Origin of the sequence: Stenotrophomonas sp. TWI700, assembly GCF_039673645.1 — a bacterium.
GTDB lineage: Bacteria > Pseudomonadota > Gammaproteobacteria > Xanthomonadales > Xanthomonadaceae > Stenotrophomonas > Stenotrophomonas maltophilia_AA.
On the sequence record NZ_JBDJMB010000003.1, the window covers coordinates 1 to 57,671 of the forward strand.

Below are 57,671 nucleotides of genomic sequence, written 5' to 3' on the forward strand. Positions count from 1 at the left end.
GCGCTGTGGAACCACCCGATCCCATCCCGAACTCGGAAGTGAAACGCAGCTGCGCCGATGGTAGTGTGGCCTAAGCCATGCGAGAGTAGGTCATCGCCAGGGTTTTTACCCCGAAAACCCCGCTGCTCATGCAGCGGGGTTTTCTTTTTGTCCGCGATTCAGCGACTCCGCGATCCTTCCAGGCGGGGACGAAAGTCGAGTACACCGCCTTTTCCCCGCCGATCGGCGCTTTCGAATCGGGCATCCAGTGGACGTCACCGACAGGCATGCCCTACCAAGGATGGAGCTGGCTGTCGCGGCAGCTTGGAGGCTGATCCTGATGTGATGCGCATGCGCATGCGCATGCTCATGCTGGTGCCCGTGCTCACTGCGCTGCGCGGGGAACGGATCCTGACGACAGGGCACTGGCGACACCGCTCCCTCCAAGGTGTGCCTCCCGGGCGGGATGGTCTGGGCAGGATCAGTCAACGCGTGGCGCGGATTGGCCCGGCGTTCGGAAGCGTGCTTGGTTCGGGGCGCCAGACGGCACAGACGTGCAGCTGGCTGCGGCGACATAGATGCTGTACGCCGGGAAATGAGGGGTGTCAGCTCCGACCGATGCGGTCTCGGTATCGCCGTCGCAACGCTCTCTGTCCAGCGCGTCGGCTGCGTCGGCCCCAGAGGCCGACACAACCATCGCGTGTCAGCCAGGCGGTCGAGCATGTCGCCGCCTGGCTGCAGGGCGCGCGCCGCAGCGCGCTGCTGGGCGTTGACGCAGATGAGGCTTACGCGGCTGCGCGGTAGGCCTGTTCCTGATGACGGAACACCGCCACCGCCTGGGTCAGGTCGGCGGCCTGGGCTTCGAGCAGGCGTGCGGCTGCACTGGCTTCTTCGACGAGGGCGGCATTCTGCTGGGTCGCATCGTCCATCTGTGCCACGGTCTGGTTGACCTGGTCGATGCCCGCCGCCTGCTCCTGCGAGGCCGAGGAGATCTCGGCCATGATGCCGCTGACGCTGGCCACGCTGCTGACGATCTCGCCCATGGTCTGCCCCGCGTCCTGGACCAGGCGCGCGCCTTCGGCGACCTGCACCACGGAGGCATCGATCAATCCTTTGATCTCCTTGGCTGCGTCGGCCGATCGCTGGGCGAGAATGCGCACTTCGCTGGCGACCACCGCAAAGCCGCGGCCCTGCTCGCCGGCACGGGCCGCTTCGACGGCGGCGTTGAGTGCCAGGATGTTGGTCTGGAAGGCGATGCCGTCGATCACCCGGGTGATATCGCCGATCCGTTGCGACGCGGTCTGGATCGCATCCATGGTGGTCACCACCTGACTGACCACCTGGCTGCCGCGCGTGGCGACATCATGTGCGCCGTGCGCCAGCGCGCTGGCCTGGCGTGCGTGCTCGGCGTTCTGGCGCACGGTCGATGTCAGCTCCTCCATCGAGGCGGCGGTCTCTTCCAGATGCGCGGCCTGGCGCTCGGTGCGCTCGGAGAGGTCATCGTTGCCGCTGGTGATTTCGTGGGCGGCCAGCGAGATGGAGCCGGTGCACTGCTTGATGCGTTCCACCATCGCGGTCAGCTGCTCGGCGGTGGCGTTGGCATCGCGCTGCATGGCCTGGAACGAGCCATGGAAGTCGCCGTGCATGCGCTGGTCCAGATCGCCATCGGCCAGGGCCGACAGCACGCGGCGGATCTCGCCGACCGTGCCGCCCACGCTGTCCAACAGCTGGTTGATCCCGCCGGTCAGGCCATTGAGGAAGCTGGCGCCGCCCTCGGTGGCCTGCAGCCGACGATCAAGATCGCCCTTGCTGGCAGCCTCGACGATGTCCGCCACGGCAGTCTCCAGCAGCAGTTCGTGGGTGCGGTCATGCCACTCCACCGCGAAGCCCTGGCGCTGGCCCTGCGCATCGAACACCGGTGTCACCACCTGGGCGAAGTGCACCGGTCCGATCCGCACGCGACCGTGGTGGGTGACCATCAAGGTGTTGAGGATGCCGCGGATGCGGTCCGGATCCACATGGAAGCGGTGGATGCTGCTGCCGACCAGGCGCTCGGCGTCGAAGTCGGGGAAGGCCTCGCGCAGGCTGGCCTGCTGGTTGCGCAGCAGGCTCACCACGGCCTGGTTGACGTAGCGGATCACGTGGTCGTTGTCGGCGATCATCATCGCCGTGCGCGAGACATCCAGTGCCTGTCTTACCTGGGCGTCATGGGCATGTCCGATGCTGGCGCGGGCGTGGTCGCGCGCCGCTTCCGCAGCCACGGAGATCGATCGCTGCCCGGCCTGCCGCAGCGCCTCGCCCTGCCGCCGGGAGCGCAGCGCCACCAGGCCCAGCAACACCGCTGCGACCGCGACAAAAGGCAGTGCCCACGGCTGCCGCTGCCAGATCGCCGTGGTCACGGCAGCGGCAAGCAGCACGCCCGTCGCGAGCAGATACGCGGTGTCCACGGAGGCCCGGGGCGATCGCGCGCTTAGTTGGTCGGGGGGACGGGAGGTGGCAGCAGGAAGGGCGGACATGGCGGCTCCAGGATCAGTAGAAAGCAGAGAGCCCGCGGCGCGTACGCACGCAGGCGGATGCCGCATCCGTCACCGGCGAAGCGGTGGGTGCGGCAGCGGGAAGAAACGGATGGGCGCGCGGGGAACGGGCAGCGGCGGACGCCGCGTCGGCGGTGGCGATCACCGCCGGCATGGCCCGGTCCTGTGAGCGATGGCACGGCCAATCCGGCATTGCGACGACGTTCCCTGGAAGCCTGGGTGATGCGCGGCTTCGCAACGGCGGAGCAAGCGACGACAGTGCGGCCGAGGAAGATCGGCCTGCATCATCGGTATCGGTCGCTGCCGGGATAAGTTGAGTGCGACCGTGTGTCGCACTGCGCCGGGACTACCCGGCCAGGAAGCCCCGGATCACCTCGGCCACCACCTGCGGATGCCCCATGTGCAGATGGTGCGTACCCGGGAACACCGCCAGGCGACCGTTGCGCAGCAGCGAGATGCGCTCGCGGCGCAACGGCTCGGGGTAATAGGTCTGCGCCGGGGTGGCGTAGATCACCTGCGTCGGGCATTCGATCGCCGCGAGCAGGTCATCGATCTGGGCTTCGCTCAGGCGCATCGCGGTGGGCAGCATCAGGCGCTGATCGCTGCACCAGCTGTACCCGCCGTCGATGGGTTTGACGCCACGCTCCACCAGCAGCCGCGCGCACGGTTCGCTGAGCTGGTTGGTCATCATGCGCGCGCGGATCGGCGCGGAAAGGTCGGGAAACACGCGCAACTTGCGGGTGGGCAGCGCCCGCGCGGCACGCACATGCTCGCGCAGGCGCTGCGCGGTTTCATTCTCGGGCCCGCGCAGGCCGCCCAGCGCTTCGATCGCGATCAGGCGTTCCACGCGTTCCGGTGCGGCGGTCGCGGTAAGGCTGGCGATCCCGGCCCCCATCGAATGGCCGAGCAGCACGAAGCGGTCCCAGCCCAGCGCATCGGCGACGTCGAGGACATGGCAGATCGCACCGGGCGTGTTGTATTGCGTACCGGGCGGCAGATGCGCGCTGTGGCCGTGCCCGGGCAGGTCGATCGCGACCAGCTCCAGCCCGGGCAGCTGCGCGGCCAGCGGGACGAAGCTGGCGGCGTTGTCGAGCCAGCCATGCAGGGCGAGCACACGCTGGCCACCCGTGCCCGGGGAGCGAAGGCCGGCCACCGTGGTGCCGGCAACCGGCAGCGAGAAGGACGTCAGGGTCATGCCAGCGCCGCGATGCTCAGCCGCGACAGCGCCAGTGCATGTGCCTGCGCGTCGTTGAGGCAGGGGATGTAGCGCATCGTCGCGCCGCGCTCGGCGACCGTTTCAGTGAAGCCCATCGCCACTTCTTCCAGGGTTTCCAGACAGTCGGTGGCGAAGCCGGGGCAGACCACGTCCATGCTGCGTACGCCGCGTTCGGCCATCGCCCACAGCGTGGGTTCGGCGTAGGGCTGCAGCCATTTCTCGCGGCCGAACCGCGACTGGTAGGTCAGCTGCCAGGCATCGTCGCTCAGCTCCAGCGCCTGCGCGATCGCCCGCGCACTGGCTTCGCAGCGCTGCGGATAGGGATCGCCGGCGTCGGCCAGACGCTGTGGAATGCCGTGGAAGGAAAACACCAGCGTCTCGCCACGGCCATGCTGATCCCACCACTGGCGGATGCTGCCGGCGACGGCGGCGACCCAGTCCGGATCGACCGCGTAATCGCGCACGAGGGTCACGGTGACCCCGGGGTGCTTGGGCTGCCATTCGCGCACCTGGTCCTCGATCGAGGCGGTGGTGGTGGTCGAATACTGCGGATACAGCGGCAGCACCACGATCCGCTTCATGCCCTCGGCGGCCAGACGATCCAGCTCGGCCGGCAGCGCCGGGCTGCCATAGCGCATCGCGTGGCGTACCCGCAGATCGGGCATCAGGCCCTGCATGGCCTCGGCCAGGCGACGGGTGTAGACCATCAGCGGGGAGCCGTCCGGCAGCCAGACCTGGGCGTACTTGGCGGCCGAGCGACCACTGCGCAGCGGCAGGATCAGCCCGTACAGCAAGGGTTTCCAGAACAGCGGCGGAATCGCGACCACGCGCGGATCGCTGAGGAACTCAGCCAGGTAGCGACGCACCGCCGGGGCGGTTGGCGTCTCGGGCGTGCCTAGATTGACCGCCAGCACGGCGGTGTCGGGTGCGTCGAGCATGGTGTCATTCTCGCAGGTCTAAGCGATTGGCGGGATGGATTTGGATGATGAACGCGATCCAGGAGGCATATCGATAGCCCGCAATACTCATTGCCGATTCATCGCGGGCCTTCTAACGTCCAGAAGCGTATCGACCCCGGTCGTACCTGCCGCTATCTTGTATCAATCGACTTTCTGGAGCCCACCCATGCGCCCCCTCAGCCTTGTACTGCTGATCTCCGCCAGCCTGCTGTCCACCCAGGCGATGGCCGGGCCACAGGAGGACCAGCGCGCCCGCAATGCCGTGCGCGTCCTGAATGAAATCCAGGACATCCCCGAGCAGGGGATTCCGGACAAGCTGCTCGACGAGGGCCGCGCGGTCATCGTCATTCCCGACACGATCAAGGCCGGCCTGGTGATCGGTGGCCGTCGCGGCCACGGCCTGATGTCGGTCAAGACGCCGGACGGCAGCTGGTCCAACCCGGTGTTCGTCAAGCTCACCGGTGGCAGCATCGGCTTCCAGGCCGGCGTGCAGTCCTCCGACGTGGTGCTGGTGTTCCGCAATGACCGCAGCCTGGACAATCTCGTCAACGGCAAATTCACCCTGGGCGCCGATGCCGGCGTCGCCGCAGGCCCGGTCGGCCGCAACGCCGCCGCCGCCACCGATGGCCAGCTGAAGGCCGAAATCTGGTCCTGGTCGCGCGCCCGCGGCCTGTTCGCCGGTGTGGCGCTGGATGGCGCCGTGCTGCAGATCGACGATGCCGCCAATCTGGATGCCTACGGCAGCAACACCACCCCGCGCATGGTGTTCGAAGGCCGGGTCGGCGAGCCGCCGTCGGTGGACGTGGTCGCCTTCCGCGATCGCCTGGAAGAAGCCACCTACATCGCCCGCGAGAAGCGCGGCACCGCCGGCAGCGCGCCTGCACCGGCCCCGGCGCCGCGCGCCGCTGCCGTGCCGGTCCGACCTGAACAGGCGCCGGCCCCGGCCGCCGCTGGCGCGACGACGGCCCCGCTGCAGTCCGTGCCGGCGCAACCGGCCCCGCAGCAGGGCTTCCAGCCGGTCGGCGACGGTGAAGTCCGTACCGAATCGCTGGACGGCAACTGACTTTTGTCACGCGCGCCGGCTTACCGCCGGTGCGCTATGCTCAACCGTCTGATCACTACGTAACGAGCGAGTCATGGGCAGTTTCAGCATCTGGCATTGGTTGGTCGTGCTGGTCATCGTTCTGCTGGTGTTCGGCACCAAGAAACTGACCAGCGGCGCCAAGGACCTTGGCAGCGCCGTCAAGGAATTCAAGAAGGGCATGCGCGACGAGGACAAGCCGAACGCGCAGCTCAGCGACAGTTCGCGTCCGCAGGACTCGACGACGACGTCGCAGACCGAGCACGATCGCGACCCGCGCTGATCCGGGCGGCTTGGCGTGTTCGATATCGGTTTCAGTGAACTGCTGGTCATCGCGGTGGTGGCCCTGGTCGTGCTCGGCCCCGAGCGGCTGCCCAAGGCCGCCCGCTTCGCCGGGTTGTGGGTGCGCCGTGCGCGCAACCAGTGGGATTCGGTGAAGCAGGAGCTCGAACGCGAGCTGCATGCCGAAGAGATCAAGCGGCAGTTCGACGATGTGAAGACCTCGGTGCGTGATACCGGGTCGCAGCTGCGCGCCAGTGGCGAAGCGGTCCGCCGCGAAGCCGAACAGATGCGCCAGGACGTGGCCCGGCAGGGCGATGACGTTGCCGCAGGGGCCGACGCCGAACCGGTGATGACCGGTCCCGCACCGGGCTCCCCGGCCAACGTGGCCCAGCACGTGGTGGCGACCGACGAGGCCGAACCGCCGCGCGATGCGATGTCGCCGCCCGGGATCGATGGCAGCGCGCCACGTGCGGAGCAGCCCGCGGCCTCACCGGCCTTGGCGGACACCGCGCCGCGCACGCCTGCGCCGCCGAGCGAGGAGACACCGCGATGAGCGAGCATGAAAGCAGCGAGAGTTCGCTGGTCGAACACCTGATCGAACTGCGTGCGCGCCTGGTGCGTGCGTTGATCGGGCTGGGCGTGGTGCTGCTGGGGCTGATGCCGTTCTCGCGGCAGATCTACACGATGATCGCCGAACCGCTGATCTCGCAGCTGCCGAACGGGCAGACGATGATCGCGACCAATCCGGCCGGCGCCTTTTTCGCGCCGTTGAAGCTGACCTTCTTCGTGGCGGTGTTCATCGCCGTGCCGTGGCTGTTGTTCCAGCTGTGGTCGTTCGTGGCGCCGGGCCTGTATGCCCGCGAGAAACGCCTGGCGGTGCCCTTGCTGGCCTCGTCGGTGCTGCTGTTCTACCTGGGCTGCGCGTTCGCGTACTTCCTGGTGTTGCCGGCGGTATTCCACTTCCTCACCACGTTCCGCCCGGAAGTGATTGCGATCACCCCGGACGCGACGGCGTACCTGGATTTCGTGCTGGCGATCTTCTTCGCCTTCGGTACCAGCTTCGAACTGCCGGTGGCGATGGTGATCCTGGTGCTGCTGGGCTGGATCACGCCGCAGCAGTTCAAGGAAGGTCGTGGCTACGCGATCGTCGGCATCTTCGTGCTGGCCGCGGTGCTGACGCCGCCGGACGTGGTCTCGCAGCTGATGCTGGCCATTCCGATGTGTCTGCTCTACGAGCTGGGCATCCATGCCGCGCGCTGGCTGGTGCCACGCGCGGGCGGGAAAGAACAGCCGGAGTGACGCACAAACAGAAACCCCGGCCTTGGCCGGGGTTTCGTTTTGATCAGGCCGCGAACACGTTGTTCGGGCCCGGCATCGGCGGCGGGGTCTGCGGCCCCTGCTGGCCGAACATCTGCTTCCATGCCGTGTAGATGGCACCGGCGAAGACCGGCATCACCACGCCCATCAGCAGCACCTGCGCAACGAACAGGGCGATCATCGTGCCGCCGATCAACTGCGCGATCAGGGCCACCAGCATCACGCCGAAGTAGATCGCGAACACGGCCACGAAGGCGAGCAGGAAGAACACCACCATCGCCAGCACGTTGTGCAGGCAGGCGCGCAGGCTCAGGCGCATCGCCTGCAGTCCGTTGCGGTGTTCGAACATCACCTGCGGCGGCAGGGTGAACAATGCCAGCGCCATCGCCAGGAAGGTCACCACCACCAGCGCCAGCCACAGCAGGATGCGCATCGCCGGCAGGCTGGCCATCAACTCTTCGATCTGGGCCGGGTCCGGCTGCGCGCCGGACTGGCTGATCGCGTTGAGCTGCACCATCACCTCGCTCAGGTGCTGCAGGCCGCTGCTGCCGATCAGCACCAGCAACAACACGCCCAGGAACAGGCCGGCCACCAGCTGCGGCAGCAGCGAGGCGAGCAGGTTCAACGCGCGGCCTTCCTGCAGGCCCTGCAGCAGGTGCGCAGGCTGCGCGACGCGACCCTGGTCGACTTCGCGCACGGCCCAGACCAGGCCGCCGAAGAACAGCGGGCCGGCCAGCGCCATCAACAGCTGTGCCAGCGAGCTCAGCGCCGGGCTGACCATCGCCAGCGACATCACCAGCAACGCGGCCACGGCCCAGATCACGCCGAGCAGGCCCAGCGCCAGCGGCGCCTTGCGCAGCAGGGTGAAACCCGACACCAGCCATTCCGCGCCGGCGGAGGCCGGCAGCTTGCGAATCTCGCTCATAACATTCCGGGACAGGGGAGAAGGCGCGAACGCCCGAGTGCGGTCGATTATCCCTGTTTTCCCGACGCGTGACCTGAAGGCCGGCATGCGCGGCGCGGACGCTGCGTTGCGCCCGGAGGCGGTACCGGCGCAGGTGTCAGGCGTTGCGCGCCTGGCGGACGAAACGGCGCAGCAGCTGGCGGGCCAGCGGCGCGGCGCTGACCTCGCGGGCGACGCTGCGCGCGCAGCCGCCGTGCTGGCGGATGCACTCGGCGCGGGCGCGGACATAGCCGCGCATGTGGTGGGTGGCGAACTCGGGATGGAACTGGACGCCCCAGGCATGCGCGCCCCAGCGGAACGCGTGGCAGTTGTCCTGTGCCGAGCGCGCCAGGATCGCCGCGCCCTCGGGGGCGCGCAGCACCGTCTGCAGGTGGGTGGCATGCGCCGGGAATCGCGCCGGCAGGCCGCCGAACAGCGGATCGTCGACGGCCGACGGGTCGAGCGCCAGTTCGATCGTGCCGGACTCGCGTCCGGCCGGGTTGTAGGCGACTTCGCCGCCCAGCGCGTGGGCCAGCAGCTGGTGGCCGTAGCAGATGCCGAACACCGGGCGGTCGTCGTGGGCGGCATCGCGCAGCCACTGCGCGCTGCGCTCGCTCCATTCAGCGCGGTCGGTGACGTAGGCGGCCGAGCCGCTGACGATCACCCCGGCGAAATCGCGGTGGCTGGGCAGGGTACCGCCGTGCTCCACATCGACCACCACCGTCTCATCGGCATCCAGCCCGGCCGCGACCCGGATCCAGTGCGAAAACCGCCCGTAGCGGCGCAGCGAGGCGACGGGTTGGCCGGTTTCAAGAATGAGGAACGGGGCGGAATTCATCCGGGGGAGGCAGGACCGAGAGGACTTCCTCGATTGTAGTCAGCCCTGCCGCTACCTTTTCAAGCCCCGCGCGGCGCAGGGTTCGTACCCCTTCAGCACGTGCGGCACGGTTGAAGGCGGCCAGATCCATGTCCGCGCGGATGTGCCGGCGCAGGCTGGAACCCAATGGCAGCAACTCATACAGGCCGACGCGGCCAAGGAAACCGGTGCGCCGGCAGTCGATGCAGCCGACCGGTGCATATGGCGTGGGCGCCTCAGGTAATGCCGCATCGGCATCAGTCAGCACCGCCCATTGCTCGGCCGAGAGCACGGTGGGCACCTTGCAGGTGGTGCACAGGGTGCGCACCAGGCGCTGGGCCAGCACCCCGTTGAGGGTGGAGGCGAGCAGGTAATGCGGCACGCCCAGATCGAGCAGGCGGGTGATCGCCGAGGGGGCATCGTTGGTATGCAGGGTGGACAGCACCAGGTGGCCGGTCAGCGAGGCCTGGACCGCCATCTGCGCGGTCTCCAGGTCGCGGATCTCGCCGATCATGATGATGTCCGGGTCCTGCCGCAGCAGGGTGCGCACGCCGCTGGCGAAATCCAGGTCGATGTTGGTCTGCACCTGCATCTGGTTGAATTCCGGCGCGATCATTTCGATCGGGTCTTCCACGGTGCAGACATTCACGTCCGGCGTGGCCAGCCGCTTGAGCGTGGAATACAGGGTCGTGGTCTTGCCCGATCCGGTCGGGCCGGTGACCAGCACGATGCCGTGCGGGCGCTCGACCAGGGCGGTCCAACCGGCTGCCTCCTGCGGGCTGAAACCCAGCTGGTCGATGCTCTTGAACGCCGCATCCGGGTCGAAGATGCGCATCACGCACTTCTCGCCGAACGCGGTGGGCATGGTCGACAGGCGCATTTCCACTTCGCGCCCGCCCGGTGAACGGGTCTTGATGCGGCCATCCTGCGGGCGCCGGCGCTCGGCCAGATCCATCCGGCCCAGCACCTTGATCCGGCTGACCACGGCGGTCATCACTGCCGGCGGCACCTCGAACACCTTGTGCAGCACCCCGTCGATGCGGAAGCGCATGCGCCCCATGTCGCGGCGCGGTTCAAGGTGGATGTCCGAGGCGCGCTGCTCGTAGGCGTACTGCAGCAGCCAGTCCACGATGTGCACGATGTGCTGGTCGTCGGCATTGACGTCGCCGGCGCGGCCCAGCTCGACCAGCTGCTCGAAGCTGGGCAGGGTGCTGCTGGTTTCGCTGCGCACATCACCGCGGGCGCCGCGCACCGAACGGGTCACCCCGTAGAACTCCATGGTGTAGCGGTGCAGGTCGAGCGGGTTGACCATCGCCAGCTCGATCCGGCGGCGGCTCAGGTGCTGCAGGTCGCGCAGCCATTCCTGGGCCAGCGGCTCGCTGGTGGCGACCAGCACGCGCTCGCTGTCCACGGCCAGCGGCAGGAAACGGTGGCGGCGCGCGTAGGCGTGGGAGACCAGGGCGGTGACCGCCGAGACGTCGACCCGGGTCGGGTCCACCCGCAGGTAGCGCACGCCCGCGCGCTGGGCCAGCCACTCGCTGAGGCGCTCCAGGCCGAGTTCGCCGCCGGCGCTGGCGCCCAGCTTCAGGTTGGCCAGCAGCACCAGCGGATGGACCTCACTGGCGTTGCGCGCGCCCTGGGCGGAGAAACGGATGCGCTCCAGGTCCGCGGCGGCGACCAGGCCATCGGCGACCAGCGCCGCGGCGACCTGGTCGAAATCGAGGCGGCCGTGTGGCAGGGGCAGGACCCCCTCAGGGACGCTGGCAAAAGCCGCTGGCAGGCGTGGTTCCATCCTCCATTTCCCCAGGCACGGAAGGCCCGTGCGGTCGGTCGCTATACTAGCGCACCCCTTCTGCAGGCAAGAATCCGCCGCATGTCCGCCACTCCGAACGTTCCGATCACTTTCCAGGGCCTGATCCAGACCCTCAACCAGTATTGGGCGCAGCAGGGCTGCGTGCTGATCCAGCCGCTGGACCTGGAGGTCGGTGCCGGCACCTTCCACCCGGCCACGTTCCTGCGCTCGATCGGTCCGGAAAGCTGGAATGCCGCGTACGTGCAGCCCTCGCGTCGCCCGACCGACGGCCGTTATGGCGAGAATCCCAACCGCCTGCAGCGCTATTACCAGTACCAGGTGGCGATGAAGCCCAGCCCGGACAACATCCAGCAGCTGTACCTGGATTCGCTCAAGGCGCTGGGCATCGATCCGCTGGTGCACGACCTGCGCTTCGTCGAAGACAACTGGGAATCGCCGACCCTGGGCGCCTGGGGCCTGGGCTGGGAAGTCTGGCTCAACGGCATGGAAGTCACCCAGTTCACCTACTTCCAGCAGGCCGGCGGCCTGGAGTGCAAGCCGGTGCTCGGCGAGATCACCTACGGTCTGGAGCGCCTGTGCATGTACCTGCAGAACTGCGACAACGTCTATGACCTGATCTGGACCTACGGTCCGGACGGCACGCCGGTCACCTATGGCGATGTGTACCTGCAGAACGAGATCGAGCAGAGCACCTACAACTTCGAATACGCCGACGTGGACGAGATGTTCCACCGCTTCGATGCCTGCGAAAAGGAAGCACAGAAGCTGGTCGATGTCGGGCTGCCGCTGCCGGCCTACGAGCAGGTCTGCAAGGCCAGCCATGCGTTCAACCTGCTGGATGCCCGCCGCGCGATAAGCGTGACCGAGCGCCAGCGCTACATCCTGCGCGTGCGCGCGCTGGCCCAGGCCGTGGCCAGGCTGTACGAGGCCAAGCGCCTCGAAGCCGTCGCCGCCAAGGAGGTGCAGGCATGAGCACGATGCAGCCGCTGCTGATTGAACTGGGTACCGAAGAACTGCCGGTCAAGGCGCTGCCGGGCCTGGCCCAGGCCTTCTTCGATGGCATCGTCGACGGCCTGAGCAAGCGTGGCGTGGCCATCGAACGTGGCGATGCCAAGCCGCTCTCGACCCCGCGCCGCCTGGCCGTGCTGCTGCCCGGCGTGGCCGTTGAGCAGCCGGAACAGCATTCCGAAGTGCTCGGCCCGTACCTGAACATCGCGCTGGATGCCGAGGGTCAGCCGACCAAGGCGCTGCAGGGCTTCGCCGCCAAGGCCGGGATCGACTGGAGCGCGCTGGAGCGCACCACCGATGCCAAGGGCGAGCGTTTCGTGCACCGCTCCACCACGCCGGGCGCGCGCACCGCGACCCTGCTGCCGGAGATCCTGCGCGAGGCGATCGCCGCGATGCCGATTCCCAAGCCGATGCGCTGGGGCAGCCACACCTACGGCTTCGCACGCCCGGTGCATTGGCTGGTGCTGCTGCACGGCCCGGACATCATCGAGGCCGAGGTGCTGGGCCTGAAGGCCGACCGCATGAGCCGCGGCCATCGCTTCATGCATGACAAGACCGTGTGGCTGAGCGCGCCGGAGGACTACGTCGCCTCGCTGCAGGCCGCCTGTGTGCTGGTCGATGCCGACGCGCGCCGCGCGCGCATCGTCGAGCAGGTCAACGCTGCGGCCGCCGAGGCGGGCGGCCAGGCGCGCATCACCCCGGACAACCTGGAGCAGGTGGTCAACCTGGTCGAATGGCCGGCGCCGGTGCTGTGCAGTTTCGAGCGCGAGTTCCTGGCGGTGCCGCAGGAAGCGCTGATCGAGACGATGGAGATCAACCAGAAGTTCTTCCCGGTGCTCGATGCCGGCGGCAAGCTGACCGAGAAGTTCATCGGCATCGCCAACATCGAGTCCAAGGACGTCGCCGAAGTGGCCAAGGGCTACGAACGCGTGATCCGTCCGCGGTTCTCCGATGCCAAGTTCTTCTTCGACGAAGATCTGAAGCAGGGCCTGGAATCCATGGGCGACGGCCTGAAGACTGTCACCTACCAGGCCAAGCTGGGCTCGGTGGCCGACAAGGTGGCCCGCGTGGCCGCACTGGCCGAGGCCATCGCGCCGCAGGTGGGCGTGGACCCGGTGCTGGCCCGGCGCGCCGCGGTGCTGGCCAAGAACGACCTGCAGTCGCGCATGGTCAACGAGTTCCCGGAACTGCAGGGCATCGCCGGCCGGCATTACGCCGTGGTCGGCGGCGAGTCGCCGGAGGTGGCGTTGGCCATCGACGAGGCGTACCAGCCGCGCTTCGGTGGCGATGACATCGCGCTGTCGCCGCTGGGCAAGGTGCTGGCGATCGCCGAGCGCCTGGACACGCTGGCCGGTGGCTTTGCCGCAGGCCTGAAGCCGACCGGCAACAAGGATCCGTTCGCGCTGCGCCGCAATGCGCTGGGCCTGGCCCGCACGGTGATCGAGAGCGGGTTCGACCTGGACCTGCGCGCGCTGGTCGCCACCGCCATCGCCGGCCTGCCGGCGGGCGTGCAGCCCAGTGCCGAACGCAAGACCGAGGCGCTGCCGCAGGAGCTGTTCGACTTCATCATCGACCGCCTGCGCGGCTACTACGCCGACAAGGGCGTGCCGGCCACGCACTTCAACGCGGTCGCCGAGTTGAAGCCGGCCTCGCTGTACGATTTCGACCGCCGCATCGATGCCATCGGCATCTTCGCCGCGCTGCCGGAAGCCGACGCGCTGGCCGCGGCCAACAAGCGCATCCGCAACATCCTGCGCAAGGCCGAAGGCGACATCCCCGGCATGATCGACCCGGCGCTGCTGGCCGAACCGGCCGAGAGCGAACTGGCCGAAGCGGTGGAAGCGGCGATCGATGACAGCAACGCCAGCCTGCACCAGAAGGACTACGTGAGCGTGTTGAACCGGTTGGCGCGCCTGCGCCCGCAGGTGGACGCGTTCTTCGATGCGGTGATGGTCAATGCCGAGGACCCCGCGCTGCGGGCCAATCGCCTGGCCCTGCTCAAGCGCCTGGGCGACCGCCTGGGCAGCGTGGCGGCGATCGAACACCTGTCCAACTGACGCTTCGGGGCAGGACGCCCCGAGGCGCACCAGAAGGCGCGACGGCTTCGGCGGTTCGCGCCTTCTGCGTTTCAAGGGGGGGCGGCGCACTGCGCACCGTTCGCGTCGGGAACGTCATGAGCTGTCGCGGACGGTTCTGTCCGACACCGTGCCGGCATCGCTCAGGGTCGATGCGTCAGCAGCGACTTTCTCGTGGAATTTAACGGCGTCTTCACTACCGTTCTGAAACGGTCACGCCGATTTCGCATGCCCGCGATGGCCCGTTATGCTGTCGCCATGCAGCCAACGAAATTCGCCCTTCCCCTGATGTTCCTGTCCCTTGCCACCGCCTCGGTGGCACATGCGCGGGGGACCATTGAAAAAGTGGACATCAAAGGACTGGACAAGGGCGACGACGCCGAGATGATCGAGAACATCGAGGTCTCGCTGTCCCTGTACGACACCATCGGCAAGGTCCAGGGCGAGTCGCGCCTGGAGTACCTGTTGTCCCAGGCCGAGCGCCAGACCCGCGAGGCGCTGGAGCCGTTCGGCTACTACAACCCGACCATCACCGTGGACAGTCCCCGTGAAGGTGAAAACCTGCGGGTGGTGATCCAGGTCGACAAGGGGCCGCCGACCCTGGTCCGCCGCGAGCACATCGACATCACCGGCCCGGCCCAGCTGGACCAGTACCTCCAGGAAGACCTGGAGAACTTCAAGCCGCGCAAGGGCCAACGGTTCGAACACACCGAATACGAAGCCAGCAAGATCCGGGTGACCCGGCGCCTGGCCGAACGCGGTTACTTCGATGCCGACTTCACCCAGCGCCAGGTCCAGATCACCCGCGCCGAGAACGCCGCCGACGTCGATCTCACCTGGGACAGCGGGCGCCGCTACAACATGGGCGAGATCCGCTTCCACCAGAATTACTTCGTCGACAAGCTGTTCGATCCGCTGGTGTACTGGGATGAAGGCAGCTACTTCCACGAAGGCAAGCTGGACCGCCTGCGCGAGTCGCTGACCAAGCTCGATTACTTCAGCGTCATTGATATCCAGCCGCGCCCGGACCAGGCCGACGAGAACGGCGACGTGCCGGTGGACGTCAGCCTGACCCGCGCCAAACGCACGATCTACACCGCCGGTCTCAGCTACGGCAGCGAGAGTGGCGCCGGTGTGCGTGGGGGCCTGGAGCGGCGGTTCCTCAACAGCCGCGGCCACAAGATGAACACCCAGCTCGACTACGCGCAGAAGCGCAAGAGCCTGGTCACCAGCTACCGGATCCCGGGTTTCGCGTGGCTCGATGGCTGGTATGCGTTCACCGCCAGCGCCTATGACGAGCAGACCGATTACATCGACCTGCGCAACTTCAAGCTGTCGGCCAGCCGCAGCGGCGAGATCAACGAGTACTGGACCGCGATCGCCTCGATCAACGCCCTGCGCGAGCGCTGGCGCTATGCCTCGGGCACCGAATTCACCGACGCGGTCTACAACACCTCCACCCTGGTCTACCCGCAGCTGGTCGCCGACTACGTCAACGTCGACGATGAGATGTTCCCGCGCCGCGGCCTCAGCGGCAGCGCGACCCTGCGCGGCGGCATCGAGGGCGCCGGCTCGGACACCAGCTTCGTGCAGGCCAACATGGTGCTGCGCTGGTATGTACCGATCGGCGACACCGACCGCCTGATCCTGCGCGGTGAGGGTGGCACGACCTGGACCAGCGATCTGGTGGCGATGCCGCCGAGCCTGCGCTTCTTCGCCGGTGGCGACCGCAGCATCCGCGGTTACGCTTACCGCGAAGTCGGCCCGCGCACCGCAGCGCCGGACAAATTCGCGCTCGGCGCGAAGAACCTGGTGGTCGGCTCGGCCGAGTATGAGCATTACTTCAAGGGCGGGCCGTGGGGCGCGGCCGTGTTCGTCGATACCGGCAGCGCGTTCGACAACACCATCGACCTGCACACCGGCGTGGGCTTCGGCGTGCGCTGGAAATCGCCGGTGGGTCCGGTGCGCGTGGATGTCGCGCACGGCCTGAACAATCCGGATTCGCAGTTCCAGCTGTACCTGAACATCGGAGCGGACCTGTGAGCACCCCGACGCCTTCCGCACCTGCTGCCCCGCCGCCGCCACGCGTGCGTTTCTACCGCAAGCGCCGCTTCTGGGCGTGGTCCGGCTTCACTGTGCTCGGCCTGGTGCTGCTGGCACTGCTGCTGCTGTACTGGCTGCTGCAGACCGTGGCCGGCCGTGATGTGCTGCTGGCCCAGGTGGTCGCGCGGCTGCCGGTCGGCGCTACGCTGACCTGGAGCAAGGTCGATGGCCCGGTCGCCGGGCCGCTGGTGCTGCACGATCTGGACTTCCGCTACGACGACATCCATTTCACCGCCGAGCGCGCCTATCTGGATCCGGACATCCGGCCGCTGCTGGGTCGCAAGCTGCAGCTCGATGCCTTGCAGATCAAGAACGCGACCTTGAACCTGGCCAAGAGCGATGAGCCGTTCGAGCTGCCCTCGTGGCCGGACTCGCTGCCGCAGATCGAAATGCCGCTGGCGATCCAGGCCGACACCATCATCATCGATGGCTTCCGCATCACCCAGGCGCAGCAGCCGCTGATCGACATCGCCAAGGTGCGCGGCGGCGTGGAGATCGCCAATGGCGAATTCCGCGCGACCCAGCTCAAGGTCGACAGCGACATGGGCGATTTCCGCGTGGACGGCCGTTATCTGCCGCGCAGCGATTACGACACCGACATCACCATCGGCGCGCTGATGCCGGCCCCGCGCGGGCGCACCCCGGCGCGGCTCGGCCTGGTCGCACGCGGCGATCTGGGTCATATGGAAGTGGCGATCGCCGGCAACGCGCCGGCGCCGCTGCAGGCCAGCCTGGTCTTCGATGGCCGCACCGATCCGGTGTGGAAACTCACCGCGCGCAGCAGGGAACTTGACCTGGCGCTGCTGGTACCGGGCATGGATGCGAGCACCAGCACGCCGATGGCGCTGGACGTGCAGGCCGAAGGCAAGGGCGGCCAGGCCAATCTGCAGGGCAGCTTCAAACAGGGCGACATCGCGGTGGAACTGGCGCCCTCCAAGGTGGGCCTGGCCGACCAGGTGCTGACCGTCTCGCCGCTGCAGGTGAAGGGTTTCGGTGGGCAGGCGCGGCTGGAAGGCGTCGCCGATTTCACCGACAAGGAAAACGCCAGCCTGCGCTTCTCCATCGTCGCCAACGACCTGACCTTCGTGCCCGCCGCCGATACCACCACCCCGGGCGCCGCGGCGCCGGTGCCGGTGACGTTGAAAGAAGCGCGCATGGGCCTGGCCGGTACGTTGAAGGCATGGGCGGCGGTTGGCCGTGCCTCGGTCGAACGCGAGAAACAGGTCGCCGACCTGACCTTCGACGTGCGCGGCAACGATCAGGCCGCGATCATCAAACAGCTGCAGGCGAGCACGCCGGGCGGTTCGCTCGATGTCACCGGCCAGGTGGCCTGGGCACCGCAGCTGGACTGGGACGTGGCCGCCAAGCTGGCTGGTTTCGATCCGGGCTACTTCGCCCCGGGCTGGGACGGCAAGCTGTCCGGTTCGTTTGCATCGAAGGGCCGCCAGTTGCCGCCGCCGGCAGGCAGTCCGGTCGGCACCGCCGGCAGCTATGAAGCCACGGTCGATGTGCCGGGCATCAAGGGCACGCTGCGCAAACGCGCGCTGGATGCGCAAGGCAGGTTCGCGCTGCGCGGCGAGCAGGGCGAAGGCAATCTCAAGCTCGCGGTGGGCAGCAGCCGACTGACCGCCAAGGGCTCGGTCGGCGACCGCCTGGATATCGATGCGCAGCTGGATCCGGTGCAGTTGGCCGACCTGCTGCCCAACAGCAGCGGCAGCCTGCGCGGCCACGTGCTGATCAAGGGCGCGCGTACCGCGCCGGACATCACCGCCGATCTGGTCGGCAGCGGCCTACGCTGGGACGACTGGAGCGCCGAGGCGATCAGCATCAAGGGGCGCCTGCCGTGGCAGGGCGACAGCGGCACGCTGGCGGTGCAGGGCAGCAAGGTGCAGGTCGGCATGCTGCTGGACACGCTCAACGTGGATGCCCGCGGCAGTCTCTCCAATCTGCGCCTGGATGCACAGACCAAGAACGAACTGGGTGCGGTCGCGCTGCAGGGCGGCGTGCGCCAGCAGGGCCAGGCCTGGCGCGGTGATCTCACCGCGCTGCGCATCGCACCGATGAAGGGCGATGCCTGGAGCCTGCGCGCACCGGCCACCTTCAGCGTGCAGGGCAGCAATTTCACCCTGAGCGATGCCTGCCTCGGGTCGGCCACCGGTGGCGCGCTGTGCGCCAGCGCGAACTGGCCACGCGAAGGCCTGCTGGTGCGCGGCGATGCGCTGCCGCTGGCGCTGGTGCAGCCGTGGCTGCCGCCGCAGTCCGGGCGCCGCATCTACCTGCGCGGAGAAGTGAATCTGGATGGGCGCATCCGCCCCCGCGGCAACGCGTGGGAAGGCAGCGCCTCGGTCACCTCGCGCGAAGGCGGGGTGCGCCTGGGCGACAACGCGCGTGGCGAGCTGGTGCGCTACGACCAGTTCTCGGTGAACCTGGAGATGACCCCGCAGCAGATCAACGCCAAGCTCGGTGTCGGTTTCCAGGGCGACGGCTTCGTCGATGCGAAGGTGCAGACCGGCTGGGACGCCAACGCACCCCTCAACGGCGAGCTGTACATGAACATCGCGCGGCTGTACTGGTTGGAGCTGTTCTCGCCGGACATCGTGCGCCCGACCGGGCTGATCGAAGGCCACGTGAGCCTGCGCGGCACGCGCGGCACGCCGTCGCTGGGTGGTGAGGCGACACTGAGCAAGTTCAAGGGTGAGTTCCCCGCGCTGGGGCTCACCTTCGCCGAGGGCAAGGGCAGCTTCACCGCGCAGCCGGATGGTTCGGCCAAGATCACCGCGCAGGCCAACTCCGGCAAGGGCACGCTGTACGTCGATGGCGGGTTGTCGTGGTTCGGCGATGCCCAACCGCTGCAGCTGCATATCCACGGCGAAAACGTGTTGCTGGCCAATACCAGCGAACTGCGCGTGATCGCCAATCCGAACCTGGATTTCACCCTGGCCGGCAGCGCGATGCAGCTGCGCGGCACCGTGCATGTGCCCGAAGCGGACCTGGACCTGGAACGCCTGGATCGTGGCACCTCGGTCTCCGAAGACGTGGTGGTGCTCGATCCGGTGGATCCGGAAGAGGGCCCCAGCTCGCCGCTGGACATGGACCTGACCGTGAGCCTGGGCGACAAGGTCAAGATGGCCGGGTTCGGCCTGAAGGGTGCGCTGACCGGCAAGATGCAGGTGTGGGCGCGCCCCGGGCGCGAGATGACCGCCAACGGCGGGCTGGAAGTCAGTGGGCGCTACAAGGCCTACGGCCAGGACCTGACCATCACCCGCGGCAACTTGAACTGGAACTACAACGCGGTCTCCGATCCGCGCATCAACATCCGTGCCCAGCGCGCCGTCGGCGATGTCACCGCCGGCATCGACGTGACCGGGCGGGCGCAGTCGCCGCGCGTGGATGTGTGGTCGGAACCGGCGATGTCGCAGTCCGAAGCACTGGCCTACCTGGTGCTGGGCCGCAGCCTCACCGGTGCCAGCAGCGACCAGGCACAGCAGGTCAACGCGGCCTCGGCGGCGCTGTCGGCCGGCAGTGGCCTGCTCGCCTCGCAGCTGGGCGCCAAGCTCGGCCTGGACGACGCCGGCGTGAGTCAGTCGCGCGCGCTGGGCGGCTCGGTGATCGGCTTCGGCAAGTACATCTCGCCCAAGCTCTACATCGGCTACGGCGTCTCGCTGGTCGGCAGTGGCTCGGTGCTGACGCTGAAATACCTGCTGCGCCGCGGCTTCGATGTGGAGCTGGAATCGAGCACGGTGGAGAACCGCGGGTCGCTGAACTGGCGAAAAGAAAAGTAGATCACGACCGTTGGTCGTGATGCGGGTGCTTGCCCAACCATCGGCCGTTGCCCCTGCCGGGCGCAGCGGCTAAGGTCTCGGGCTGTTCTGACGTACCGGATGTGCCCATGTCTTCACGCAAACCCCTCACCGCCGCGCTGGCGCTTGGCCTGACCCTCGCCGCCGGCGCCCATGCCGATGAAGGCATGTGGATGCCGACCCAGCTGCCGGACCTGGCCAAACCGCTGAAGGCGGCCGGCTTCAAGGGCAACCCGGGCGACCTGGCCAACGTCACCGCGCCGCCGCTGAGTGCGGTGGTGCGGGCCGGTGGCGGTACCGGCTCGTTCGTCTCCGACGACGGCCTGCTGCTGACCAACCACCACGTCGCCATGGGCGTGATCCAGTACAACAGCTCGGCCGAGCACAACCTGATCAACGACGGCTTCATCGCCAAGGGCCGCAGCGATGAGCGCGCGGCCAACCCGGATTTCCGCGTGCTGGTCACGGTCGGGTTCGACAAGGTCACCGATGACGTGCTGCGCGATGCCCGCGGCAAGACCGGCCGGGCGTACTTCGACGCGGTCGACCGCGCCAGCAAGCAGCTGGTGGCCGACTGCGAGAAGGAGGGCAACATCCGCTGCAGCGTGGCGGACATGTACTACGGCACCGATTTCTATCGCATCCGCCAGCTCGAGCTGAGCGATGTGCGCCTGGTCTATGCGCCGCCGCGCGCGATCGGCAACTACGGCGATGAGATCGACAACTTCATGTGGCCGCGCCACACCGGCGATTTCACCCTGCTGCGCGCCTACGTGGGCAAGGACGGCAAACCCGCGCCGTACAGCGTGGACAACGTGCCCTACCACCCGCCGGCCCACCTGAAGATGGCGATCGACGGCCCGAAGACCGGCGATTACGCGATGCTGGCCGGCTATCCGGGCATCACCTACCGCCATCGCACGGCGGCGGAATTCGCCAGCCAGATCGATGCGGTGCTGCCGCGCCGCGTGGCGGTGTTCCAGCAGATGATCGACACCATCGAGTCGGCCAGTGCCAAGGACGCCCAGGCACGTACCCGGTACGCCTCACAGCTGCAGTCGCTGAAGAACAACCGCAAGCGGGCCGCCGGTGAGCTGGAAGGCCTGCTGCGCAGCGATGCCAAGGCGCAGCGTGCCGCCGATGAAGCGGCGATGCTGCAGGCCACCGATGCGAAGTACCAGGGCGGTATCCAGTCACTGCTGACCTCGCTGTCCAGCGGTGCCTCGGTCGGCGAGCGCGATCTGCTGCTCGACCTGCTCTCGGCGCAGAGCCAGCTGCTGCGTTCGGCATTGACCCTGGAGCGCCTGCGCATCGAATCGGCCAAGCCCGATGCCGAGCGTGACAGCGGCTACCAGCAGCGCGATCTGGCGCTGATCGAAGGCGTGCTCAAGCAGGTCCAGCGCCGGTACGATCCGGCCATCGAAAAGGCCCTGCTGACCACGCTGCTGACCCGTTACCAGCAGCTGCCGGAGGCGCAGCGCGTGCCCGAGTTCGATGCCGCCTTCGGGCGCACCCCGGCTGCGCTGGCCAAGACCCTGGACACGCTGTACGCCAGCACGCATCTGGGCGACGAAGCCGAGCGCCTGTCGCGCTTTGCTGCGGCGAAAGAGGGCAAGGCACTGGCGCGCGATCCGCTGATCGACCTGGCCGGCCCGCTGGTCGCCGCGCAGCTGCGCCTGGATGACGAGCGCAAGACCCGTGAGGGCGAGCAGCTGCGCCTGCGCCCGGCCTATATGCAGGCGCTGTTCGCCTGGCGTGCCAAGCAGGGCCGTGCGGTGTACCCGGATGCCAACCGCACGCTGCGCATCAGCTACGGCAAGGTCGAAGCACTGTCCCCGCGCGATGCGGTGCATTTCGACCCGGTGACCACCGTGGCCGGCATCGTGGAGAAGAACACCAACGCCTACCCGTTCGATGCGCCCAAGCCGCTGCTGGACGCGATCGCCAAGGGTGATTTCGGCTCCACCGCCGATCCGGTGCTGAAGACCCAGACGGTCAACTTCCTGACCAACCTGGACACCACCGGCGGCAACTCCGGCTCGCCGGTGCTCAATGCCAAGGGCGAGCTGATCGGCCTGAACTTCGACAGCAACTGGGAGTCGGTCAGCGCCAGCTGGTGGTTCGATCCGCGCTTCAAGCGCGCGGTGCACGTGGACATGCGCTACCTGCGCTGGTTGCTGGCCAAGGTCTACCCCGCACCCGAGCTGCTGAAGGAAATGGGCGTCCCCGCCGAATAAGGCACGGCGGCCCGCCCTGGAACGCCACGACCCACGGTCGTGGCCTACACTGCGGGCTGCTCTCACGGAAACACCCGCGTGGTCTCCAGCTGGATCCTGCTGTTGGTGTCAGTGGTCTACGCCGCGCTGCTGTTCGGCGTGGCGTGGTGGGGCGACCGTCGCCCGATGTATCCGAACCGGCCGTGGCTGCGGCCGGTGGTCTACAGCCTGGCGCTGGCGGTGTACTGCTCGTCGTGGACCTTCTACGGTGCGGTCGGCACGGCGGTGCGCAACGGGATCGGCTACCTGCCGATCTACCTGGGGCCGCTGCTGCTGTGGGTGTTCGGCTGGCGCATCATCGAGCGCCTGGCGCTGATCGCCCGCAGCCAGAACGTGGTCTCCATCGCCGATTTCATCTCTTCGCGCTTCGGGCGCTCGCGCCGCCTGGCCGCCCTGGTGGCGGTGATCGCGCTGATCGGCATCGTGCCGTACCTGGCCCTGCAGTACAAAGCGGTGGCGATGAGCCTGCAGGTACTGACCGGCAACGTCGGCCCCACCGGCTTCTTCACCGATCCGGCGCTGTACGTTGCGTTGCTGATGGCCTTGTTCGCCACGCTGTTCGGCACCCGCCAGGTAGATGCCACCGAGCACCACCACGGCATGATGCTGGCGATCGCGCTGGAATCGATGATCAAGCTGATCGCGATGGTCGCGCTCGGGCTGTTCGCCTACCTGTGGCTCAACGACCGTACCGATGCGGTGATCGAGTCGGCGCATACGCTGTTCACCGGGCTGCCGCCGGTGGGCTTCATCTCGCAGACGCTGCTGAGTTTCCTGGCGATCATCTGCCTGCCGCGCCAGTTCCACGTGGCCGTGGTCGAGTGTGGCGACGTGCGCGACATCCGCCGCGCGCGCTGGATGTTCGGTGCCTACCTGGTGATCATTTCGGCGATGGTGATCCCGATCGCCACCGCCGGCGTGACCCTGTTCGGCACCGGTGGCAGTGTCGCCGATGACAGCATGGTGCTGGCGCTGCCGCTGGCCGAAGGACGCAAGTTCCTGGCGCTGATCGCCTACGTCGGCGGTTTCTCGGCGGCCACCGGCATGGTCATCGTGGCCTCGATCGCGCTGGCCACCATGGTCAGCAACGACCTGGTGATGCCGGTCCTGCTGCGCCGCAGTGGCGACCATCAGGAAGCGGCGGATGTCGCCTCGCGCGTGTTGTGGATCCGGCGTACCGCGATCCTGCTGCTGGCGCTGGTCGCCTACAGCTATTACCGCGGCAGCAGCAACGACAGCACCCTGGCGTCGTATGGGCTGATGGCGTTCGCGGCGGTGGCGCAGTTCGCGCCGGGGCTGATCGGCGGGCTGTACTGGCGCGGTGCCAGCCGCCGGGGCGTGGAGGTCGGCATGCTGCTCGGCTTCGCCACGTGGGTCTACACGCTGCTGCTGCCCGCGCTGACCCACGCCGGGTGGATGGACGAGGCCTGGCTGGTGCAGGGGCCGTTCGGGATCGGCTGGCTGCAGCCGCAGCATCTGTTCGGCATGAGCGGCTGGGACCCGCTGACCCACGGCACCTTCTGGTCGCTGCTGGTCAATGTCGCGGCGATGGTGCTGGTCTCGGTGCGCTGGCGCCCGGGCGTGGACGAGCGCCTGCGCGCCGCCCCGTTCCTGGACCCGTACGCGCAGCGGCCCTCGGTGGCCGGCGCCTGGCCGGGCAACGTGCATGTGGGCGACCTGCTGGCGCTGGCCTCGCGCGTGGTTGGTGACCGCCATGCCCGCCGGTCCTTCTTCGAGCAGGCCCAGTCGATGGACCGTGAGCTGCAGGCCTCCGCGCCGGCCGACCGCGCCTGGGTGCAGTTCACCGAGCGCCTGCTGGCCGCCTCGATCGGTGCGGCCTCGGCACGCCTGCTGCTGACCAGCCTGCTGCGCGGCTCGGGCATGGACCTGGGCGAAGTGGTCGCGGTGCTCGACGAGGCGGGGCAGGAGCTGCGCTTCAACCGCGAAATCCTCTCCACCACGCTGGAGAACATCAGCGCGGGGGTCAGCGTGGTCGATCCGGACATGCGTCTTACCGCGTGGAACCGCCGTTACCAGCAGATGTTCGGGTACCCCGACGGGATGCTCTACGTGGGCCGGCCGGTCGCCGACCTGATCCGCTACAACGCCGAACGCGGCGAGCTGGGCGAGGGCGACATCGAACTGCAGATCAACCGCCGCATCGGCTACATGCGCGCCGGCTCGCCGCACATCTTCGAACGCACCCGCAGCGACGGCAAGGTGATCGAGATGCGCGGACAGGCCCTGCCCGGCGGTGGCTACGTCACCAGCTACAACGACATCACCGACTACAAGCACGCCGAGCGCGCGCTGCTGGAGGCCAACGAAACCCTGGAGCAGCGCGTGGCCGAGCGCTCGCACGAAGCCGAGGTGGCGCAGCAGTCGAAGACGCGCTTCCTGGCCGCGATCAGCCATGACGTGCTGCAGCCGCTCAATGCCGCCCGCCTGTTCGCCTCGGCGCTGCGCGAGAGCCACCACAACAACGAAGAGCAGCGACACCTGGCCGAGCGTGTGGACGCATCGCTGCGCGCCGCCGAGGAGCTGCTGGACGGCCTGCTGGACGTCTCGCGCCTGGATGCCGGTGGGCTGCACCCGGTGATCGGCGATTTCGATGTCAGCCTGCTGATGCGCGAGCTGGCCGCGCAGTACTCGCCGGTCGCCGCCGGGCGCGGGCTGCGCATGGACCTGTTCGCGCGTCCGGCCTGGGTGCGCAGCGACCGCCGCCTGCTGCGCCGCGTGCTGCAGAACTTCCTGGCCAATGCGCTGCGCTATACGCGCCAGGGCCGCATCGTACTGGCCGTGCGCCATCGCGGGCCGGAGGTGGAACTGCAGGTGTGGGATACCGGCCCCGGCATTCCCGAGCATCACATGCAGCAGATTTTCGATGAGTTCCACCGCTACCAGCAGCCGTTCGACTGGGGTGAGCAGGGCCTGGGGCTGGGGCTGTCGATCTGCCAGCGCATCTCGCGCCTGCTCGATCACCGCCTCAACGCGCGCAGCCGGGTCGGCAGCGGCAGCATGTTCTCGATCCTGCTGCCGCTGGTGGCCGCGCCGGCCCTGCCGACGGCGACCGCGCTGCCGGCACCGAGCCCGGTCACCCGCGCCGATTCACTGGCCGGCATGCGCGTGCTGTGCGTGGACAACGACCAGGAGATCCTGGACGGCATGCGGGCGCTGCTGGGACGCTGGCAGGTACAGGTGATCACCGCCAGCACGGTCGACCAGGCGCTGGAGAAAGTGGTCGAGCGGCCGGATGTGATGCTGGTGGACTACCACCTGCACGACCGCCTGGACGGGCTGGACACGCTGGTGGCACTGGGCCAGAAGGCCGGGCGTGCGATTCCCGGCGCGCTGCTCACCGCCGATGGGCGCGATGAGCTCAAGCGGATGGCACGTGATCGCGGCTACCGGTTGTTGACCAAGCCCATCAAGCCGGCCTCGCTGCGCGCCTTCCTGGCTGCCTTCCACGACACCCGGGGCGATCTCTAGCCGCGGGGCCGTGGCGGAGGCCGGTCAGGCGATGGCGCCGCTGAGGTGTTCGTACAGGATGGTCGAGCCGATGATGATCAGGATCAGGCCGCCGATGATCTCGGCACGCTTGCCGACCATGCCGCCCAGCACGCGGCCGAGCATGATGCCCGCGGTCACCATGGTCAGGGTGCACAGGCCGATGATGAGTGCCATCACGCCGATATGGACGTCGAGGAAGGCCAGGCCGATGCCGACCGCCATCGCATCGATGCTGGTGGCAAAACCGGTCATCGCCAGGCGCCAGAAGCCGTGGTGCTTGCTGGTGTCTTCGTCCTCGGCGCCGTCATCGGGGCGCAGGCCGTTGATGATCATGTGCACGCCCAGCGCGCCGAGCAGGCCGAACGCGATCCAGTGATCGAAGGCCTCCACGTACTGCAGTGCGGCGCGGCCGAGCAGCCAGCCGATCACCGGGGTGATGCCTTCGATGACACCGAAAATCAGGCCGGCGCGCAGCGCGTCGGAGAAGCGCGGTCTGCGCATGGCCGCGCCTTTGCCGATCGCCGCGGCGAAGGCATCGGTGGACATGGCAAAGCCGATCAGCAGGATCGAAACAGGCGACATGGGGGTACGCGGCAGGTCGGGCGATGGCGAGCAACGGACCGCGAACGCGCCCAACCTGTCGTTGCGCACGCGGACCGCTGGTCTCGCCAACCAAGATGGCTACCCGCACCACGGCGCACTGGCCGAGTATGTTGATGCGGGCGATTCCTTCAGCAGGAATCCGGCTACTCCCCAAGGGGACGCGAAGCTTAGCACCGGGGGTGCAGCGTGGAGCGTTCATCGCGAATTGCGCAGGTAACGCTGCAATTCATAGCTCCGGCTATAACGCGCGTAGATCCACGCCATGCGTGGATGCTGTTCGTTCCGGTCTCGTGACATCCACGCATGGCGTGGATCTACTCTTCTTCGGGCGGCAACACGATCTGTTCGTCATCGATGGCCAGCTTGCCGGCCATCAGCACCGCCTGGGTGCGGTTGGTGACGCCGAGCTTGCGCAGGATCGCGGTGACGTGGGCCTTGATCGTCGCTTCGGACACGTTGAGGTCGTAGGCGATCTGCTTGTTGAGGCGACCGGCGCCGAGCATCTGCAGCACCCGGAACTGCTGCGGGGTCAGCTCGCGCAGCCGCTGGCCGATCTCGCGTTCCTCGCGGCCGGTCGGTGGCACGTTGTGCGCTTCCGGCGGCGCCCAGGTCTCGCCATCGAGGATGGTGCCCAGCGCATGGCCGATCGTGTCCGAATCGGCGGACTTGGGGATGAAGCCGAAGGCGCCATGGTCGAGCGCGCGGCGCATCACCGTCGGCTCCTCGCGCGCGGACACCACCACCACCGGCAGCTGCGGGTGCAGGGCGCGCATGTGGACCAGCGCGTTGAAGCCCTGCGCACCGGGCATGTTGAGGTCCATCAGGACCAGGTCGGCGTCGGTGTGCTGGTCGGCCAGCTGGTACAGCGCTTCCACGCTGTCCGCTTCGTACAGCTGCACGCCGGGGATGACGCGTTGCACGGCCCCGCGAAGGGCTTCGCGGAACAGCGGATGGTCATCGGCAATCAGGAGGGTCGTCATGGTGGGGGCCATGTTGCGGAGGAGTGCAGCGACGCAACGAAAAAGTCTATCGAGATGACAGCCCCCTGACTCAGGGGGCGGCCGCGAAGCGGCGGGGTGTGGGTGCTGGTGAGGCGGGGCCCACGATCCGCTTGCGGATCGTGGGAGCGACAGCGCGAACGCGATGACGCGGCCCCATCCTGCGCCTTCACGGGGAAGGGTTACTTCACTTTGCGTTCTTCCACCAGCGAAGCCACGACCGACGGATCGGCCAGGGTCGAGGTGTCACCGAGCTGATCCGGCGCGTTCTCGGCGATCTTGCGCAGGATGCGGCGCATGATCTTGCCCGAGCGCGTCTTGGGCAGGCCCGGCGCCCACTGCAGATGGTCGGGCGCGGCGATCGGACCGATCTCCTTGCGCACCCAGGCCACGAGCTCCTTGTGCAGTTCATCGCTCGGCGTTTCGTCGGCGATCAGGGTGACGTAGGCATAGATGCCCTGGCCCTTGATGTCGTGCGGGAAGCCGACCACGGCCGCTTCGGCCACCTTCGGGTGCGAGACCAGCGCGCTTTCCACTTCGGCAGTGCCGATGCGGTGTCCGGAGACGTTGATCACATCGTCCACGCGGCCGGTGATCCAGTAGTAGCCATCTTCGTCACGACGGCAGCCGTCGCCGGTGAAGTAGCTGCCCGGGTAGGTGCGGAAATACGTATCGATGAAGCGCTGATGGTCACCGTAGACGGTACGCATCTGGCCCGGCCACGAATCGCGGATGATCAGGTTGCCTTCGGTGGCCCCTTCCTGGATCTCGCCGTCGGCGTTGACCAGGGCCGGCTGCACACCGAAGAAGGGCAGGGTGGCCGAACCCGGCTTGAGATCGACCGCGCCGGCCAGCGGCGAGATCAGGATGCCGCCGGTTTCGGTCTGCCACCAGGTATCCACGATCGGGCAGCGGCTGTCGCCGACCACCTCGTAGTACCAGCGCCACGCTTCCGGATTGATCGGTTCGCCGACGCTGCCGAGCAGGCGCAGCGAACTGCGCGAGGTGCGCTTCACCGGTGCATCGCCTTCGCGCATCAACGCGCGGATCGCGGTGGGGGCGGTGTAGAAGATGGTGACCTGGTGCTTGTCGATCACCTCCCAGAAGCGCGAGGTGTTCGGGTAGTTCGGCACGCCTTCGAACATCACCGACGTCGCGCCATTGGCCAGCGGGCCGTACACGATGTAGCTGTGGCCGGTGACCCAGCCGACGTCGGCGGTGCACCAGTAGATGTCGTCCTCGCGCAGGTCGAACACCGCTTCATGGGTGTAGGCCGCGTACAGGAGGTAGCCGCCGGTGGTGTGCAGCACGCCCTTGGGCTTGCCGGTGGACCCGGAGGTGTAGAGGATGAACAGCGGATCCTCGGCATTCATGCGCTCGGGTTCGCACTGCGTCGGCTGCGGATCCACCACGTCATGGAACCAGCGGTCGCGCGGGGCCTGCATGTCCACCGCGCCGCCGGTGTGGCGGACCACCAGCACCGTTTCCACGGTGGTGGTGCCGGGCAGCTTCAGCGCGGCATCGACATTGGCCTTGAGCGGAATCTTCTTGCCGCCGCGCAGACCTTCGTCGGCGGTGATGATCAGCTTGCTGCCGCAGTCGATGACGCGGTCGGCGATCGAGTTCGGGGCGAAGCCGCCGAACACCACCGAGTGGATCGCACCGATACGCGCGCAGGCCAGCATGGCCACGGCGGCGTCGACGATCATCGGCAGGTAGATGGTGACCCGGTCGCCCTTCTTGACGCCGAGGTTGCGCAGCGCGTTGCCGAGGCGGCAGGTGCGCTCATACAGCTCGCGGTAGGTGACGCCCTGGGCCGGTGCATCGGGGCTGTCCGGTTCGAACAACAACGCGATCTTGTCGCCACGCGTGTCGAGCTGGCGGTCCAGGCAGTTGACGCTGGCATTGAGCTCGCCGTCTTCGAACCACTTGATCCGGAAATCGTCGAGCTGGTAGCTGACGTTCTTGATGCGGGTGGGCTTCTTGAACCAGTCCAGGCGCTCGGCGGCCTTGCCCCAGAAGGCATCCGGATGCTCCACCGATTCGCGGTAGAGCTGCTGGTACGTGTTCCTGTCGATCCGCGATGCCGCGGCGAACGCGGCGTCGACGGGGTAAAGATCAGCCATGGCACCCTCACTTGCACGTTGACTTGGGTTGTGCGGTCGCAACATAAGTGACGACCTCTCCCCCTCAGTTTGCCGCATCCACCCGCCTGCGCGGTATCGGGGTGGTTAGACCATGGTCGAACGCCGAACGCCCTGATGGGACACGGCCGGGGACCCCGATGGCTCATGACCGTTCGCTGCGGTAGCTCACGACCGTTGGTCGTGAGGCGCTGCGTACCGATCAACGGTCGGTACCTGCACGGTGCCTTCGGCACCTGCCGGTCGCCTGCCGGCGCCCGGGTCGTACTCGCCCCCGGGGGGGCGAGTACGACTAATGGCCAATAGCTTCGGTGCGTCAACGCGCCGCACCCTCGGGTCGACCGTGCCCCATGCGCGGCATCACCTTGCCACCCGGGAGAGAGGGCAACATGAGCCACCGTTTGCTGAGGACGACACGCCGGCCGTTGGCCGCCGCCATGTTCGTCGCATTGATCGCGCCAGGCATGGCGTTCGCCGAAACCGCCAAAGAGAAAGCGCTGGAAGCCCGCGTCGTGGAGCTGGAGCGCCAGGTCCAGCTGCTGCTGTCCAACCAGCAGCAACAGCAGGCCCAGATCAGCCAGGCCCAGACCGAGGTCACTGCCGTGCGCACGGTCCAGGCGCAGCAGCCGGTGGCTGCCACGGTGCCGGCCGGCAAGCAGCCGATCCAGGTCACCACCATCACCCCGGGCGCTGCGCCGGGTACCACGGTCAAGATCGGCGGCTTCATCAAGGCCGATTTCCTGGCCACCCAGACCGGCGACGGCCAGCTGGCCGACGATGCCACCGGCCGCGCGCTGTACCTGCCGGGCCAGACCCCGGTGGCCGGTGCCGGCGGCAGCGGTGAGCGTTCGGACGTGGACTACAACGCCCACGCCAAGTTCTCGCGCTTCAACCTGGGCATCGACAATGTCAGCGAGGCCGGCAACAAGTCCGGTGCGTTCTTCGAGATGGACTTCTTCGGCAACTCGCTGGGCAACCAGACCGCGACCAATACCTACGGCGTGACCCTGCGTCATGCGTACATGTACTGGAACAACTGGATGGCCGGCCAGACCTGGTCCAACTTCATGGACGCGGCCTCGCTGCCGGAAGCCGCCGACTTCGTCGGCCCGACCGACGGCGTGATCTTCGTGCGCCAGGCCCAGATCCGCTACACCCAGGGCGGCTTCAGCGTCGCGCTGGAAAACCCGGAGACCACGCTGCTCACCGGCGCCCGCAATCCGGTCACCGGTGCGTGGACCAACGTGGCCAGCAACTCCGATCGCGGCGCATTGCCCGACCTGACCCTGCGCTATGGCTGGAAGGGTGACTGGGGCACCTTCGGCGTCGGCGGCGTGGTCCGCCAGCTGAAGGTCGACAACCAGATCAGCGGTGCCGACGCGGACAAAATCGGCGGCGGCCTCACCCTGGGTGGCAAGTGGGTGATGGGCGACACCGACACGCTGCACTACCAGGTCACCGGCGGCGAAGGCATCGCGCGCTACATCGGCCTGGGCGTCACCGCCGATACCGCGTATGACATCGCCCGCGACGAACTCAACCCGACCGGCGTGCTGGCCGGCTACGTGGGCTGGCGCCACGCCTTCACCCCGAAGCTGCGCACCAACCTGATCTACGCGCGCAGCGATTACGACAACGACGGCAGCCTCGGCCCGCTGGTCACCAAGAGCGTGCAGAGCATCCGCGGCAACGTGTTCTACACGCCGATGCCCAAGGTCGATGTCGGCGCCGAGCTGATGTACGGCGTGCGCGAGATCGAGGATGGCCGCAAGGGCGATATCAGCCGCCTGCAGTTCACGACCAAATACAGCTTCTAAAACAGAAAACGCGTGCCGGCGTACAGCCGGCACACCACCACGATTGCTTCGGAGGGGAAGCGTCCCATGTCAACAACACCTGCACCGGCGAAAGCCCAACTCACCCAGGGACACAAGAAGGTCATCTTCGCGTCCAGCCTGGGTACCGTCTTCGAGTGGTACGACTTCTTCCTGTACGGCTCGCTCGCCGCGATCATCGCCAAGCAGTTCTTCAGCGGCGTCAATGAAACCACGGGCATGATCTTCGCCCTGCTGGCGTTCGCGGCCGGCTTCTTCGTGCGTCCGTTCGGCGCGGCGTTCTTCGGCAGCCTCGGCGACCGCATCGGCCGCAAGTACACCTTCCTGGTCACGATCCTGATCATGGGCATCTCGACCTTCCTGGTCGGCGTGCTGCCCAACTACGCCTCGATCGGCTTTGCCGCACCGGTGATCCTGATCATCCTGCGCCTGGCCCAGGGCCTGGCGATGGGCGGCGAGTACGGTGGCGCGGCCACCTACGTCGCCGAGCATGCACCGGCCGACAAGCGTGGCCTGTACACCAGCTTCATCCAGTGCACCGCGACGCTCGGCCTGTTCATGTCGCTGCTGATCATCCTGGCCTGCCGCTACTTCCTGGGCAATGAAGCGTTCGAAGCCTGGGGCTGGCGCATTCCGTTCCTGGTCTCGATCGTGCTGCTGGGTGTGTCGGTGTGGATCCGTCTGCAGCTGAGCGAATCCCCGCTGTTCCAGCAGATGAAGGCTGAAGGCAAGGGCTCCAAGACCCCGTTCCGTGACAGCCTCAAGGACGGCAACCTCAAGCTGATGCTGCTGGTCCTGCTCGGCGCCGCAGCCGGCCAGGCCGTGGTGTGGTACGGCGGCCAGTTCTACGCACTGTTCTTCCTGAGCAGCATGCTCAAGGTCGACGCCACCACCTCCTACCTGCTGATCGCCGCCGCGCTTGCACTGGGCGTACCGTTCTTCATCTTCTTCGGCTGGCTGTCCGACCGTATCGGCCGCAAGAAGATCATCCTCGCCGGCTGCCTGTTGGCGGCCATCACCTACATCCCGATCTTCAAGGGCCTGACCCACTTCGCCAATCCGGCGATCGAAGAAGCGCGCACCAATTCGCCGGCGCTGGTCAATGCCGATCCGAATACCTGTTCGTTCCAGTTCGATCCGGTCGGCATGCGCAAGTTCACCAGCTCCTGCGACGTGGCCACCGCGGCCCTGACCAAGGCTGGCGTGCCGTATGAAGTGCAGCCGGCACCGGCCGGTTCGCTGGCGGTGGTCAACGTGGGCACCTCCAAAGTGACCTCGTTCGAGGCCGCCGGCCTGACCAAGGATGAGCTCAAGGCCAAGGGCGATGCCTTCGGCGGGGAGCTCAAGGGTGCCTTGGCTGCGGCGGGCTACCCGGCCAAGGCCGACAACGCACGCATCAACATCCCGGGCACGATCTTCATGCTGTGGCTGCTGGTGCTGTACGTGACCATGGTCTACGGCCCGATCGCCGCCTACCTGGTCGAGCTGTTCCCGACCCGCATCCGCTACACCTCGATGTCGCTGCCGTACCACATCGGCAACGGTTGGTTCGGTGGCTTCCTGCCGGCGATTTCCTTCGCGCTGGTGGCCGGTACCGGCAACCTCTACTACGGCCTGTGGTACCCGATCATCATCGCGTTGATGACGGTCGTGGTCGGTGGCCTGTTCCTGCATGAAACCAAGGATGTGGACATCACCAAGTAACGGTGATCGCCACGGCATGACGAAGGGGCCGCGATGCGAATCGCGGCCCCTTCTGTTTCCGAGGGTAGAGCCGGCCGCTGGCCGGCTCCCGATCAATCGACGGCGACGCGTGCGAGGTTTTTTTTGGGGGGGTAGCGGGGGCGGCGGGCGGGCTCCCTACATTGCCCGGGCGCGGGGGGGGTGGTTCCCGGCCCGCGCCCCCCACGACCGATCCCGCCATCACGCAGCCTGCCGCTATAGTCGGGCCATGAGCGATGCCCACACCGATCCCGCCGCGCTTCCCGCGATCCTGCACGCCCTGCGTACCGCCTGGCAGGCCAATCGCCCGACGCTGGAACAGCGCCGCAGTGACCTGCAGCGCCTGCGCGCGGCCCTCAAGGCCCGCCTGCCGGAGATGGCGGCCGCGATCTCGGCCGACTTCGGCCACCGCTCCACCCACGAATCGCTGATCGCCGATGGCATGACCGTACTCGGTGATATCGATCATCTGTGCGGCAATCTGCGCGGCTGGATGCGACCGCGTCGGGTCGGTGTCGGCTGGCGGTTCTGGCCGGCACGTGCGCAGACCCGGCCGGTGCCGCTGGGCGTGGTCGGGGTGATCTCGCCGTGGAACTATCCGGTCAACCTGGCGCTCATCCCGCTGGCGACCGCGATCGCCGCCGGCAACCACGTGATCCTCAAGCCGTCCGAGCACACGCCGCGCACCAGTGCATTCCTGCATAGCCTGCTGGCCGAGGTGTTCCCGTCGGATCGCGTGGCGGTCGTGCAGGGCGATGGAGACCTCGCCAGTGCCGTGGCCGGGTCGCCGCTGGACCACCTGGTGTTCACCGGCTCCACCACCATCGGCCGCAAGGTCATGGCGGCGGCCGCCGAGCACCTGACCCCGCTGACCCTCGAACTCGGCGGTAAATCCCCCGCCATCGTCTGCAGCGATTACCCGCTGGACAAGGCCGCCGCGCGCCTGGCCACCGGCAAGTTCTTCAATGCCGGGCAGACCTGCATCGCGCCGGACTACGTGCTGATCGACGGCCATCGCCAGCGCGAACTGGTGCAGCAGCTGCAGATCCAGGTGCAGGCGCGCTATGGCGATTTCAGCGACACCGCGGATTACACCCGCATCATCCACGAGGGCCAGTACCAGCGGCTGCGCGGCTATCTCGAGGAGGCCCGCGCGCGGGGCGTTCCGGTGATCGAACTGGCCACCGTCGATCCTGAGCGTGCCCAGCGCGAACGGCTGATCGTGCCGACCATCGTGCTCGATCCGCCGGCCGATCTGGCCCTGATGCGCGAAGAGATCTTCGGTCCGATCCTGCCCGTCTGCGCGTATCCGGATCTGGACGCTGCCATCGCGGACGTGCAGTCACGTGACCGTCCGTTGGCGCTGTACGTTTTCAGTCACGAACGTACGCAGGTGGAACGGGTGCTGGCGCAGGTCGTGGCCGGCGGCGTCACCGTCAACGACACGCTGCTGCATTTCGCGGTCAATGGGCTGCCGTTCGGCGGCGTTGGCCCGAGCGGCATGGGCGCGTACCACGCGCGTGCCGGCTTCGATGCGATGAGCAAGCAGCTGCCGATCCTGTGGCAGTCGCGCTGGGCCGCCAGCGATCTGCTCAAGCCGCCGTATTCGAAGATCGCCGGGATGTTGAAGATGATGGTGCGGTAGGGGCCGCCGACGAAGGCGCGCCCCACAGGTAGAATGCCCGCATGAAAATCGCCTCCTGGAACGTCAACTCGCTCAACGTGCGCCTGCCGCACCTGGAACAATGGCTCACGGCGTTCGCGCCGGACGTGGTCGGCATCCAGGAAACCAAGATGGAGGACCACAAGTTCCCCGATACGGTGCTGGCCGGGCTGGGCTACCGCAGCGTGTTCGCCGGGCAGAAGACCTACAACGGCGTCGCGCTGCTCTCGCGCGAACCGGCGCAGGACGTGCAGATCGGCATTCCCGGCTTCGAGGATGAGCAGAAGCGCGCCATCGCCGGGACCGTCAACGGCGTGCGCATCATCAATCTGTACGTGGTCAACGGCCAGGACGTGGGCACCGACAAGTACGCCTACAAGCTGCGCTGGCTCGAGGCCGTGCACGCCTGGGTCGAGGCCGAGCTGGCCAGGTACCCGGAGCTGGTGGTGATGGGCGACTTCAACATCGCGCCCGATGCCCGCGACGTGCACGACCCGCTGGTCTGGAACGAGAACCACATCCTGACCTCCACCGCCGAGCGCGGCGCCCTGAACAAGCTGCTGCAGCTGGGCCTGCACGATGCCTTCCGCCTGCACAGCGAGGAAGAAGGCGTGTTCAGCTGGTGGGACTACCGGGCGGCCGGCTTCCGCCGCAACCTGGGCCTGCGCATCGACCTGACCCTGGTCTCCGACGCGCTCAAGGCGCGCGCGCTGGCCTCCGGCATCGACCGCGAACCGCGTACCTGGGACCGCCCCAGCGACCACGCCCCGGCGTGGGTAACGCTGGCGTAGTGCCGGCCGCTGGCCGGCTCATGAGGGACCCGCAGTGCGTGGGGTGCCGGCCCGCGGCCGGCACTACGCCATAATCAACAAGGCCCGGCAGTGCCGGGCCTTGTTGATCGAACGAAGTACGTGAGCGCGTCAGCGGACGCTTCGACGCGTAAACAGGTTCACGATCGCGAGCAGGATGACGGCACCGATCAGCGAGAACAGGAACGTACGGATGGTGATTGCTTCATTGATGCCACCGCCGAACAGCCAACCGGCCAGCAGTGCGCCGATGATGCCGACCACGATGTTGAGGATGATGCCTTGCTGCGCGTCCCGCTTCATGATGATGCTGGCAAGCCAGCCCACGATGCCGCCGACGATCAACCAGATGATGATGCCCATAGCGTTGACTCCCTCTGTGCGGTTGCAACCTGTGCAGTTGACGGCACACCCCGTGAAGTCGTCGTGCAGCCGCGATGGCGGGGGCGTGGCATGAGCCTGCCGGCCACCCTCGATGGCCCCTGGCGCTTCGGCCCGGTCACGGTCTGGCGCCTGCCGCACGTGGTGGGGACCCGTGGCGAGCCACAGGCCAGGGTGCTGCTGGCCGGGCAGCTGGGTGGCGAACCGGAGGACCTGCCGCTGCAGCGCGACCCGCGTGGCCGGCCGGAGCTGCATGGCCCGCTGGCGCATGTGGGCACCGGCTGGAGCCACAGCCACGGGCTGCTGCTGGTCGCCCTGGGCGAGGGGGTCCGGCTCGGGGTGGACCTGGAGCCGCTGCGCCCGCGTCCGCGGATGCTGGAGATCGTCCAGCGCTTCTTCCACCCGGCCGAGATCGCCTGGCTGGAGTCGCTGGACGGGCCCGCCCGCAACCACTGGTTCTTCCGCGTGTGGTGCGCCAAGGAAGCGCTGCTCAAGGCGCAGGGGCAGGGCATCTCGTTCGGCCTGCACCGGCTGCAGCTCGCGCCGGGCATCGATGGTGGCCTGCATCTGGCCTGGTGCGACCCCGAACTCGGGCCTGCCGAGCGCTGGCACCTGCATGAGTGGCAGGCGGCCGATGATTTCCGGGCCGCGCTGGCGTTCCATGCCCTGTAATGGATGCCAGTCGTCTCCGGGCGCCGCTGCCGCTGCAGGCAAGATGCGATAATCACGGCATGACTGATCACACACTTCCGTCCGGCGTGGCCGACGCGCTGGAGCGCGGGCTGTCGGCGATGGGCCTGGAGGCCGCGTTGGCACCGCCGCTGCTGACCTACCTGACCCTGCTGGACCGCTGGAACCGTACCTACAACCTGACCGCGATCCGCGACCCGCTGGAGATGGTCACCCGCCATCTGCTCGACTCGCTGGCGATGCAGCCCTACCTGGAGACCGGCACCCTGGCCGACCTGGGGACCGGCCCCGGGCTGCCGGGCATTCCGCTGGCGATCGCGCGCCCGCAGCTGCAGGTGACCCTGGTCGAGAGCAACGGCAAGAAGGCCCGCTTCATGCGCGAGGCCGTGCGCCAGCTGGGCCTGGGCAATGCCCGCGTGGCCGAGTCGCGCGCCGAGGCGCTGGCCGAACCGGCCGCGTATGACCACCTGACCGCGCGCGCGATGGACACCCTGGCCGGGATCATCCGGGTCGGTGGGCATCTGCTGCGCCCCGGTGGCCGCCTGCTGGCGATGAAAGGCGTGTACCCGCACGACGAGATCGCGCAGCTGCCGGCCGGTTGGTCGGTGGAGAAGGTGGTGCCGCTGAGCGTCCCCGGGTTGACCGGTGAGCGCCATCTGGTGGTGGTCACCGGCCCGTGAGCCGGTGACTTCACTGCCCGCATCGCCTGTCCCACGGTCGTCCTGCGCCTCTCCCGGCCTGGCCCTGCGCCGCGCCGCCGGCGTGCCCGTGGGCGCGGCTGCGGCATTGCGGCGCGTGCCTGCCGCGCATCTCACAGTGCATGACACGCGCCATATACGCATAATGACCAGTCCCACTCCCTGCCGATGAGGCTCACCCGCATGGCCCGCATCATCGCCATCGCCAACCAGAAAGGTGGCGTCGGCAAGACCACGACCGCCGTCAATCTGGCCGCCTCCCTGGCTGCTGCACCCAAGCGCGTGCTTCTTGTCGACCTCGATTCCCAAGGCAATGCGACCATGGGCAGCGGCGTGGACAAGCGTGAAGTCGCCGCGTCCACCTGTGACCTGCTGCTGGGCGAAAGCACTGCGGCCGAGGTCCGGGTCAAGACGCCGGAAGGCTTCGACCTGCTCCCGGGCAACATCGACCTGACCGCCGCCGAGATCCAGCTGATGGACCAGAGCGAGCGCGAGCAGCGCCTCAAGCGCGCGCTGGCCCCGATCCGCGACGAATACGACTACATCCTGATCGACTGCCCGCCGGCGCTGTCGCTGCTGACGCTCAACGCGCTGGCCGCCGCCGACTCGGTGATCGTGCCGATGCAGTGCGAGTACTACGCGCTGGAAGGCCTGAGCGCGCTGGTGGAAACCATCGAAGCGCTGCGCGCCAACCTCAATCCCGCGCTGGAGATCGAGGGCGTGCTGCGCACCATGTTCGATGTGCGCAACAACCTGGCCAACGCCGTGTCGGCCGAGCTGACCGAGCACTTCGGCGAGCAGGTGTTCCGCACCATCGTGCCGCGCAACGTGCGCCTGGCCGAGGCGCCCAGCCATGGCCAGAGCATCGTCGGCTACGACCGTGCCTCGCGCGGTGGCGTTGCCTATCTCGGCCTGGCCGGCGAGATCATCCGTCGCAACAACCAACGCAAGAAGGCCGACAAGGCCATGGAGACCGCCTGATGAGCACCAAGCCTGCCCTTGGCAAGAAACGCGGCCTCGGCCGTGGCCTCGACGCGCTGTTGGGGCCCAAGGGGGCGGTGACACAGGTGCAGGCAGCAGCGGTGGTCGAGCCGCAGCCGGGTGAAATCCTGCGCAAGCTGCCGGTCGGCCACCTGCAGCCGGGCAAGTACCAGCCGCGCCGCGACATGGACGAGACCAAGCTCGGCGAGCTGGCCGAGTCGATCAAGTCGCAGGGCGTGATCCAGCCGATCCTGGTCCGCCAGCTTGGCGCGGACCGCTTCGAGATCGTGGCCGGCGAACGCCGTTGGCGCGCTTCGCAGTTGGCCGGCCTGGATGAAGTGCCGGTGGTGGTGCGCGAGCTGGAAGACCGCACCGTCATCGCGATGGCGCTGATCGAGAACATCCAGCGCGAAGACCTCAACCCGCTTGAAGAAGCCGAAGCGCTGCAGCGGCTGATCACCGAATTCGCGCTGACCCACGCCGAGGCCGCGCAGGCCGTTGGCCGCTCGCGTGCGGCGGTCTCCAACCTGCTGCGCCTGCTCGAGCTGCCGATCGCGATCCGCCTGCTGCTGGAAACCCGCCGGCTGGAAATGGGCCATGCCCGCGCGCTGCTGACGCTGGCGCCGGAACTGGCCAGCAAGCTGGCCCAGGAAGCGGCCGACCAGGGCTGGTCGGTGCGCGAAGTCGAGCACCGCGCGCAGCAGTTCGCCGCTGGAAAGGTGCCGGGCGCGCTGCGCAAGAAACCCGCGGCCGCCGCGCCGCAGGCCGACATCGCCTCGCTGGAAACCGAACTGTCCGAGTCGCTGGGCGCCCGCGTGGCGATCAACCACGGCCGTGGCGGCAAGGGCAAGCTGATCATCCATTACACCGACCTGGACACGCTGGATGGCGTGCTCGACCGACTTCGCGCACAGAAGGGCTGAGTCCCCCGCAGGCGTCAGAGGATTCCCCCCAAGCAATGAACCCCACCAAGGTCGACCGCAACCATCTGTTGCGTCTGACCGACCTGCCGAATGTCGGGCCGGCCTGTGAGAAAGATCTCCGTCTGATCGGCATCCGCGTGCCAGCGCACCTGCGCGGTCGCGATGCCTATGACATGTACGCACAGCTGTGTCTGCGCACCGGCGTGATGCACGACCCCTGCGTGATCGATGTGTTCCTGTCGGTGCTGCGTTTCATGCAGGGCGAGGCGCCGCGGCCGTGGTGGGATTTCAGCAAGGAACGCAAGGCCACCCTGGCCAAGGAAGCGCCGCTCAGCCTCTGGTGAGGTGGCCACCGGGATGCGCGGATCGCCACGCGTGCATCCCGGGAAAGCACTGTATCGATACGTGGCGGTACGACGGGCGGACCCCATGACGATTCTCGTGACCGGCGCAGCCGGTTTCATCGGCGCCAACACCTGCAAGGCCCTGCTCGCGCGCGGTGAGCGCGTCGTCGGCCTGGACAACTACAATGACTACTACGATCCGCAGATCAAGCGCGATCGCGTGGCCGCGCTGTGCCCGCAGGCCGACATCCGCGTGCTCGACCTGACCGACCGCGAGGGCCTGGCCGCGCTGTTCGACGAGGTCCAGCCGACCCGGGTCATCCACCTGGCCGCGCAGGCCGGCGTGCGTTACTCGCTGGAAAATCCGCATGCCTACGTCGACAGCAACCTGACCGGCTTCGTCAACATGCTGGAGCTGTGCCGCCATCGCGGCGTCGCCCATCTGGTGTATGCCTCGAGCAGCTCGGTGTACGGCGATTCGGCCACCCCGCCGTTCTCCGAAGACCAGCGCATCGACAAGCCGCGCTCGCTGTACGCCGCGACCAAGGCCGCCAACGAGCTGATGGCCTACACCTACGCCCAGCTGTTCGGCCTGCATGCCACCGGCCTGCGCTTCTTCACCGTGTACGGCCCGTGGGGCCGCCCGGACATGGCACCGCTGCTGTTCTCGCGCGCGGTGCTGGCCGGCCGCCCGATCGAGGTCTTCAACGACGGAAAAATGCAGCGCGACTTCACACATGTCTCCGACATCGTGGACGGTATCCTCGGCGCGCTGGCGCATCCGTCCAGCGAGGTCGTTCCGCACCGCGTCTTCAATCTCGGCAATCACACGCCGATCGAGCTGGAGCACTTCATCGGTGTCATCGAGGCTGCCGCCGGACGCCCGGCGCAGAAGGTCTACAAGCCGATGCAGCCGGGCGACATGGTCCGCACCATGGCCGATACCACGCGGGCGCATGACGCTTTCGGCTACGAGCCGGCCATGCCGATCGAGCGCGGCCTGCCGCCGGTGGTGGCCTGGTGCCGCGATTATTTCGGTGCTCACGCCTGACACACACGCACCCATTCATCTTCGGATAACCTCGGGTGCGGAAAATGCGCGCTCTTTTTCGATCCTGGCCATTCGCAGAGTCCGACCATGAGCCAACCCCAGTTGTCGGTCGTCGTCCCGGTCTTCAATGAACGCGACAACGTCACGCCCCTGATCAACGAGATCACCACCGCACTGCGCGGACAGATCGAGTTCGAAATCGTCTATATCGACGACCATTCGCGCGACGACACCCTGGTGGTGCTGCAGTCCCTGAAGGCCACCACGTCCGAACTGCGGGTGCTGCACCACGTCACCCAGAGCGGGCAGAGCACCGCGGTGCGCAACGGCGTCAAGCACGCCCGCGCGCCCTGGATCGCGACCCTGGACGGTGACGGCCAGAACGACCCGGCCGACATCCCCAAGCTGCTTGCCGCGCGCGCGGCGGCCGCCAGCGAGGTGAAGCTGTTCGCCGGCTGGCGCGTGCACCGCCAGGATTCGGGCAGCAAGCGCTGGGCGAGCAAGTGGGCCAATGCGATCCGCGCGCGCATGCTGCGCGACGACACGCCCGATACCGGCTGCGGCATCAAGCTGTTCGAGCGTGCCGCGTTCCTGGACCTGCCGTATTTCGACCACATGCACCGCTACCTGCCGGCGCTGATGCAGCGTGCCGGCTGGAAGACGATCAGCGTGCCGGTCAATCACCGCCATCGCACCGCCGGTGTATCCAAGTACAACAACCTCGGCCGCGCCCTGGTCGGCATCCGCGACCTGCGCGGGGTCGCCTGGCTGATCACGCGCAGCAAGCGCACCGCCGTGGAAGAGCGCTGATGGAACTGCACTGGCTCGACCAGCCGCTGACCTGGCTGTACTGGACCGGCCTGCACGTCACGGGCTGGAAGCTGATCGGCTACACCGGCGCACTGATGTTCGGCGGCCGCTGGCTGGTCCAGTTCGTTGCCTCGCGCCGCGCCGGCAAGCCGGTGATCCCGCGCCTGTTCTGGTACATGAGCGTGGTCGGCAGCCTGATGACGCTGAGCTACTTCCTGTTCTCGGCCAAGCAGGACTCGGTGGGCGTGCTGCAGAACCTGTTCCCGGCGTTCACCGCGCTGTACAGCCTGAAGCTGGATATCGCGCACCGCGGATGGAAGCGGGACAAGGCCAGCCACTAGGGTGGATCCACGCCATGCGTGGATGCTCTTGGTGAAGCCGTGCAGGACCTTTGATCCATGCAGCGCCCGGCCGCTTGGTGCCATCATCGGGGTTTGCCGTCCCTCGGGAACCCCTGACCGTGAAATCACCGCTCGTTGCTGCGCTGCTGCTCGCCCTGGCCCTTCCTGCCGGCGCTGCCCTGGCCGCGCCTCCGGCTGCCCCGGCCGCCGCCCCGGCCAGCCTGGCCACTGAAGCTCCCGCCGATGCGCAGTTCCGCGCCATCTACGAGAAGGAGTGGGCCTGGCGCGAGGCTGGGGGGGGTGAAGCCAGTGAAGATGGCGACGGCCCGGCCAACGCCACCCGCATGCCGGATGTCGGCGCGGCCGCGCAGCAGGGACGCCTGAAGGTCTGGGACGACGTGCTGGCCCAGCTGGACAAGGTCGACACCCAGGCGCTCTCGGCCGAGAACCGGATCAACTACGCGATCTACCGCGACCAGGTGTTCAACCTGGCGGCCGATGTGCGCCTGCGCGGCTATGAGATGCCGTTCAATGCCGATTCCTCGTTCTGGTCCAACCTGTCCTTCATGGCGCGGCGCGAGATGAAGACCGCGCAGGACTACCGCAACTACATCGCGCGCCTGAACGATGTGCCGCGCTATTTCGACCAGCAGACCGAGAACATGCGCGCCGGCCTCAAGCGCGGTTTCAGCGTCCCGCGTGCGGTGCTCGATGGCCGCGAGGTGTCCATCGCCACCGTGTCCGAACTGAAGGACCCGACCCAGTCGCCGCTGTACGCACCGTTCAAGAAGCTGCCGGCCGGCATCCCGGCCGCCGAGCAGGCGCAGCTGCAGGAACAGGCCCGCCAGGCCATCGGCGGCAGCGTGGTGCCGGCCTTCGCCAAGCTGCGCACCTTCTTCGTCAGCGAGTACGTGCCGCAGGCGCGCACCACCCTGGCCGCCGAGGCGATGCCGGGCGGCAAGGCGTACTACAAGCAGCAGATCCACGAATACACCACGCTGGACCTGACCCCGCAGCAGATCCACGAGATCGGCCTGAAGGAAGTCGCGCGCATCCAGGCCGAGATGGACGGCATCATCAAGCAGGTCGAGTTCAAGGGCAGCTTCGCCGAATTCCTGACCTTCCTGCGCACCGATCCGCAGTTCTATGCCAAGACCCCGGACGAGCTGCTGCACCGCGCCGCCTGGATCTCCAAGCGCGTGGATGGCGTGATCGGCAAGTACATGACGCTGCCGCGCGCACGCTTCACCATCGTGCCGGTGCCGCCGGACATCGCCCCGTTCTGGACCGCGGGCCGCGGTGGCATGGGCACGTACTGGCTCAATACCTACAACCTCCCGGCTCGGCCGCTGTACAACCTGCCGGCACTGACCCTGCACGAGTCCGATCCGGGCCATGCGCTGCAGGGCGCGCTCGCGGCAGAGCAGGGCGAGCAGCCCGCGTTCCGTCGCAACAACTACATCTCCGCGTACGGCGAAGGCTGGGGCCTTTACTGCGAGAAGCTCGGCGTGGAGATGGGCATCTACGAAACCCCGTACGAGGATTTCGGCCGCCTGACCTACGAGATGTGGCGCGCCGCGCGCCTGGTGATCGATACGGGGGTGCACCACAAGGGCTGGACCCGCGAGCAGGCGCTGTCCTACCTGCGCGACCACACCGCGCTGAGCGAGCATGAAGTGACCACCGAAGTGGACCGCTACATCTCCTGGCCGGGCCAGGCGCTGAGCTACAAGCTCGGCGAGATCGCGATCGTGCGCCTGCGCACGCAGGCCGAGCAGGAGCTGGGCGACCGTTTTGACGTCAAGGCCTTCCACGACGCCGTGCTCAGCCAGGGCTCGGTGCCGCTGCCGGTGCTGGAGGAACAGATCCAGGCCTTCATCGCCCAGCGCAAGGCCGCGGCCAGCTGATCCGCGTGGGGGCCGGTCATCGTGCCGGCCCCCGCCAACGTGAACCACCGGACCGCGCTGCGATTGTGTAACGGCTTCGCACCCGGCTACCCTGCGGGCCATGTTCCGTCGTGCCCGCCCGCGTCCGTCCCTGCTGCTCCGCCTGCTGATGCTGGTGGTGGTCGGTGTGGGCGTGTTCGGCAGTTCGCTGGCCTCGGCCCTGGCCGACATCCACCTGACCGTGCACGCGGACAGCAGCGAGCTGCATGGCAGCCTGGACGACGCGGCGGCCGCTGCGCCAGGCGATGACGATGGCAACGACGACTGGCTGCATGCCCTGGTGCACTGCGGCCACTGCCATGGCCACGGCGGCGTGCTGCCGATGGCCGCGATGGCCTGGAGCCTGCCGGCTGCCCCCAGCCACGGTGTCCCTGCCGGGCTGATCGCGCAGCTGCGCTCGCAGCCGCCCGAGAACCTGCTGCGTCCCCCGATAGCGATCTGATGCCCTGCGGCCGCGCGCCGCCGTTTGCCATCTGATCGTTTTCTGGAGACTCCCATGTGGATGCGTCTGGCAGCCTTGGCTGCCATTGCGTTCGTGCCGTGCGTGTACGCACAGGGCACGACACCCGCCGTACCGTTGACCCTCGACGACGCCATCGCGCGCGTTGCCCAGTACCACCCCGACCTGCGCCTGGCGCAGGCCCAGCGCCCGGTGTGGGAAGCCCGCCGTGACGCGGCCGGGCTCCCGCCCCCGCTGATCCTGGGCGTGGAGCTGGAGAACGCGCTGGGCACCGGCGACAGCCGCGGCTTTGATGCGGCTGAAGCCACCGTCACCCTGGCCGGCGTGCTGGAGCGTGGCGGCAAGCTGGATGCCCGCCGCGCCGTGGCCCAGGCCAACCTGGACAGCCTGGCCCCGCAGCGCGAAACCGCGCGGCTGGACCTGATGGCCGAGGTCGCACGCCGCTATCTGGCGGTGACCGACGCGCGCCAGCAACTGCGCATCGCCGAGACCGATATCGAACAGCGCAGGCGCGCGGTCGCAGCCGCACGGCTGCGCCTGCAGGCCGGTGCCTCGCCGGAATCGGTGCTGATGACCGCCCAGGCGATGCTGGCCCAGGCCGAACTGGACCGCGATCGCGCCAAGCAGATGGACCAGTCCGCGCGTGCGGCGCTGTCGGCGTTGTGGCGCCAGCGCGATCCTGGCTTCGATGCCGTGACTGGCGACCCGATGCAGCTGCCCGCGCTGCAGGACTTCGCGGTGCTCGCCGACGCACTGCAGCGCACCCCGGAACTGGCCGTGCTGGCCGGCGAACGTCGCATCCGCGAGGCGCAGGTGCAGCTGGCCCGCACCCAGGCGCGGCCCGATGTCAGTTGGCAGGTCGGCGTGCGCAACAGCCGGGATACCCGCGACACCTCGTTGGTCGCGGGTTTCAGCCTGCCCTTGGGCAGCGTGCGCCGTGCCGGGCCGGAGATCCGCGCGGCGGAAGCCGAACTGGCGCTCAACAGCGTGGAGCGCGATGCGCGCGCACTGCAGCTGTACGCCACGCTCGCCGAAGCGCATGGCCGCTACCTGACCTCGCGGCTGGAAGTCACCCGCATGGGGCGCGATGTGCTGCCCCAGCTGCAGCGGGCCGAGAACGCTGCCGAGAAGGCCTGGCGTGCCGGCGCGATCAGTTACATGGAATGGGCCCAGCTGCAGGCGATGCGGATCGAGGCACGCCAGCGCCAGCTGGAAACGGCCATCGCCGCACAGACCGCCCTGATCGAAATCCAGCGCCTGACCGGCCAGAGCATGGTCGCCGCGACCGACACCGTGTCCACGGAGGACCGCCGATGACCGCTTACATGACCCGTACCCTGCTGGCCGGCAGCCTGTTGATCGCCCTGCTGGCACTCGCCGGCTGCGGCGGCACTGAGCCCACCGCGGTACCAGCCAAGGCAGCCGAAACGGATGCCGCCCATGGCGAGGCTGGGCACGACGATGACCACGACGATCACGACGCGCCGGAAAGCACTACCATCGCCGCGGCCATGGCCGAACAGGCCGGCATCCGCGTTGCGCCGGTCGTGGCCGGCACCATCGCCGACGAACACGAGGTGCAGGGCCTGTTGACCCCGGTCGATGGCCGCGTCGCCCAGGTGATGGCGCGCTTCCCCGGCCCGATCCGCTCGCTGCGCGCCAACGTCGGCGACCGCGTGCGCGCTGGCCAGGTGCTGGCCAGCATCGAGAGCAACCTCAGCCTCACCACCTACACCGTCAGCGCAACCATCGGCGGCGTGGTGCTCGCGCGCCAGGCCCAGGTCGGCGGCGTCGCCGGTGAGGGCACGCCGCTGTTCGAGATCGGCGATCTCTCGACCTTGTGGGTCGACCTGCATATCTTCGGCAACGACACCCAGCACATCACCGCGGGCGTGCCGGTCACGGTGTCGCGGATGACCGACGGCGTCAGCCAGGCCACCACGCTGGAACGCGTGCTGCCCGGCACCGCCACCGCCAGCCAGAGCACGGTCGCCCGCGCCACGCTGCGCAACGACGACGGTCAGTGGCGGCCCGGTGCCGCGGTCAAGGCGCGGATCGTCGTGGCCACCACACCGGCTGCGCAGGTGGTGCCGCTGAGCGCGCTGCAGACGATGGACGGCAAGGACGTGGTGTTCGTGCGCCAGGGCGATACCTATGCCGCGCGTGCGGTGACGCTGGGTGCGCGCGATGCGGGCAAGGTGGAAGTTCTCGATGGCCTGACCCTCGGCGAAGACGTCGTGGTCGAGCAGAGCTACGTGGTCAAGGCCGATATCGGCAAGGCAGGGGCATCGCATGAACATTGACGTGCTGCCGTGCCCCGCAGACGGAGGGCGCCCCCATGCTTGAGCGCATCATCCGCGCCGCCATCGCCCATCGCTGGTTGATGATGGCCCTGACGGTGGTGCTGATCGTCATCGGCAGCTGGAGCTTCACCCGGCTGCCGATCGACGCCACCCCGGACATCACCAACGTCCAGGTGCAGATCAACACCGCCGCCCCCGGCTATTCGCCGCTGGAGACCGAGCAACGCATCACCTACCCGGTGGAAACGGTGATGGCCGGCCTGCCGGCCATGGAGCAGGCGCGTTCGCTGTCGCGCTACGGGCTCTCGCAGGTGACCGTGGTGTTCAAGGACGGCACCGACATCTACTTCGCGCGCCAACAGGTCGCCGAACGCCTGCAGCAGGTCAAGTCGCAGATTCCGGACGGCCTCGATCCACAGCTGGGACCGATCTCCACCGGCCTCGGCGAAATCTTCATGTACACCATCGATGCCGATCCCAAGGCACGCAAGGCCGACGGCACGGCGTACACCGCCACCGATCTGCGCACCCTGCAGGACTGGGTGATCCGGCCGCAGCTGCGCAACGTGCCCGGCGTGACCGAGGTCAACACCATCGGTGGCTTCCAGCGGCAGGTGCACATCACCCCCGACCCGGCCCGGCTGCGCGCGCTGGGCTTCACGCTGGAAGATGTCGCGCAGGCGGTGGAGACCAACAACCAGAACGTCGGCGCCGGTTACATCGAACGCAACGGCCAGCAGTTCCTGGTGCGCATTCCCGGCCAGGTCGCCAACCTGGAGGAGATCGGCAACATCGTGCTGGCCCGCCGCGAAGGCGTGCCGATCCACGTGCACGACGTCGCCCAGGTGCAGGACGGACCGGAGCTGCGCAGCGGCGCGGCCACCCAGAACGGCCATGAAGTAGTGATGGGTACCGTGGTGATGCTGATCGGGGCCAACAGCCGCGACGTCGCCCAGGCCGCGGCGGCGCGCCTGCAGCAGGCGCAGGCCAGCCTGCCCGAGGGCGTCACCGTCACCGCCAGCTACGACCGCACCGCGCTGGTGGACCGCACCATCGAGACGGTCGCAAAGAACCTGATCGAAGGCGCCTTGCTGGTGATCGTGGTGCTGTTCCTGCTGCTCGGCAATTTCCGTGCGGCGCTGATCACCGCGGCGGTGATTCCGCTGGCGATGCTGTTCACGCTGACCGGCATGGCCCGCGGTGGTGTGTCGGCCAACCTGATGAGCCTGGGCGCGCTGGACTTCGGCCTGATCGTCGACGGGGCGGTGATCATCATCGAGAACTGCCTGCGCCGCTTCGGCGAACGCCAGCATGTGCTCGGCCGCGACATGACCCGCGAAGAACGCTTCGCCGAAACCGCCAGCGCGACGGCCGAGGTGATCCGCCCCAGCCTGTTCGGGCTGGGCATCATCACCGCGGTGTACCTGCCGATCTTCGCGCTTACCGGGGTGGAAGGAAAAATGTTCCACCCGATGGCGATCACCGTGGTGCTGGCCCTGACCGGTGCGATGGTGCTGGCGCTGACCTTCGTTCCCGCCGCGATCGCACTGTTCCTCGGGGGACGTGTGCAGGAAAAGGAGAACCGCCTGATGGCGTGGGTGCGCCGGCGCTACGAGCCGATGCTCGCTTTCGCCCTGCGTCGCGGCCGCTGGATGGTCGGCGGTGCGCTGGTGCTGGTGATCGGCTGCGGTCTGCTGGCCACGCGGCTGGGCAGCGAGTTCGTGCCGAACCTGGACGAAGGCGATGTCGCCATGCACGCGATGCGCATCCCCGGGACCAGCCTGACCCAGTCGATCGAGATGCAGAAGCAGATCGAGAACCGGCTGGTGCAGTTCGCCGAGGTGGACAAGGTGTTCTCCAAGATCGGTACGCCGGAGGTCGCCTCCGATCCGATGCCGCCCTCGGTCGCCGATACCTTCATCATGATGAAACCGCGCAAGGCCTGGCCGGATCCCCGCAAATCACGTGCGGCCCTTCTCGGCGAGCTGGAAGAAGCGGTCGAGCAGCTGCCCGGCAACAACTACGAGTTCACCCAGCCGATCCAGATGCGCACCAACGAGCTGATCTCCGGCGTGCGTGCCGACGTGGCGGTGATGTTGTTCGGCGATGACCTGGACACGCTGCTGTCGGTCGGCAAGCGCATCGCGGCGGTGGCCGGCACCGTGCCGGGCGCGGCCGACGTGCGGGTGGAGGAAACCAGCGGACTGCCGCTGCTGACCGTCACCCCGAATCGCACCGCGTTGGCCGGCTATGGGTTGAATCCAGGGCAGGTGCAGTCGACCGTGGCCACGGCCGTGGGCGGGCAGGTGGCAGGGCAGTTGTTCGAAGGCGACCGCCGCTTCGACATCGTGGTGCGTCTGCCGGAAGCACTGCGCCAGGACCCGGCCGCGCTGGCGGACCTGCCGGTGTCGCTGGAACCGGCGCTTGCGGATGCGGCCGATGAATCCAGCAGAGCGGGCAGCTGGACCAGCGGCAGTGCACGCACGGTGCCGCTGCGTGAGCTGGCGACCTTGAGCAACAGCGAAGGGCCGAACCAGATCAACCGCGAGAACGGCAAGCGCCGGATCGTGGTCACTGCCAACGTGCGCGATCGCGATCTCGGCGGATTCGTCGGTGACCTGCAGCAGGCGATCGGGCGCGATGTGCAGGTGCCCAATGGCTACTGGATCGAGTACGGCGGCAGCTTCGAGCAGCTGATCTCGGCCAGCCAGCGCCTGTCGGTCGTGGTGCCGGTGACATTGGCGATCATCTTCGCGCTGCTGTTCTGGGCGTTCGGCTCGGTCAAGGATGCGGCCATCGTGTTCAGCGGGGTGCCGCTGGCGCTCACCGGCGGTGTGCTCGCACTGGCGCTGCGCGGCATTCCGCTGTCGATCTCGGCCGGCGTCGGCTTCATCGCGCTGTCCGGCGTGGCCGTTCTGAACGGGCTGGTGATGATCAGTTTCGTCCGCAGCCTGCGCGAGCAAGGCATGCCGCTGCCGGAGGCGGTACGCGACGGTGCGCTGGGCCGCCTGCGCCCGGTGCTGATGACCGCGCTGGTGGCCTCGCTCGGCTTCGTGCCGATGGCCTTCAACGTGGGCGCCGGCTCGGAAGTGCAGCGCCCGCTGGCGACCGTGGTGATCGGTGGCATCGTCTCGTCCACGCTGCTGACCCTGCTGGTGCTGCCGGTGCTGTACCGGTGGCTGCATCGGAAGGACGACGCGGCACGGGCTGCTGGGTAATCCTTGATCGTCGGGTAGCACCCGACCGTTGGTCGGGTGATTCTTCAGGCGGCGCAAGAAAATCCGTGTGCGCCGTGGCCGCTGCTATCGAGGTGACAGCCATGCCTCGATGGCAGCGACGCCGGTGCTGACGCCGTTCTCGGCAGCCATCGCATGACCCAGCGCGGCCGCGCGGTCGCGGGTATCGGCACGTTCTGCAAACGCGATAGCCCGCCCCAGTGTCCCGGCGTCCAACCGCTTCGGCGACAGCGCCGCCGGTGCCACGCCCAACCGCTGCAGCCGGTCCGCCCAGAAGAACTGATCCGCGGCGAACGGCATCACCAGCGACGGCACCCCGGCCCGGCAGGCCGAATGCGTGGTGCCGCTGCCACCGTGGTGGATGACCAGCGCGCAGCGCGGGAACAGTGCTTCGTGTGGAGTCGGCCCGAGCACGAACACGTTGGGCGGAAGCGGGGCGCTGGGCAACCCGGCCCAGCCCGGGAACAGCAGTACCCGCCGCGGCGCCAATGCCGCCAGCAGCGCGGGCAGCACCTGGTCGCGATCGAAGCCGGTCATGCTGCCGAACCCCAGGTAGACCGGCGCGGGGCCAGCGTCCAGGAAGGTCTGCAGATCCGGCGGCGGCTGCCAGGCACGTTCGGGCGCGCGCCACTGGCCGCAGATCAGGTGGTTGGCGGGCCAGTCCGGCGGCGGTGGCAGCAGACTCGGCGAGATGCCGTACAGCATCGGCAGATCCCGCCAGGGGGAGGCGCGCCCCGGCATGCCTAGAGCCTCTCGCGCCGCATTGATCGGACGGCGGAAGGTCCGCCACACCGCCTGGTTGACCAAGGTATAGCTGAGGCGATTGAGCGCGCCGGGCAGGCGCAGCCGGGGCAGGAACGGCGAGGGGAAGCCGGCAGTCGGGGTCAGCGGGATCATCCCGGTGCCGATCACCGGCAGCCCATGGTGTTCGGCCACGGTCAGGCCCACGAAGGCGGCCAGCCCGCCGGTCAGCACGGCATCGCACCCGGCGGCCGCCGCGTCGGCCTGGCGCATCCAGCCGGGCACGTGCCGTTGCGCCATCCGCGCCAGGCCCCGCGAGGCGGCGAGCCGGGCGTTGCCGCGCGAGACCAACGCCACCACCTCGTCATGGATGTCGCCCTCCAGCGCGGCATGCGGGACGCCCAGCTGGCGCGCGGTCTCCAGCGTGCCGCGCTCGGCCAGCAGCAGCACCTCATGGCCGGCGCCGATCAGCCCATGGCAGAGCATCACCAGCGGGCGGGTGTCGCCTTCGGTGCCGTAGGTCAGGGCGAGCAGCTTCATGAAAGGCCGTGGGGGAAGGAGAGCAAAGGCGCTGGGGTCATCGTCAGGTCCGGGTTGCAGGCCCGGGCAGCCTAGCGGAGGGGCTGTCACGGGACCGGGATGGCGCGCCTGGGCCAGGCCAGCTTGCCGCAGGACCCCGGAGCGGGCATAATGCGCGGCTCGCTGTGTCCAAAAACCTTTGGATCGGTGGCCGGGAACACGTCATACGGTCCGCCCTCGACAGCGTAACCCTTTGATTCTCATGACGTGTGGCGGGAAACCGCCGAGGCCGCCGTCGCCCGGGCTATGGGCTGACAACTACTTTATCGAGGTGCGCAATGTCCCGCGTATGCCAAGTTTCCGGCAAGCGAGTGCAGACGGGTAACAACGTCTCGCACGCCAACAACAAGACCCGTCGTCGTTTCCTGCCCAACCTGCACGAGCGCCGCTTCTGGGTTGCCAGCGAAAACCGCTGGGTCAAGCTTCGTGTTTCCGCGCATGCCCTGCGCACCATCGACAAGAACGGCATCGACTCCGTTCTGGCTGAGCTGCGTTCGCGCGGCGAAAAGGTCTGAGGAGTAAACGATCATGGCAGGCAAGCGCGATAAGATCCGTCTGATTTCGACGGCCAACACTGGCCACTTCTACACGACGGACAAGAACAAGAAGAACACCCCCGGGAAGATGGAATTCCTGAAGTACGATCCGGTCGTGCGCAAGCACGTCCTGTACAAGGAAGGCAAGATCAAGTAATCCGCAAGGATTCTTGAGCTTCCCGACGAAAAACCCGCCCTCGTGGCGGGTTTTTTGTTGGGCCGGCGATACGTGGAGCCGGCCAGCGGCCGGCACTACCGGTTGCATGCAGCGGCCCATGGCAGAATGCGGTTCCCTCCCGACGGGCGACGCGATGCTGTTCGAGTGGCTGCTGGGTTCGTGGTTGTTGATGCTGGATTGGCTGATCCGGCTGGCCGCGCTGTTGTGGATTCCCAGCCGCACCACGCCCGGTGCCGCACGCAGCTGGTTGCTGCTGGTCGGCTTCGTGCCGCTGCTCGGGCTGCCGCTGTATCTGCTGTTCGGCCATCCGTGGCTGTCGCGCCAGCGCGTGCAGCGCCAGGCCGAAGCGTCCCAGGTGATCCGCGAGGAGCAGGCCCTGCAGCCACCGCTGCGCTGGACGCCCCCGCCGGACACGGCCACCGCCGAGATCGTGCCGCTGATCGAGCGCCAGGGCGACTTCATGCCCATCCATGGCAACGCGGTGGACCTGCTCACCGATTACGACGCCTCGCTGCAGGCACTGATCGAGGACATCGACCAGGCGCGCGAGCGCGTGCACCTGCTGTACTACCTGATGTTCGACGATGCGGTCGGCGAGGCCATCGTGCAGGCGCTGCAGCGGGCCGCGGCGCGTGGGGTGCACTGCCGGTTGCTGCTCGATGCGGTCGGCGCCAAGCGCGGGCTGCGCCACTATCGGCGCCGCCTGCAGGCGCTCGGCGTGGACGTGCGCGCGATGCTGCCCGGCGGCCTGCGCTGGCGCCGCAGCGGCCGCATGGACCTGCGCAACCACCGCAAGATCGCGGTGATCGACAACCGCGTCGGCTATATCGGCTCGCAGAACCTGGCGCGGCCGCAGTTCGTCGCCGGCTACCCCAACAAGGAGCTGGTGGCGCGCGTGCGCGGGCCGGTGGTGGCGCATCTGGAAGCGGTGTTCGCCAGCGACTGGTACATGGAAACCGGGCAGCGCCTGGATGTACTCACCGCGGTGCCGGTGTGCTCGGCCGACGTGCCGACCCAGCTGCTGCCCAGTGGCCCGGCGTATCCCTTCAGCAATGCGCGCGATGCGGTCAACGCGCTGATCCATCTGGCGCGGCGGCGCATCGTGCTGGTCACGCCGTATTTCGTGCCGGACGAAGCGACCCTGAGTGCGCTGCGCATCGCGGCCTTGTCCGGCGTGCAGGTGCAGCTGATCCTCTCGGCCAGCACCAACCAGCGGCTGACCTCGTGGGCACAGGAGGCGTACTACGATGAACTGCTGCGCAGCGGCGTGCGGATCGCGCTGTACGCGCCGCATTTCCTGCATGCCAAGCACCTGACCGTCGATGGGGATATCGCCCTGGTCGGCTCGATCAATCTCGACATCCGCTCGTTCGCGCTCAATGCCGAGATCGGCATGCTCTGCTATGACGCTGGCATGGTGCGCCAGCTGGCGCAGATCGAAGCCGACTATCTCGAACACGCGCACCCGCTGGACCTGGCGACGTGGCGCCAGCGACCGGCATGGAAGCGCAGCCGCGAAGGGATCGCGCGGCTGGCCGATGCGTTGATGTAGTGCGCTGTGACGCACGTGGACGGCCGATCCACGCGCATCGCCTACAATCCGGACATGACTGCGTCCGATACCCACCGCCAGTGTGATCTGGCCATCGTCGGCGGCGGCGCTGCCGGCGTCCTCGTCGCGCTGCAGGCCCTGCGCCATGCAACCCGGCCGTCACGCATCGTGCTGTTCGAGCCGGCCTCGGTCCTGGCCGAAGGCATCGCCTACGCCACGCCGTGGCCGGAGCACCTGCTGAATGTGCCGGCCGGCAAGATGAGCGCGCTGCCGGATCAGCCCGCGGATTTCCTCGATTACCTGCTCGACAGCGATGCGGTTCCCGACGTGCCGCGCACGGTGCTCGCGGACCAGTTCGTGCCGCGCCGCCACTATGCCGCCTACCTGCGCGCCCGGCTGGAGCAGGCGCGCGCGCACAGCGCGGCGGCGCTGGAGGTGGTTGAACAGCCGGTCTTCGCGCTGCAGCCCGATGCACACGGCGTGCAGTTGCGGCTGGATGACGACATGACCTGGAGCGCGCGGCGGGTGGTGCTGGCCTGCGGTAACAGCATGCGCCCGCTGCCGGTTGCCGGTGCCGATGCCCTGCCGCCCGCGCAGGTGGTGGAAGCCTGGGACTACGACGGCGTACGCGTGCTGGCCTGCGATGACGATCTGGCCATCATCGGCTCCGGCCTGAGCATGGCCGACAGCGTGGTCGCGCTGGCCGCCGCCGGGCACCGTGGGCGGATCTTCGTCCTGTCGCGCCACGCGCTGCTGCCGTTGCCACACGCCCACGGCGCGGCGGTCAGCTTCGATCCGCAGCCGCTGTTGGCGATGCCGCTGCGCCAGCGCGTGCGCGAACTGCGCGGGCAGGCCCGCGCGGCCGTCGCCCAGGGCATCCCGTGGCAGAGCGTGATGGACCGCATCCGGCCGATGGGCCAGGCGCTGTGGTTGAGCCTGGGCGAGGGGGACCAGCGCCGCTTCCTGCGCCACGTGGTGCGCTATTGGGACGTGCACCGCCACCGCATCGCCGAATCGGTGCATGCCCAGGTCGCCGAGCTGGAGCGCAGCGGCCAGCTGCAGCGCCACCGCGCCCGGCTGGACACGGTGCTGGTGCAGGAAACCGGGCTGCAGCTGCACGGGCGCAGCCCGGGCAACGGGCTCCCACCGCTGACCGTGGCGGCGGTGATCAACGCCACCGGCGTGGAGACCCGCGCGCTGTCCATGCGCAATCCGCTGATCCGGCAGCTGCTGGCCGACGGCCATGCGCGCCCGGGGCCGCATGGCCTCGGCCTGGATACGACGGTGGAAGAGGGCGGCCTGATCGATGGACATGGCCAGCCGCAGCCGGCGATCCGGGTGGTCGGCAGCCTGCGCATCGGCACCCTGTGGGAGAGCCTGGCGATCCCGGAGCTGCGCGGACAGGCCGAGCGGGCCGCGCGCGGCTGAACCCGTTCGATCCGGGCGCCGGGTAACGGCCCGGAGCGACCCGCCCGAGGGTAAAATGGGGACATGGATGTTTCCCACTTGCTCGACGGGTTGAACCCCGCCCAGCGCGAAGCTGTGTCCGCCCCGCCCGGTCACCATCTGGTGCTTGCCGGTGCCGGTTCCGGCAAGACCCGCGTGCTTATCCACCGCATCGCCTGGCTCAATGAAGTCTGCGGCGTGCCGACCCATGGCATTTTTGCGGTGACCTTCACCAACAAGGCCGCCGGCGAGATGCGTCACCGCATCGACCTGCAGCTGCCGCAGGGCAGCCGTGGCGCCTGGATCGGCACCTTCCACGGCCTGGCCCACCGCCTGCTGCGCCTGCACTACCAGGACGCCAAGCTGCCCGACAGCTTCCAGGTGCTGGATTCGGACGACCAGCTGCGGCTGGTCAAGCGCGTGGTCCAGCAGTTGGAGATCGACGACGGCAAGTTCCCGCCGAAGCAGATCGCCTGGTGGATCAACGAGCAGAAGGACGAGGGCCGTCGCCCGCAGCATATCCAGCCCGAGCCGCATGACGCGTGGCTGGAAACCATGCGCCAGGCGTATATCGCCTATCAGGAGCGCTGTGATCGCGCCGGCCTGGTCGATTTCGCCGAGCTGCTGCTGCGCGCGCATGAACTGCTGCGCGACAACCCGGCGCTGCTGGCCCACTACCGCTCGCGCTTCCGCGAAATCCTGGTGGACGAGTTCCAGGACACCAACGCCATCCAGTACGCCTTCGTGCGCGTGCTGGCCGGCGATACCGGCCACGTGTTCGTGGTCGGCGATGACGACCAGGCCATCTATGGCTGGCGCGGCGCCAAGGTCGAGAACGTCCAGCGCTTCCTCAAGGATTTCCCGGGCGCGCAGACCGTGCGACTGGAGCAGAACTACCGCTCCACCGCCAACATCCTCGGCGCGGCCAACGCGGTGATCGCGCACAACCCGGACCGTATCGGCAAGGAGTTGTGGACCGACAGCGGCGACGGTGACCCGATCGATCTGTACGCGGCCTACAACGAGATGGACGAGGCGCGTTACGTGGTCGAGCGCGCGCGCCAGTGGGTGCGCGATGGCGGCAGCTACGGCGACGTCGCCGTGCTCTACCGCAGCAACGCGCAGTCGCGTGCCTTCGAAGAAGCGCTGCTCTCCGAGCAGGTGCCGTACCGCGTGTACGGTGGCATGCGCTTCTTCGAGCGCGCCGAAATCAAGGATGCGCTGGCGTACCTGCGGTTGATGACCAACCGCAACGATGACGCCGCCTTCGAGCGCGCGGTCAACACGCCGACGCGTGGCATCGGCGACCGCACCCTGGATGAAGTGCGCCGCTTGGCGCGTTCCCACGCGATCTCGCTGTGGGAGGCCACCATGCTGACCACCCAGGGCAATGCGCTCGCCGCGCGCGCACGCAACGCATTGGCCGGCTTCCTGGTGCTGGTCAACCAGCTCCAGGCCGAAGCCGACGAGATGACGCTGGCCGAACGCATCGACCACGTGCTGGTGCGCTCGGGCCTGCGCGAGCACTGGTCCAAGGAAAGCCGCAACGCGCTGGATTCGGAATCGCGCGCGGACAACCTGGACGAACTGGTCTCGGTGGCTTCTCGCTTCGTCCGTCGCGAAGACGATGTCGAAGAAACCCAGGACATGAGCGAGCTGGTCGCGTTCCTCGCCTACGCCTCGCTGGAGGCCGGCGAAGGCCAGGCCCAGGCCGGCGAAGAAGGCGTACAGCTGATGACGCTGCACGCCGCCAAGGGCCTGGAGTTCCCGCTGGTGTTCCTGGCCGGCATGGAAGACGGCCTGTTCCCGAGTGCACGTTCGCTGGAAGAAAGTGGCCGACTGGAAGAAGAGCGTCGCCTGGCCTACGTGGGCATCACCCGCGCGCGCCAGAAGCTGGTGCTCTGCTATGCCGAATCGCGCCGCATCCACGGCCAGGACAACTACAACGTGCCCTCGCGCTTCCTGCGCGAAATCCCGCGTGAGCTGGTGAACGAAGTGCGCCCGAAGGTGCAGGTCTCGCGCGGTACCTCGCTCGGCGCCAACCGGGTGATGGGCCATACGGCGCTGGAAGCACCGCCGCTCAAGCTGGGCGCGATGGTCAACCATCCCAAGTTCGGCGAAGGCATGGTCACCGACTACGAAGGCAGCGGCCAGCACGCCCGCGTGCAGGTCGAATTCATCGAGGCCGGCAGCAAGTGGCTGGTGATGGCGTACGCCAATTTGACGGTGCTCTGAGCAGGTGTGTCACGGATGACGCGCCACGTGCTCTTCATCTGCAGCCAGAACCGCCTGCGCAGCCCGACCGCTGAGCAGGTGTTTGCCGATTGGCCGGGCATCGAGACCGCTTCCGCGGGTCTCAAGCCTGATGCCGACGTACCTGTCAGTCCAGAACTGCTGCAGTGGGCCGATCTGATCGTCGTGATGGAGCGCGCTCACCGCAGCCGGTTGGCCAGCCGTTTCCAGCGCTGGCTCGGAGGCAAGCGCATCGTGTGCCTGGATATTCCGGACGATTACGCGTTCATGGCACCTGCGCTGATTGCGTTGCTGCAGGCCAAGGTGCCACCGCTGCTGCGGTGAGCCGAGGCAGGCGCCCGGCGGATGCGCCGGTGTCTGCGGCAGTGCCGGTCGCTGGCCGGCTACGCTTTACCGTGGCGGTGTCGGGAGCCAGCCAGCGGCCGGCACTACAATGGCGTCACCCTCTTCGAACAGGCCCCCGCCATGACCGATGCGCCGCTGCACCTCACCGTCAAATTGAACGCCAGGCTCCAGCCCGAGCATCGCCATGAGCTGTTCGAAGACCCGCTGGATGCGCTGCTGGGCAGTGCCGAGCTGGGCGAGATCACCGGCGGTGGCACCGCGCTCAGCGAAGAAGGCGAAGTGGATTACGGCGATATCGAGATCGCGTTGAACGATCCGGCCTCGCTGCCCGGCGTGATCGAGCTGCTGGAG

General features: G+C 68.0%; 45 protein-coding genes and 1 rRNA gene (1 of these 46 running past the window's edge). 35 read left to right on the top strand and 11 right to left on the bottom strand.

Translation table 11 applies throughout. The annotated features are described in order from the left end of the window. Window positions 1–102: ribosomal RNA gene (gene rrf / locus ABE473_RS03525) — 5S ribosomal RNA — on the top strand; the annotation flags it as partial. Window positions 103–764: 662 nt separating this feature from the next. Here the strand turns inward: rrf and ABE473_RS03530 are convergent. The 3 genes from ABE473_RS03530 to hemH all read right to left on the bottom strand — a co-directional run bounded on the left by ABE473_RS03530 (window position 765) and on the right by hemH (window position 4,667). After that, window positions 765–2,495, bottom strand: a complete 1,731-nt coding sequence (locus ABE473_RS03530; RefSeq protein ID WP_346488525.1) for a methyl-accepting chemotaxis protein — start codon at window positions 2,493–2,495, stop codon at window positions 765–767. A gap of 364 nt (window positions 2,496–2,859) precedes the next feature. Continuing rightward, window positions 2,860–3,708, bottom strand: a complete 849-nt coding sequence (locus tag ABE473_RS03535) for an alpha/beta hydrolase (RefSeq protein WP_346488526.1) — start codon at window positions 3,706–3,708, stop codon at window positions 2,860–2,862. Then, complete coding sequence (gene hemH / locus ABE473_RS03540; RefSeq protein ID WP_346488527.1) at window positions 3,705–4,667, bottom strand: ferrochelatase; 963 nt, start codon at window positions 4,665–4,667, stop codon at window positions 3,705–3,707. Before hemH ends, ABE473_RS03535 begins: the two co-directional genes overlap by 4 nt. Window positions 4,668–4,854: 187 nt before the next feature. Here hemH and ABE473_RS03545 point away from each other — a divergent pair, with 187 nt between their 5' ends. From ABE473_RS03545 to tatC, 4 genes are all read left to right on the top strand, one after another. After that, a complete protein-coding gene (locus ABE473_RS03545; protein ID WP_346488528.1) occupies window positions 4,855–5,751 on the top strand; it encodes a YSC84-related protein in 897 nt (298 codons plus the stop codon). A 73-nt stretch (window positions 5,752–5,824) separates the two neighbouring features. Continuing rightward, window positions 5,825–6,052, top strand: a complete 228-nt coding sequence (gene tatA, locus ABE473_RS03550; RefSeq protein WP_019185586.1) for a Sec-independent protein translocase subunit TatA — start codon at window positions 5,825–5,827, stop codon at window positions 6,050–6,052. Between the two features lie 15 nt (window positions 6,053–6,067). After that, a complete protein-coding gene (gene tatB, locus ABE473_RS03555; RefSeq protein WP_346488529.1) occupies window positions 6,068–6,604 on the top strand; it encodes a Sec-independent protein translocase protein TatB in 537 nt (178 codons plus the stop codon). Then, on the top strand, window positions 6,601–7,350 hold the full coding sequence (gene tatC, locus ABE473_RS03560) for a twin-arginine translocase subunit TatC (RefSeq protein ID WP_176987773.1): 750 nt from the start codon (window positions 6,601–6,603) through the stop codon (window positions 7,348–7,350). The genes tatB and tatC overlap by 4 nt, the downstream gene beginning before the upstream one ends. A gap of 43 nt (window positions 7,351–7,393) precedes the next feature. On the opposite strand, the gene ABE473_RS03565 is transcribed toward tatC, so the two are convergent. The 3 genes from ABE473_RS03565 to ABE473_RS03575 all read right to left on the bottom strand — a co-directional run bounded on the left by ABE473_RS03565 (window position 7,394) and on the right by ABE473_RS03575 (window position 10,959). After that, entirely contained in the window at window positions 7,394–8,293 is a 900-nt protein-coding gene (locus ABE473_RS03565) for a BPSS1780 family membrane protein (protein ID WP_346488530.1), read from the bottom strand. Between the two features lie 136 nt (window positions 8,294–8,429). Beyond that, window positions 8,430–9,149 (bottom strand): glutamine amidotransferase, encoded by a 720-nt coding sequence (locus ABE473_RS03570; RefSeq protein WP_179459670.1) that lies wholly within the window; start codon window positions 9,147–9,149, stop codon window positions 8,430–8,432. Next, complete coding sequence (locus tag ABE473_RS03575; protein WP_346488531.1) at window positions 9,121–10,959, bottom strand: ATPase, T2SS/T4P/T4SS family; 1,839 nt, start codon at window positions 10,957–10,959, stop codon at window positions 9,121–9,123. The genes ABE473_RS03570 and ABE473_RS03575 overlap by 29 nt, the downstream gene beginning before the upstream one ends. A gap of 81 nt (window positions 10,960–11,040) precedes the next feature. Here ABE473_RS03575 and glyQ point away from each other — a divergent pair, with 81 nt between their 5' ends. The 6 genes from glyQ (at window position 11,041) to ABE473_RS03605 (ending at window position 25,731) form a co-directional block, all read left to right on the top strand. Beyond that, the gene (gene glyQ, locus ABE473_RS03580; RefSeq protein WP_176987777.1) at window positions 11,041–11,952 is read left to right on the top strand and encodes a glycine--tRNA ligase subunit alpha; all 912 of its coding nucleotides are present in this window, start codon (window positions 11,041–11,043) and stop codon (window positions 11,950–11,952) included. After that, entirely contained in the window at window positions 11,949–14,045 is a 2,097-nt protein-coding gene (glyS, locus tag ABE473_RS03585; protein WP_346488532.1) for a glycine--tRNA ligase subunit beta, read from the top strand. The genes glyQ and glyS overlap by 4 nt, the downstream gene beginning before the upstream one ends. A gap of 276 nt (window positions 14,046–14,321) precedes the next feature. Next, window positions 14,322–16,106 (top strand): autotransporter assembly complex family protein, encoded by a 1,785-nt coding sequence (locus ABE473_RS03590; protein ID WP_346488672.1) that lies wholly within the window; start codon window positions 14,322–14,324, stop codon window positions 16,104–16,106. Next, window positions 16,103–19,948, top strand: a complete 3,846-nt coding sequence (locus tag ABE473_RS03595; protein WP_346488533.1) for a translocation/assembly module TamB domain-containing protein — start codon at window positions 16,103–16,105, stop codon at window positions 19,946–19,948. Before ABE473_RS03590 ends, ABE473_RS03595 begins: the two co-directional genes overlap by 4 nt. A gap of 107 nt (window positions 19,949–20,055) precedes the next feature. Continuing rightward, window positions 20,056–22,203 (top strand): S46 family peptidase, encoded by a 2,148-nt coding sequence (locus ABE473_RS03600; protein ID WP_346488534.1) that lies wholly within the window; start codon window positions 20,056–20,058, stop codon window positions 22,201–22,203. A gap of 78 nt (window positions 22,204–22,281) precedes the next feature. After that, a complete protein-coding gene (locus ABE473_RS03605) occupies window positions 22,282–25,731 on the top strand; it encodes a PAS domain-containing hybrid sensor histidine kinase/response regulator (protein ID WP_346488535.1) in 3,450 nt (1,149 codons plus the stop codon). A 24-nt stretch (window positions 25,732–25,755) separates the two neighbouring features. Here ABE473_RS03605 and ABE473_RS03610 read toward each other — a convergent pair whose 3' ends face one another. The 3 genes from ABE473_RS03610 to acs all read right to left on the bottom strand — a co-directional run bounded on the left by ABE473_RS03610 (window position 25,756) and on the right by acs (window position 29,479). Next, window positions 25,756–26,334 (bottom strand): manganese efflux pump MntP family protein, encoded by a 579-nt coding sequence (locus ABE473_RS03610; RefSeq protein ID WP_179459682.1) that lies wholly within the window; start codon window positions 26,332–26,334, stop codon window positions 25,756–25,758. 335 nt (window positions 26,335–26,669) lie between these two features. Continuing rightward, a complete protein-coding gene (locus ABE473_RS03615) occupies window positions 26,670–27,335 on the bottom strand; it encodes a response regulator transcription factor (protein WP_070470067.1) in 666 nt (221 codons plus the stop codon). Between the two features lie 200 nt (window positions 27,336–27,535). Next, a complete protein-coding gene (acs, locus tag ABE473_RS03620) occupies window positions 27,536–29,479 on the bottom strand; it encodes an acetate--CoA ligase (RefSeq protein WP_346488536.1) in 1,944 nt (647 codons plus the stop codon). A gap of 407 nt (window positions 29,480–29,886) precedes the next feature. On the opposite strand from acs, the gene ABE473_RS03625 reads away from it, so the two are divergent. The 4 genes from ABE473_RS03625 to xth all read left to right on the top strand — a co-directional run bounded on the left by ABE473_RS03625 (window position 29,887) and on the right by xth (window position 35,508). Beyond that, the gene (locus tag ABE473_RS03625) at window positions 29,887–31,314 is read left to right on the top strand and encodes a DcaP family trimeric outer membrane transporter (protein ID WP_346488537.1); all 1,428 of its coding nucleotides are present in this window, start codon (window positions 29,887–29,889) and stop codon (window positions 31,312–31,314) included. 66 nt (window positions 31,315–31,380) lie between these two features. Further along, window positions 31,381–33,036 carry an MFS transporter gene (locus tag ABE473_RS03630; protein ID WP_346488538.1) on the top strand — a complete coding sequence of 552 codons (1,656 nt, stop codon included), beginning with the start codon at window positions 31,381–31,383 and terminating at the stop codon, window positions 33,034–33,036. Between the two features lie 247 nt (window positions 33,037–33,283). After that, a complete protein-coding gene (locus ABE473_RS03635) occupies window positions 33,284–34,699 on the top strand; it encodes a coniferyl aldehyde dehydrogenase (RefSeq protein WP_346488539.1) in 1,416 nt (471 codons plus the stop codon). Window positions 34,700–34,740: 41 nt separating this feature from the next. Then, complete coding sequence (gene xth / locus ABE473_RS03640) at window positions 34,741–35,508, top strand: exodeoxyribonuclease III (RefSeq protein ID WP_346488540.1); 768 nt, start codon at window positions 34,741–34,743, stop codon at window positions 35,506–35,508. 129 nt (window positions 35,509–35,637) lie between these two features. On the opposite strand, the gene ABE473_RS03645 is transcribed toward xth, so the two are convergent. After that, complete coding sequence (locus ABE473_RS03645; RefSeq protein ID WP_038685456.1) at window positions 35,638–35,889, bottom strand: GlsB/YeaQ/YmgE family stress response membrane protein; 252 nt, start codon at window positions 35,887–35,889, stop codon at window positions 35,638–35,640. Between the two features lie 90 nt (window positions 35,890–35,979). Between ABE473_RS03645 and ABE473_RS03650 the strand changes: the two genes are divergently transcribed. From ABE473_RS03650 to ABE473_RS03710, 13 genes are all read left to right on the top strand, one after another. Beyond that, window positions 35,980–36,579 carry a 4'-phosphopantetheinyl transferase superfamily protein gene (locus ABE473_RS03650; RefSeq protein WP_346488541.1) on the top strand — a complete coding sequence of 200 codons (600 nt, stop codon included), beginning with the start codon at window positions 35,980–35,982 and terminating at the stop codon, window positions 36,577–36,579. Window positions 36,580–36,638: 59 nt separating this feature from the next. Next, a complete protein-coding gene (rsmG, locus tag ABE473_RS03655) occupies window positions 36,639–37,277 on the top strand; it encodes a 16S rRNA (guanine(527)-N(7))-methyltransferase RsmG (RefSeq protein ID WP_346488542.1) in 639 nt (212 codons plus the stop codon). Window positions 37,278–37,478: 201 nt separating this feature from the next. Further along, window positions 37,479–38,276, top strand: a complete 798-nt coding sequence (locus ABE473_RS03660; RefSeq protein WP_019185613.1) for a ParA family protein — start codon at window positions 37,479–37,481, stop codon at window positions 38,274–38,276. After that, entirely contained in the window at window positions 38,276–39,199 is a 924-nt protein-coding gene (locus tag ABE473_RS03665) for a ParB/RepB/Spo0J family partition protein (RefSeq protein ID WP_179459690.1), read from the top strand. Before ABE473_RS03660 ends, ABE473_RS03665 begins: the two co-directional genes overlap by 1 nt. A 35-nt stretch (window positions 39,200–39,234) precedes the next feature. Continuing rightward, window positions 39,235–39,543: a helix-hairpin-helix domain-containing protein gene (locus ABE473_RS03670; protein WP_019185615.1), complete on the top strand. Its 309-nt coding sequence runs from the start codon at window positions 39,235–39,237 to the stop codon at window positions 39,541–39,543. 85 nt (window positions 39,544–39,628) lie between these two features. Next, a complete protein-coding gene (locus ABE473_RS03675; RefSeq protein WP_346488543.1) occupies window positions 39,629–40,594 on the top strand; it encodes an SDR family NAD(P)-dependent oxidoreductase in 966 nt (321 codons plus the stop codon). Window positions 40,595–40,681: 87 nt separating this feature from the next. After that, window positions 40,682–41,404 (top strand): glycosyltransferase family 2 protein, encoded by a 723-nt coding sequence (locus ABE473_RS03680; RefSeq protein ID WP_346488544.1) that lies wholly within the window; start codon window positions 40,682–40,684, stop codon window positions 41,402–41,404. Then, window positions 41,404–41,745 carry a lipid-A-disaccharide synthase N-terminal domain-containing protein gene (locus ABE473_RS03685; protein WP_179459693.1) on the top strand — a complete coding sequence of 114 codons (342 nt, stop codon included), beginning with the start codon at window positions 41,404–41,406 and terminating at the stop codon, window positions 41,743–41,745. The genes ABE473_RS03680 and ABE473_RS03685 overlap by 1 nt, the downstream gene beginning before the upstream one ends. 119 nt (window positions 41,746–41,864) lie before the next feature. Next, window positions 41,865–43,652, top strand: coding sequence for a DUF885 family protein (locus tag ABE473_RS03690; protein ID WP_346488545.1), 1,788 nt, complete (start codon window positions 41,865–41,867; stop codon window positions 43,650–43,652). Window positions 43,653–43,752: 100 nt separating this feature from the next. Next, a complete protein-coding gene (locus tag ABE473_RS03695; RefSeq protein ID WP_346488546.1) occupies window positions 43,753–44,133 on the top strand; it encodes a DUF2946 family protein in 381 nt (126 codons plus the stop codon). A gap of 54 nt (window positions 44,134–44,187) precedes the next feature. Beyond that, a complete protein-coding gene (locus ABE473_RS03700) occupies window positions 44,188–45,468 on the top strand; it encodes a TolC family protein (RefSeq protein WP_346488547.1) in 1,281 nt (426 codons plus the stop codon). After that, on the top strand, window positions 45,465–46,454 hold the full coding sequence (locus ABE473_RS03705) for an efflux RND transporter periplasmic adaptor subunit (protein ID WP_346488548.1): 990 nt from the start codon (window positions 45,465–45,467) through the stop codon (window positions 46,452–46,454). The genes ABE473_RS03700 and ABE473_RS03705 overlap by 4 nt, the downstream gene beginning before the upstream one ends. A 35-nt stretch (window positions 46,455–46,489) precedes the next feature. Next, window positions 46,490–49,672: a CusA/CzcA family heavy metal efflux RND transporter gene (locus ABE473_RS03710; RefSeq protein ID WP_346488549.1), complete on the top strand. Its 3,183-nt coding sequence runs from the start codon at window positions 46,490–46,492 to the stop codon at window positions 49,670–49,672. An 84-nt stretch (window positions 49,673–49,756) separates the two neighbouring features. On the opposite strand, the gene ABE473_RS03715 is transcribed toward ABE473_RS03710, so the two are convergent. Further along, window positions 49,757–50,971, bottom strand: coding sequence for a glycosyltransferase (locus ABE473_RS03715; RefSeq protein WP_346488550.1), 1,215 nt, complete (start codon window positions 50,969–50,971; stop codon window positions 49,757–49,759). Between the two features lie 317 nt (window positions 50,972–51,288). On the opposite strand from ABE473_RS03715, the gene rpmB reads away from it, so the two are divergent. The 7 genes from rpmB to ABE473_RS03750 all read left to right on the top strand — a co-directional run. Then, a complete protein-coding gene (gene rpmB / locus ABE473_RS03720) occupies window positions 51,289–51,525 on the top strand; it encodes a 50S ribosomal protein L28 (RefSeq protein ID WP_019185625.1) in 237 nt (78 codons plus the stop codon). Between the two features lie 10 nt (window positions 51,526–51,535). Continuing rightward, complete coding sequence (rpmG, locus tag ABE473_RS03725; protein WP_172407465.1) at window positions 51,536–51,703, top strand: 50S ribosomal protein L33; 168 nt, start codon at window positions 51,536–51,538, stop codon at window positions 51,701–51,703. 154 nt (window positions 51,704–51,857) lie between these two features. After that, complete coding sequence (gene cls, locus ABE473_RS03730) at window positions 51,858–53,276, top strand: cardiolipin synthase (RefSeq protein ID WP_346488673.1); 1,419 nt, start codon at window positions 51,858–51,860, stop codon at window positions 53,274–53,276. Window positions 53,277–53,312: 36 nt separating this feature from the next. Continuing rightward, window positions 53,313–54,704, top strand: coding sequence for an FAD/NAD(P)-binding protein (locus ABE473_RS03735; RefSeq protein ID WP_346488674.1), 1,392 nt, complete (start codon window positions 53,313–53,315; stop codon window positions 54,702–54,704). A 63-nt stretch (window positions 54,705–54,767) separates the two neighbouring features. Then, window positions 54,768–56,957 carry a DNA helicase II gene (uvrD, locus tag ABE473_RS03740; RefSeq protein ID WP_346488551.1) on the top strand — a complete coding sequence of 730 codons (2,190 nt, stop codon included), beginning with the start codon at window positions 54,768–54,770 and terminating at the stop codon, window positions 56,955–56,957. A gap of 15 nt (window positions 56,958–56,972) precedes the next feature. Beyond that, window positions 56,973–57,299 (top strand): low molecular weight protein tyrosine phosphatase family protein, encoded by a 327-nt coding sequence (locus tag ABE473_RS03745; protein WP_179459703.1) that lies wholly within the window; start codon window positions 56,973–56,975, stop codon window positions 57,297–57,299. Window positions 57,300–57,440: 141 nt separating this feature from the next. Further along, a protein-coding gene (locus ABE473_RS03750; RefSeq protein WP_179459704.1) for a hypothetical protein crosses the window boundary here: on the top strand, window positions 57,441–57,671 show its beginning. Its footprint extends 324 nt past the window's final position; 231 of the gene's 555 nt are visible here — the first part of the coding sequence; its start codon is at window positions 57,441–57,443; its stop codon lies off the right edge, out of view.

Coding starts and splice junctions, on each gene's coding strand:
- ABE473_RS03615 (WP_070470067.1), bottom strand. CDS start 27,335: ATGACGACCCTCCTGATTGCCGATGACCATCCGCTGTTCCGCGAAGCC.
- ABE473_RS03705 (WP_346488548.1), top strand. CDS start 45,465: ATGACCGCTTACATGACCCGTACCCTGCTGGCCGGCAGCCTGTTGATC.
- glyS (WP_346488532.1), top strand. CDS start 11,949: ATGAGCACGATGCAGCCGCTGCTGATTGAACTGGGTACCGAAGAACTG.
- cls (WP_346488673.1), top strand. CDS start 51,858: ATGCTGTTCGAGTGGCTGCTGGGTTCGTGGTTGTTGATGCTGGATTGG.
- ABE473_RS03715 (WP_346488550.1), bottom strand. CDS start 50,971: ATGAAGCTGCTCGCCCTGACCTACGGCACCGAAGGCGACACCCGCCCG.
- uvrD (WP_346488551.1), top strand. CDS start 54,768: ATGGATGTTTCCCACTTGCTCGACGGGTTGAACCCCGCCCAGCGCGAA.
- acs (WP_346488536.1), bottom strand. CDS start 29,479: ATGGCTGATCTTTACCCCGTCGACGCCGCGTTCGCCGCGGCATCGCGG.
- ABE473_RS03650 (WP_346488541.1), top strand. CDS start 35,980: ATGAGCCTGCCGGCCACCCTCGATGGCCCCTGGCGCTTCGGCCCGGTC.
- ABE473_RS03570 (WP_179459670.1), bottom strand. CDS start 9,149: ATGAATTCCGCCCCGTTCCTCATTCTTGAAACCGGCCAACCCGTCGCC.
- rsmG (WP_346488542.1), top strand. CDS start 36,639: ATGACTGATCACACACTTCCGTCCGGCGTGGCCGACGCGCTGGAGCGC.
- ABE473_RS03530 (WP_346488525.1), bottom strand. CDS start 2,495: ATGTCCGCCCTTCCTGCTGCCACCTCCCGTCCCCCCGACCAACTAAGC.
- ABE473_RS03630 (WP_346488538.1), top strand. CDS start 31,381: ATGTCAACAACACCTGCACCGGCGAAAGCCCAACTCACCCAGGGACAC.
- ABE473_RS03625 (WP_346488537.1), top strand. CDS start 29,887: ATGAGCCACCGTTTGCTGAGGACGACACGCCGGCCGTTGGCCGCCGCC.
- ABE473_RS03660 (WP_019185613.1), top strand. CDS start 37,479: ATGGCCCGCATCATCGCCATCGCCAACCAGAAAGGTGGCGTCGGCAAG.
- xth (WP_346488540.1), top strand. CDS start 34,741: ATGAAAATCGCCTCCTGGAACGTCAACTCGCTCAACGTGCGCCTGCCG.
- tatA (WP_019185586.1), top strand. CDS start 5,825: ATGGGCAGTTTCAGCATCTGGCATTGGTTGGTCGTGCTGGTCATCGTT.
- ABE473_RS03710 (WP_346488549.1), top strand. CDS start 46,490: ATGCTTGAGCGCATCATCCGCGCCGCCATCGCCCATCGCTGGTTGATG.
- ABE473_RS03745 (WP_179459703.1), top strand. CDS start 56,973: ATGACGCGCCACGTGCTCTTCATCTGCAGCCAGAACCGCCTGCGCAGC.
- ABE473_RS03590 (WP_346488672.1), top strand. CDS start 14,322: ATGCAGCCAACGAAATTCGCCCTTCCCCTGATGTTCCTGTCCCTTGCC.
- ABE473_RS03675 (WP_346488543.1), top strand. CDS start 39,629: ATGACGATTCTCGTGACCGGCGCAGCCGGTTTCATCGGCGCCAACACC.
- ABE473_RS03565 (WP_346488530.1), bottom strand. CDS start 8,293: ATGAGCGAGATTCGCAAGCTGCCGGCCTCCGCCGGCGCGGAATGGCTG.
- ABE473_RS03665 (WP_179459690.1), top strand. CDS start 38,276: ATGAGCACCAAGCCTGCCCTTGGCAAGAAACGCGGCCTCGGCCGTGGC.
- ABE473_RS03680 (WP_346488544.1), top strand. CDS start 40,682: ATGAGCCAACCCCAGTTGTCGGTCGTCGTCCCGGTCTTCAATGAACGC.
- rpmB (WP_019185625.1), top strand. CDS start 51,289: ATGTCCCGCGTATGCCAAGTTTCCGGCAAGCGAGTGCAGACGGGTAAC.
- ABE473_RS03545 (WP_346488528.1), top strand. CDS start 4,855: ATGCGCCCCCTCAGCCTTGTACTGCTGATCTCCGCCAGCCTGCTGTCC.
- ABE473_RS03535 (WP_346488526.1), bottom strand. CDS start 3,708: ATGACCCTGACGTCCTTCTCGCTGCCGGTTGCCGGCACCACGGTGGCC.
- ABE473_RS03645 (WP_038685456.1), bottom strand. CDS start 35,889: ATGGGCATCATCATCTGGTTGATCGTCGGCGGCATCGTGGGCTGGCTT.
- glyQ (WP_176987777.1), top strand. CDS start 11,041: ATGTCCGCCACTCCGAACGTTCCGATCACTTTCCAGGGCCTGATCCAG.
- tatC (WP_176987773.1), top strand. CDS start 6,601: ATGAGCGAGCATGAAAGCAGCGAGAGTTCGCTGGTCGAACACCTGATC.
- ABE473_RS03635 (WP_346488539.1), top strand. CDS start 33,284: ATGAGCGATGCCCACACCGATCCCGCCGCGCTTCCCGCGATCCTGCAC.
- ABE473_RS03670 (WP_019185615.1), top strand. CDS start 39,235: ATGAACCCCACCAAGGTCGACCGCAACCATCTGTTGCGTCTGACCGAC.
- ABE473_RS03700 (WP_346488547.1), top strand. CDS start 44,188: ATGTGGATGCGTCTGGCAGCCTTGGCTGCCATTGCGTTCGTGCCGTGC.
- ABE473_RS03610 (WP_179459682.1), bottom strand. CDS start 26,334: ATGTCGCCTGTTTCGATCCTGCTGATCGGCTTTGCCATGTCCACCGAT.
- ABE473_RS03685 (WP_179459693.1), top strand. CDS start 41,404: ATGGAACTGCACTGGCTCGACCAGCCGCTGACCTGGCTGTACTGGACC.
- ABE473_RS03600 (WP_346488534.1), top strand. CDS start 20,056: ATGTCTTCACGCAAACCCCTCACCGCCGCGCTGGCGCTTGGCCTGACC.
- ABE473_RS03575 (WP_346488531.1), bottom strand. CDS start 10,959: ATGGAACCACGCCTGCCAGCGGCTTTTGCCAGCGTCCCTGAGGGGGTC.
- ABE473_RS03695 (WP_346488546.1), top strand. CDS start 43,753: ATGTTCCGTCGTGCCCGCCCGCGTCCGTCCCTGCTGCTCCGCCTGCTG.
- hemH (WP_346488527.1), bottom strand. CDS start 4,667: ATGCTCGACGCACCCGACACCGCCGTGCTGGCGGTCAATCTAGGCACG.